The organism is Streptomyces sp. NPDC041796, assembly GCF_055590785.1.
The window spans coordinates 1-54762 of sequence record NZ_JBVJAH010000002.1 but is presented as its reverse complement, the minus strand read 5'-3'; the positions used below and the strand labels follow the sequence as shown (position 1 = coordinate 54762).

Genomic DNA, 54762 nt, shown 5'->3' with positions numbered 1-54762 from the left:
CCATGACCAAGATCCACTTTCGCAACAGGACCTACCCCGCGTGCAAGTGGCTCACCACGAGAGCGGCGGCTTCCGCGGGCGTCTCGGCCTCGCCGAGAAGGCCGGCGTAGCCCGAGGAGTAGACCTTGAACGGCGGTCCGCCGTACAGGATGAAGGGCAGGTCGTCGTGATTCAGGTCAGTCCACGGCGGGGCGCTGTGCAGGAAGTGCAGCGTCCCATGCGTGGGGAAGGGGTAGAGGCTGCGCAAGCGCGGCTCGGCATGCGCGGCCTCAACGACGACAAGCAGGGAGTCTTGAGTGGCTCCCCGAGTGCCGGGCTTGCGCTCCAAGAGCCAGTTCCAGGCAGTCGCGACGTCAGGGGCTTCAGGCATGTGCTCCATCCTCGAAGTCGCACTGCCTACTCGCAAGCGACCCAGCGCCTCGACAACCACGACTTTCCCCACAGTCCCTAGGTCCCCGGAACGGTGACGGTCTGCGCGACGAAGCCGGGATGGTGTGGGAACCCGGCGACGCAGCCTGGGAGCAGAAGCCGGCGGTACTGCGGTCGTACCGACGGGCCACCGGACACCTCGCACCCCGCCAGGACGTCCTCTAAGACGATCCGGCCAGCAGCGGGCCTGTGCCGATCGGGCAGCACACGGCCAACTCGGCGAATGGGCGCGAAGAACGGCATGGGCAAGAACAGCGGGCGGCGCGCAGCGGGCGGCACAGCCGGCCGCGGTCGACCCGGACTGGAACTGCCCCTGGCCACTGGACTGGCAACGCCACTACCGCGTCCTCGCCGACCTCGAGGCCGGCTGCCACCTGCCCGAGATCGCGCCCGGCGTACTCATGGACGTCGACGACATTGGACGCCGGCTCCCACAGCAGAGCAGCCAGCCATCTGGGCGCGGCTCCTGCCCGAGCAGCAGGAACGGCTTTCCACGCTGGGCGTCACACCGCTCGAGAAGCCCTCTTCCGGCCTTGCGGCCAAGCGCACGGCGAAGGGCCCCAGCAAAGCGCAGCAGGCGTTCCAGCGCGGTCTGACCGCCCTCGCACAATGGGTGGAGCATGAAGACGTCCACCGGCCGTGCCGCGCGGCCACAGCGAACAGATCACGATCAACGGCGACACCGAGACTCACCGCCGAACAGCACGCCGCACTACGGAGGCGGCGTCGAGTGGGCAGGAAGGACGGGGCGCGGGTCGTTGATCTGGCCGAGCATGTGTGAGACCTGCCCTGTTACGGCAGCGGCCGTTGCGTTGCCTGGCCCTGATGCCCCGGGGGGCGGCCCTAGTCCGCACGTGGTGGACGCGCGCGGACTCGGGACCGGCTCCGTGGGCTGGCGGGGGGGCCCCCGCGCCCGGCAGCCGCTCCCCCTAGGAGCCCTTGTACGAACCGATCGGCGTGGCAGTACCGCAGGAAGAAGAGCCCAGCTTCTGCACAGCGGAAATCTTGTCGTCCAGGTCGAACCAGTCATTGAGCTTCGACACCGAGTATCCCGGACGCACGCAGTACTTTGCTCCCCGGTTGTAGGCGTCCACGTATACGTACCAGGACACGCTATTGCGGTTCCACAGCGAGTTGAACCTGTCGTTGTCGCCGCCGAGTGCCGGCGCTGAAGCCGTGTACGCGGTGAAGATGCCGAGGTAGTTGTCGTCGGACCACGCGCACAGCCGGTTGTCGGCGCACTGCGCGGGGCTCGCCCAGGCGGGTGCCTGCGTCGTGGTGAGGGCCACCCCTGCGGCGCCCAGCAGGATCGCCGCGCGTTCCAGCCGGCGGCGGGAACGGGTTTTCGTACCCGGCGACTTGGGTGACATCGGTGAAGAGGTCATGCGCATACTCCCCTTGTCGAAGACGGTGTACTCCAGTAGTCCGGCGCCGGGCATCCCCGGACACACCGGAATGCCATGAATACTCCGGGCTGCCGCGCGGGGTGGCCATGCCCTTAAGCAATGGCTTAAGGGGCTGCGGCCGGGCCGCGCAGCGCTACCGGTTCCCGTCCAGCAGTTCCCGGCCCAGTGCGGTGGCCATGTGCAGTACGGAACCGCCGCGCCGGTTGGTGGTGATCAGGCGTGCTTCGCGCAACGCTCTGGTGTGCTGGCTGACGGCCGGCAGGGAGACACCGAGTCGCGCGGCCAGTTCAGTGGTGCTGCAGCCGTCGGCGGCCGCGCGCAGCGCTGCGGCCCGGGTACGTCCGAGCAGGGCGCCCAGGGCATCGTCGGCCACGGAGCTTTGGGGGCGCCATAGCGCAACACCGGTGGCCGGATCGGTCACCGCGGGTACGGTCAGCCGCGGCACCGACGTGTCGTCGTACGGGTCGTGCAGCAGGCTGGACTGGCGCCAGGCGAACAGGGTCGGTACCAGGATCAGCCCTCTGCCGCCCAGGTTGACCTCGACGGGGCGGGGGTAGCGTACTTCCAGCACGGGCGGGTGCCAGCGCACCAGCGCAGGGCTCAGGGAGGCCAGCAGGGCGTCGACTCCCCCTTCCAGGAACGTGCGGGCGTACTGCGCGCGTACAGCGTCCAGCCGTGACCGGGAAGCCGCCCAGTACGGTGCGACGGCCACCCGGTGACAGGACAGAAGGCCGGCCGCCAGCAACCGCCGAGCATCGGCGCCCCCGTCGGCGACGGTGCGTGCCCAGGAGAGGTGAGCAGGGTCGACGGTGACGGGTTCCAGCTCGCGGCGTACCTGGGTGCGCGGTGCCCGCAGGAGAACGTCCACGGCGTGGTCGATGTCGGGTGAGTCGCCGGCCAGTGCCAGCAGGTCTAGGCCCGGGCCGCGGGCCGGCAGCAGCGTGACCAATGGCCGGGCTTCCTCGCCCAGCCGATCGACCACGGTTTCCCGCCACCGCTGGAAGGGCAGCGGGAGGGAGCGCCGGCACAGCATCTCCAGACTGTAGTACGTCTCCGCAGCGGCCCCGATGGTGGTAGCCACCCGAGTGCGGGCGAGATCCTCAGCGGTGAAATGAATACGCAGCACCACAGACCCCCGATCCCGGAGTCGGGACACCTTGTGCGGTCTCGGTCCTGCCGCCGCCTCCGTGGCTACCAAAGCATTCTCGGGCGGGACGCGCGAGGCCCGCAACGCCCATTTCCGGACCTTTCGGCATGACCTCCTCGACAACCACGGCGACTTCCTCGCCGACATCGAAGCCGACCTCGACACCCAGCATGCCCCGACGCCCCGAGACCGGGGCGCCGCTGCGTGAGCATGTCCCTGCACGTCGACCTGTCCTGGATCCTGGAAGCCGCCGAACGCGCCGGCAAACACGATCCGGCACCCGACGCCCTCGGAGTTCCGCTCGCCGCCGTGGCCCACCACCGAAGCAGAACTCCTCGAACAACCCGTATGCGGCGGCCCGTACGCTCGCGCCGCCGCACTCGTGCACACCCTGGCACCGCCACCCGCATCACCGAACACCTGCGAACATGGCAACCCCGAACCCCTATGTGCTGCCGTCTCGAAGTCATGATCCTCCGATAGGCGACTCCGCATCGTGTGCGCCTGCCAGCCCTAAGGCCGGGGGCGGCGGGGTACGGCGCCAGGCCACCCGCTCCAGGGTGGCCTGCGGCCTACGGCGCGCTCCTCACCCCAGCTCCCTGGCCACTCCGCGGCGGCCGCGCAGCCGCCTACGAGACGTGCCCACCGACCGCAGGGTTCGCCTTACAATCACGATGCGTCACGGTTTATTGACCGCGGACGCGTCTTAATGCTGCTTAGACGTCGTTGCATTTGGTCAGCTGTCGTGCCGTTGGCCCAGCAGGCGTGCCTGTTCCCTCTTCAGCTGGGTGAACCCCTTACGCGCGTACGCGGCAATCTCCTCGCTGGGGAACGATACGACTGAGAGGTGCTGGTCGTAGCTGCCCTGTGCCCACCGGGCGGCCGTGATCTCGTAGCCCGATACATGTGCGCACAGTCGAAGCAGGAGTGACGGCATCTCTGGTTCCCTCAAGAGGTCGGCGTGCTTGATGACCAGGTCGCGCATGGCCTGGATGTTCGGGAGGAAGACGGTCATGACCCACAGGCGCCACTCGGCGAGCTCTTCTTCGGTGGGCGGCGTCTCATGAACGAAGGGTGACCTGCCGTCAGGGCGAGCGTTGCGCTCCACGAACGCACCGAAGATACGACTGTTGGCTTCAGTGAGGGCGAACAGGGGGCCATAGAAGTCGCTGAGCTGGCGATTTACGCGAGCGAGGTGTTCATGGCGCTGCGACAGGCGCAACCCGTTGAGGTAGGTGACGACATAGCTGACGAACGCCAGCCCGATAGTGACGACCACTGCGATCATGAAGGACGATGCTAAAGCCTGTCCCATAAACGATCCCCGTACCTTCCGTGACCAGTAGCCCTGTCCGCTGGTCCGGATGTGCGGCAGACTTCGGGCAACAGACATGACCGAAGAGATGGAGGGGGCGCATAGAACACGTCAGTGAGTCCTTGAAGGGCTGTGGTCCATCGGTACTGGACGCGCTTGGTGCTGCTGGGTGGACAGCAGGTCGCGAGATCGCCACTGGAGACTGGACACAGCAACTGGCAGCCGCTGGGTTCGAGCTCAACGAGATGGCGGTCAGGGTCTGGGCCGAGTTCGGCGAGCTGACGATCAGAAGCTGCCCCGCTCGCGTTCCTGCCTCGTCACTGCACATAGACCCCGTGGACGCCTGCGCCGACACCGCCGCGGAGGCGTCCAAGCTGAGGCGCCGATACGCGGAGAACTACAGCCCTCTGGGTATGTGGGCGGTCCAGTTCAGGTCGTATATCGCGGCCAGCGGGCGCGTCGTCGCCGTCGGCCCGAATTTCCTCTGGCCCCTGGGGTCGACCTTCGCGGAGGCGCTGGCCTACGTGGTGGACGGCGATGCCGGCGTCAATCGCGCAGAACAAGCAGACTGGCTCGCCAACTGCCTCCCCGGCAGATGAGACGATCTTGCGGTGGCTGGTGTGATCACGCGTCGGAGCCTTCCTGGATAGCCCCGTTCACCGGGCGGAGCCGCGGCAGTTCGACAAGATGGTCACCGTGCCGCGACGCGAGGGTGCGGACCCGGTCCGTAAGGGCTGGCCCTGCAGCCTGCCGCCGGAGGACCGGGTTACAACCCTTAGACAGTTGCTCCCCATGCTGTTCGTGGTAGGCCACGACCTCTTCTTCGGTGGCTTCCGGCAGGGAGGGGAACACCGCACCCGGACCGCTTGGAGCGCCGTGTCCAGGGCGCAGCGAGCCCTCCCACACTGCCGGTTACGGCCGTACGGGGGAGGGCTCGGCTCGCCGCCGGCTTGCAGATCAACGTACGACAGCGAGCTACGTACGCGTTGCGCTGGTCTGTTTAGCCGGTTGTGGTGAGGGAGACGTTGTCGAGGGTGATGGCGGTCTTGGCGGAGTTGCCGCCGATCTCGAAGTTGAGCGATCCGGTGGTGGTGTCGATGGTGGAAGTGAAGGTGTTGGTTCGCCCAGCGCCACCTTCGCCGTGTGCATCCGGGACCGGGCGGCGGCCTTCGCCTGCTCGTCGCGGGCGCGTCTCGCGGCGCCCACTGCCCGGCGGGCCGCCATGAGGTGGGTACGCAGGCGGGCGGCGACGTCCTCGGGGATCAACGGGTCGGCAGCGCGCCAGTGTCGCTCGTTGATAATGACGTAGTGGCCGTCAGCGGTGCGAGGCGCTGTCGGTTGCGTGTCACCGGGACCGCTGTGCCACCCAGGGCGACGGGTTTCCGGACAACGAGCGCGTACCCGGCGTGCGGTCGGACCGGGGCGCTGCCGATTCCGGCCTCGTTCCCGTCGGGATCCTGGTGCACGACCTTGCGCACGCCGTTCGAGTAGGTCTCGCGGTGAGAGGGTCGCAGGCCCCGCTCGGCGATCCCGGCGACGCGGGTGTCGAGGTCGTCGACGAAGACCGTGTGCATCGTGTGGCCGGCGTGCCCGGGCCTGTGCTCGACGTGCACATACCGATGCTCCGCCAGCTCCCACACGGTTTCCGTGTCGTTCGGGACGAATGCCGGCGGCGAGCCGAGCAGCCGTTCGTACCAGGCCAGGGCCCGCCGCGTGGTCGTCGACGGGGATGCCTGTGAAGAGGTCGACGGCCATGGCGCCATGGGAGGTCCGGGCACGACGAGGGAACGGGCGAACGCGGGGGGGCGCTGGAGGGGATACTGCTTCGTGGCGGCCGCCCGACGTAGCACGGACAACGGCTAGGGATCCGTGCTGTCATTCCGCAGCCCTCCTACCAGATCGGCCACCGTCTTCGGCGAGGACGTGCGGGCGGGCGGGCGCATGCTGCCGACGCCGATATGCACAAACAACGCAACGCGCTGGAGCCGTGCCTCAACCGGTTCAAGCAGTGGCGTGGCCTGGTCATGCGAACGGACAAGGTGCATCGCTTACCAGGCCGCACTCCACCTTGCCGGCTCGGCGGTGCCAGCTAGAGGATGGTTCACTCGCTAACAGCTTGACGCCGTGTGTGGAAGAGCCAAGATTTCGAGGCCTGCTGGCGGAGTCAGGTGACTGGAAGACGGAGGCGATCCGTGCGATCCGAACGGACACCGGCCGCAGCCTTTGAAACAGCAAGCTCCTCCTGGACAGTGCGCCCGTAACGGTCGCGTGAGCTGACCCCTGAAGGGACATACGCCGCAGCTCGATGACCAGCGTCATCACACCTCGTCATCTATTCCTCGGACCCCTCGGACCTCGAGCTTATCGACCAACAGCTCACCTTCATGATCCGAAAGAAGCGGCCCAGCCCTGGACCGGGCGTCCTGACTGCGGCTGTTCACCCCCTCTTAGGTCTTGCTCCGCGCCCGCCGGCGCCGGCCTGGCGGGCGTCCGGACCGGCGGGCGGGGCGATGTCACGCAGGGACGCCCAGCGGCGGGTGCTCGAGCACGCGGGGCTTGTACTCGACCAGCTGGATGCGGCCGTCGAAGGTGCGGTGCTCGATCATCTCGAGGGCAACGTCCGGATAGCCGTCGTAGATGCGCTCTTCGCCTGTGGCCCCTGTGATCACCGGGAACATCACGACCCGGAAGCGGTCGACGAGCCCGGCACATAGCAGGGACCGGCACAGGCTGAGGCTGCCGATCGTGCTGAGGAGCCCCGAGCCACTCGATTTCATGGCACGGACCGCCTCCACGGCGTCGTCACGGACGAGCGTGGAGTTGGCCCACGTCAGTGGCTCCTCCAGTGAGGAGGAGAACACCACCTTGGACGCTTGCGTGAGCGCGTCGACGGACGCCTCCTCCTCGGGCCTGAACTCGTCCTGGCCATCAGGGACCTCGCCCGCGGCAAAGCCCGACATCAGGCGGTAGGTGTTCGCTCCCATCAGGTAGGTGGCCTCGGGCTGCTCGCCGAGCCACGCGAGATACTCCGGGCCTTCAAGGCCCCAGAACCCGGGCCATCCCTCTCCCGATGCGTAGCCGTCGAGGGAAGTGATGAAGTCGACGAGAAGCTCCGACATGGCGGTGTCCTTTCCTAGGTGTCACAAGCTTGGACCGGCCGGGACCCACAAACTCATCGGCCGCGCTGCGGAACAACGAGCGGCCGGCGAAGGCCGACCACCTCGGATCGCCGCTCTTGCCCTCGGTCGCCGGGAACGCGTGACGGCGGGGGAGGGACGTCATCAGGCGGGACACGGGGCGGGAAGGACAGCGACGCCGCGGCCAGCCTTGGGCCCTCCCGGGCCACAACACCCCACACCCCCACAACAGCCAACCCCCAGCCACAACCACCACGCCCGGCCCCTCAGACAACCACCGCCAGCTGCCCCTCCGCTCCCGGGCACTGATCGCCGACCAGCCGCCCAATAAAGGGAAGCCCAGGTTGGAAGGGGAGTCCACCGTCACGGGCATGGGGTGGGCCTCAGTGGGGCGGGCGGGCGTGCACGACATCGTCGGCGGGCGCCGTGAACGTGCACGACGTGGTCGGCTGGAGTCAACGCGATTGCACTGCATCATCGGCGCGCACCCTCATCGACTGCTCCGCAATATCGGGCGGAAGCGGAACTTCATGCCAGGATGCAGCTGAAACGGAACGCCGAGACCCCGAAAGGGTGGTGTCGTTCAATGACCGCTGTGTCGCCTCTGGACAGACCCGAGCCACTGCGGATTCTTGTGCTCAGCGCCTCCCTGCGCGCGGGCTCCCTGAACACCAGACTTGCCCTGCTCGCCGAACGTCTCATCACGGCTACCGGTGCCGTCGTGGATCGTGCCTCTCTGCGCGACTTCCCGATGCCGCCCTACGACGGCGACATCGAGGACTCCGGCGGCGTGCCGGCTCCCGCGGCCGATCTGGGCCGACGCATCGCCCAGGCCCAGGCATTCCTCATTGCCGCCCCCGAGTACAACGCCTCAATCCCCGGCGCGCTGAAGAACGCGCTGGACTGGGTCTCCCGGCTGCGCCCGCAGCCTTTCAAGGACCGGCACGCTCTGCTCCTGTCCGCCTCGCCGTCCCTGGTCGGAGGCAACCGAGGGCTGTGGGCCCTGCGGGTGCCGCTGGAACACCTCGGCACCCGCGTCTACCCGGACATGTTCAGCCTTGCGGCCGCCCACCGGAGCTTCACCGAGACCGGCGGCCTCACCGACACCGGGCTGCAGGAACGACTGTCCGAAACCCTGGAGACGTTCCTGGGACTCGTCGAGGCCGACACCCGATATGTCTGCCTGGAACGCCGCTGGTACGAGTTCCTGGGCGACCGCACCGAGGCCCTCGTCACCCAGCGCGCCGAAGAATGACCTGCGGCTGCCTCCCCAGCGCTACGTCAATGCCTTGTGCCGGAGGGTGTGGGAGGCGGTGCGGAGGGCGAGGGCCGGCAGCACCGCCATTAGGCAGAGGCTGCCGCCGCCCAACCGAGCCAGGGCTGTCCACTGGTGGATGCGTAGGACCGAGGGGGAGAACGATGCGCTGCGCGACCACTTCTAGGAGCGGGTCCGTGAGTTCGTCTTCTCCGGCCACACCCCGCAGAGCCCCCCGGTGCTGGTGCTGCTCGGCGCCCAGCCTGCGGGGGGCAAGAGCCAGGCGCCTCCACCCGCAGTACGAGGCACTGCTGCAGGAGCATCCGCTGCTGTTCCCAACGCCACCGCTCAGGCTTCCGGGGCCTGGGTGCGGATCTGTCCTGGCGGCGGCCCCCGACCTCACCCCGACAGGCTGCGCCCCCGGAGCAGTGGCCGACCTCCTGGCCGGCCAGGCTCTCCTGGACGCGGCCCGCTTCGCCGCCCCTGTGGCAGGCCCGCCGGGGCCCAGCAGGCGGGGCGGCGGTCAGAGGTCCGTGCCGCTCGGGCACTTTATTGCCCTGTAGATGCAATAACACTTCATATGCAAGACAGCCCGATCGGTCATTGCAGACCGTGCATTGGTCATCTCGGGTTCAGCGTGTTGAGGAGTGGTCGCGCTCCCACCAGGCTCGTGCATGTCAGTTCCCACGCCACCCCCCACAGGGTTTGGCGCGCATCCAGGAGGTGGACATGACAAAGATGATGCGCACACTTGCCCCCGTCGCCATGGCGGGAGCGTTGCTGTTCGGCGGTTCGACACCACCGCGACCGCGGCGCCGACGGCCACAGGCCCCGCGGCACAGGTCGTGCCGCCGGCCGAGCACGGCTGCTCGCCCCACTCCCAGTCGACCATCCGCCGCGGCTCCGAGGGGCCGGCGGTCCGCCACGCCCAATGCCTGCTCAACTACTGGGGCTACAACGTCGGCGGCGTCGACGGCAGCTTCGGCAGCCGCACCGAGAACCAGGTCCGCAACTTCCAGCGCGACCGCGGCCTGACCGTGGACGGCATCGTCGGCGCGAACACCTGGGCCGAGCTGCACTACTGAAACACCACCGGGCAGCGCTGAGCACTGCCGAGCACGGCTGAGCCACCGGCGTGCCCCACCCTCGGGGGCACGCCGCCTCTCGCCGGACGTCAGGCACCTCACACTCGGACAAGAGCCTGGCGTACCAAGAGCCTGGCGTCGTCTGCAAAACCCTCTTCTCGTATTGCTGCGGCGAACGGAGGCGTAAGGCTCCCGACCCGCCAGCTCGACCGGAGCGAAGCGCGGGTATCGAGCGCGGTGTACAGCCTCAGGTGTGCGCATCCTGGAGGAGCGCACCGCGGGCACCGCTGGACGGCGGCGCCGTGGCTCCGGCCGGCTCAGTGAGTGGCGCGGATCGCGCGCAGGCGCGCCCTTCCGCTCGATGCCGCGCCGCCGGGATGCCGGGACATCACCGCAGTGGCTGCCGACCAATCTGCTGAGGTTGTTGGTCGGCCGTAACGAGACGTCGGTGGTGCTGGCAGGTGCGGCGGCGGGTGCACCCCTGGCCGTCCTCCCGTCACGCTGGTCGGGGACTGTCCGTTGGTCGGGGACTGTCCGTTCAGTCCATGCTCAGGCCTGCCTGTATGCCTCGACGGATCCGCGACTACTGCACACCGGGCCTGAGTTCGATACGCACGCCGTCGGCTTCCCGGATGACGTAAACATGATCGGTCTTCGCCCTCCATCCGGGAGGCACGGCGTAGTAGCGCCCCTCTCGTGCTGTGATGAGCCGAAGGCCCGTGTAGCGGTAGCGAAGGTGGACGTTTTCACCAAGGTCCTCGAAGCGGAGCTCCGGTGATCGTGCGCTGAGGCCAAGTCGCTGGGCACTGTAGACCACCAGGCCGGTGCGCTTGACCACATCGAGGGCCGCGTTCCTGGCGTTCTGCTCTCCGAGCTGGCCCGCGGCCAGGGTGACGGTCCAGAGCAGGAACACTATGGCGGCGAAAATCGGCACAGCCGTGTCCAGCAGGCCCCTCGGGCGATCAACGTCAGCCGGCCGGACTTCACCGAGCAGCAGGCCGATGGCGATGAGAAGCGGGCCGGCCCAGCGGTACGGCAGCAGCAGCTGCCATTGCCACCACGCGATGAGAAGGAGCAAGCCTGCGGCCACGACGACCAAGTAGTAGCGGGCGAGTGCCGACACGCTCAGCGACGTGCCGCGCACCAAGCCGTTGGGCAGTGCTTGCCGCGGTCGGCGCCTGCTAATGGCAACCGCGATGAGCAGCACGACGGCACCCACGAGGACCGGGAAGGTCAGCAGTTGCAGGCTCTGCAGGACAAATTCAGCAAAGCCGAAGCCGAGCGAGAAGGGGGAAAGGTGGAAATGGCCGTAGTACGCGCTCGTATAGATCACGCCCACGTAGAACATCAGTGCGGCGATGAACGACGCCTGGGCAACCACGATATTGACCAGCGCGGACGGCGACGCCAGGTCTGGGCCTTCTCGCTTGACCCACCGCGCGGCGCGAGGCTCCTCAGTCTCGCTCACGTACCGTCCGGCGCGGGCTCTTGAGGCTCACGGTTTCCAGGAGACGGCGGACAACCCGCACCGCCGGGGCAATCGGAAGGAGCGGGAGACTCCGTCGGCGCGATCCCGGGATCCGTCTTGCGCGACGGTCCGGTGTACTTCGGAACAGGCGGAGGCGGAGGGACCGACTCGCCGCCGTAGGAAGGAGCACCGCCCGACGGCGAAGCTGTCAGACTTGCCGTTGCGCCGGTGAGGCTCGGAGAGGGCGGAGCACCGACCGACGGCGAAGCTGTCACACTCGCCGTTGCTCTGGTGAGGCTCGGAGACGGGGGAGTGGGGGATGCGTCGTCCTCGCCGGGTCCCCCTCCCGAACCGCAGGCTGCAACAAGCCCGAGGCACGCCGCGAACACGCCAACGCGGGGCCCCCAACAAAGGCCATACTCCATGCGCGCTCTCCATGTCCTCCGGTGCGGTCGGGGAGGAGCGTAACGCTGTCTTCGCTGGTCACTAGGACCTGAAGGCACGAGTGTGCCGGCACCGCTCGATCGGAGCACCGGGCCGGCGATCTTTTCCGCTGTCCAGCCCCTCCTCGACCATGAGAACGCGGACGCACGCGACACGGCTCTGGTCGCCGCCATCCCCCTCGCAGGGCACCCCCTCCTTGCCGAGCACCGGGGCGAGCCAGGGTCCGTCTTCAAACGGATCTTGCCCACAGCAGGAACGAGGCGGGAGAGACCGCTGCTTCATAAAGGTGGCAGTCTTGTCGTTTCGGGGGGTGATGCCTCGAAACCGCTTAAGCCCGTCAGACGTCGCAGAGCGTCGTCATCATGCGGACCCCGACCGGCCTGTATCAGGGCGGCACAACCCAGTTCGGCGCCGTGATCGGCGACGACAGCCAGACCGGCAACAACATCAGCATCGGCCCCGGTGCCGCGATCGGCCGCCGCTGCCAGATCACCAGCGGCGTGACCCTGGCCATCCGCACCGTGCCGACGACTGCACCGTCACCGCCCCGCACGCCGCTGAGATCAGCATCCGCCGCCGACGGTCTCGCCAGTCCTCCACCCCGGCACCTATGGCTGCTGACTAACCAGCCCCCCGCAGTATGAGCGAGCGCCGTCGGAGGAGGCCCGGATCGCCGACCGCGGCGGTCCGGGCCTCGCCCGTGCCGGGGCTAGCGCTGCGTCGGCTTGCGGCTCTGCTGCTGCTCGGTGCTGCCGCGACGCGAGTGACCCGCCTGCTCCGCGCCACTGCCCGGCTTCTTCGCCCCACGCCGTGTGGTCGACGTCCCGCGTGCGGCCGCCGTGGCGACGCTGGGCTCGCGCCCGTCCTTGGCTCCTGGAAGAGGACGAGAAAGCGCCAGCCCGAGCTGCCGCATCGCCGGGATGCCCACCGTGGCACATGCAGCATCCCGCGACGCCGGCGGCAGAACTGTAGGCGGTAGCGGCACCCGCCAGGTCGCGCAGCGCCTCGGCGGCCGGGGCGTCGGTTCCCGTCTTCTCTCCCCGCTGCCGGAGGCGCCCCCCGGCTTGGCCACTGGACGATCTTCTCCCAGGCGCGCATCGAGACCTTGCGGAAGAACGCGCCGACGCGGTTGTCTCGCAGCAGGCGGTCGAAGTGCTCTCCGGCTCGTTCCCTCCTGCGGGTGCACATCCCTCCCTGGCGGTACAGATCCGTTGGCGGGGGGTGTCGGCGCAGGGTCAGCCTCGGGGGCCAGGGAGCCCTTCCCCCGAGGCTGGTGACGGCCGCTCAGGTAGGGAAGGTCTCGCCGACGGCGGCCATGTCACGGAGGTACTGCGTGGGGCGGAGCTGCTCGCCGTACTGGTCGGCGAGTTCGTCGGCGCGCCTGATGAAGGCGGCGAGCCCGATGGAGCCGTCGGTGGCCTCGTAGCCGGTCATGAACTGTGCGGCGCCGCCGGCGGCCGGGGGGAAGCCGAGGCCGAGAATCGAGCCGATGTTGGCATGGGCTGCCGAGGTGAGCACACCTTCCTCGAAGCACTTCGCGGTCTCCAGCGCTTCACGCACGAGCAGGCGCTCCTGGGCGTCCTTGAGCGGGATCTGCTTCCCGGCGACCGGGATCAGGTCGGCCAGGCCCGGCCAGATCTGCCCTCGCCCGCCGGCGGTGTAGTCGTAGAAGCCGGCGCCCTTGAGCTTCCCCGAACGGCCCCTGTCGATCATCGGGCCGACGACCGACTCGGTGACGGTGGGGGTGTCTTCGCCGGCCGCCTCGCGGGTCGTCTTGGCGATCTTGTGCATGAGCTCGAAGTTGAGTTCGTCGGCGAGTTGGAGGGGGCCGACGGGGTAGCCGGCCCGGGTCGCGGCCCGCTCCAGGGAGTAGGGAGCCATGCCCTCGTGCAGCAGCGCCAGGCCCTCCTCGATCCTGGTGCCGATGACGCGTGAGGTGTAGAAGCCGCGGCTGTCGTTGACGACGATCGGCGTCTTCCCGAGTTGCAGGGCCACGTCGTAGGCCCTGGCCAGGGTCGCGTCGGACGTCTCCGCGCCGCGGATGATCTCGATCAGTGGCATCTTGTCGACGGGGGAGAAGAAGTGCAGGCCGATGAAGTCGGCCGGCCGGTCGATGCCCTTGGCGAGGTCGGTGATGGGCAGCGTGCTGGTGTTGGTGCACAGCAGCGCGTCCGGCTTGATGTGCGGCAGGATGTCGGCGAAGACCTGCTGCTTGAGCGCGACGTCTTCGAAGACGGCTTCGATGACCAGGTCGCAGTCGGCCAGGTCGGCCGGGTCGGCGGTGGCGGTGATGCGGCCGAGCAGCTCGGCGGCCTGCTTCTGGGTGAGCTTTCCGCGGGAGACGGCCCTGTCGTTCAGGTCCTCGGTGTAGGCCTTGCCCATTCGGGCGTTCTCCACCGTCACGTCCTTGAGCACGACCTGCATGCCGGCGCGGGCGCAGCTGTAGGCGATGCCCGCACCCATCATGCCGGCGCCGAGGACACCGACCTTGACGGCCGTGTTCTTCTCCACGCCGTCGGGACGCAGCGCGCCGGAGTTGATCGATCCCATGTCGAAGAAGAACGCCTGGATCATGTTCTTCGCCTGCTGGCCGGTGACCAGTTCGGTGAAGTAGCGCGATTCGATGCGCGAGGCGGTGTCGAAGTCGACCTGAGCCCCCTCGACTGCGGCCGACAGGATCGCCTTGGGCGCCTTGTAGTCGGCCTGCTTGATCTGCTTGCGCAGCAGCGGGGGGAGGGCCGGCAGTGTGGCGGCGAGGTGCGGGCTGGACGGGGAGCCGCCGGGCATCTTGTAGCCGGGCTTGTCCCAGGGCTGCGCGATCTCGCCGGGGTTCGCCTTGATCCATGCCTTCGCGGCGGGGACGAGTTCGGTGACGGACCCCACGAGATCGTCGACGAGGCCCTTCTCCTGAGCCTGGGCGGGCTTGAAGCGGGTGCCCTGGCCGAGGATGTCCGCGAGCGCGGTCACGATGCCGAACATGCGGACGGTACGGGTGACGCCGCCGCCTCCGGGGAGCAACCCGAGCGTCACCTCGGGCAGCCCGATGTCGTACCTGCCGTCGACCGCCGTACGGTGGTTGGCCGCCAGCGCGATCTCCAGACCTCCGCCCAGCGCGGCACCGTTGATGGCTGCCACCACCGGCTTGGGAAAGGTCTCCAGGCGGCGCAAGGTCGCCTTGACGGCCTCGACCTCGGCGAAGACGGTGGCCGTGTCGTCCCTCGTCGAGTGGATCATCTTCTTGAGGTCGCCGCCTGCGAAGAAGGTGCCCTTCGCGGACGTGACGACCACGCCGGTGACGGAGTCGGCCTCCTCGTACAGCCTGTCGACGGCGGCCTTCATCGAGGCGGCATAGAGGTCGTTCATGGTGTTGGTGCCCTGGGTGGGGTCGTCCAGAGTGAGAGTGACGATGCCGTCGGCGTCGCTCTCGTAGCGGACCGCGGTGGTGGGCGTCGTGTGCTTGGTCATGGTGCGGCTCCTGTGGTGGCGGTGGTCTCAGACGATCTCGACGATGGTGGCGATGCCCATGCCGCCGGCCACGCAGAGTGTGGCCAGGCCGCGCTTTTGACCACGGCGGATCAGTTCGTCGACGAGGGTGCCGAGGATCATGGCGCCGGTGGCTCCCATCGGGTGGCCCATCGCGATGGCGCCGCCGTTGACGTTGGTGATCTCGTGGCTGATGCCCATGTCCTTCACGAACCGCATGGCCACGGCGGCGAAGGCTTCATTGATCTCCCACAGGTCGATGTCGGTGACGTCGAGACCTGCCACGGCCAGAGCTTTGCGTGCCGCGGGGGCGGGTCCGGTCAGCATGATCGTCGGGTCGGCGCCCGACACGGCTGCGGACACGATGCGGGCCTTGGGCGTCAGGCCGAAGGCGGTGCCGACCCTCTCCGATCCGATCACCATCAGGGAAGCGCCGTCGACGATGCCCGAGCTGTTCCCGGCGTGGTGGACGTGGTCGATCTTCTCCAGCCAGTGGTACTTCGCCAGGGCGACATCGTCGAAGCCGGCGCCCTGGCCGTGCTCGACGAACGAAGGCTTCAGGCTCGCGAGTGACTCCACACTCGTGCCGGGGCGGATCGTCTCGTCACGGTCCAGGACGGTCTGGCCGAGACGGTCGAGCACGGGGACGACGGCGTGGTCGAAGTGGCCGTCGGCCCACGCGGCGGCGGCCCGGCTGTGGGACTGGGCGGCGTAGGCGTCCACGTCGGTGCGGGAGTAACCCTCCAGGGTGGCGATGAGGTCGGCGCCGATGCCCTGGGGGACGAAGCCCGCGGCGAGGGAGGTGGCGGGGTCCATGGCCAGTGGGCCTCCGTCGGCGCCGAGCGGCACCCGGCTCATCGACTCGACGCCGCCGGCGAGGATCAGCTGCTCGAATCCGCCGCGCACCCGGCTGGCGGCCTGGTTGACGGCCTCCAGCCCGGAGGCGCAGAACCGGTTGAGCTGGACACCGGCGGTCGTCTCCGGAAGCCCCGCGACGATCGCGGCGGTCTTGGCGATGTCCATGCCCTGGTCACCGATCGGGGCGACGACGCCGAGGACCACGTCGTCGATGCGCTCGGTGTCCATGGTCGGGTTCCGCTTCCGCACCGCGTCCAGCAGGCCGACCACCAGGTCGACCGGCTTGACCTCGTGCAGTGTTCCGGTCTTCTTGCCGCGCCCGCGTGGGGTGCGCAGATGGTCGTAGATGAAGGCATCCGTCATGGCTGCTGTTCGCTTTCTGATGGGGTTGGGTGCAAAAGGGTGGATATCGCCCGGCTGTGACGGGTGTCTCAGGTGTCCTTGAGTTCGCGGCGCAGGACCTTGCCGACGTTGCTCTTGGGCAGGGCGTCGCGGAACTCGATGTGACGGGGGCGCTTGTATCCGGTGAGCCGGCTCTTGAGGTGCTCGCGCAGTTCCGCCTCGGTCAGGCTGGCGTCGCGGGCGACGACGACGAGTTTGGGAACCTCACCCGACTTGGGGTCGGGCACGCCTACCGCGCCGGCCTCGGCGACTTTGGGGTGGCTGGTCGCCGCGTCCTCGATCTCGTTCGGGTAGACGTTGAACCCGGAGACGATGATCATTTCTTTTTTCCGGTCGACGATCCGGAGGAAGCCGTCGTCGTCGATGACGGCGATGTCGCCGGTCAGCAGCCACCCGTCCGGCGTGAGGACCTCCGCGGTCTCCAGGGGCCTGTTCCAGTAGCCGGGCATCACCTGGGGGCCTTTGACGGCGAGCTCGCCCGGCCGGCCCGGGGGGACCGGCTGACCGTCGGCGTCGAGGATGCGCACGTCGGTGGACGGCAGAGGGACACCGATGCTGCCGGGTCTGGGTTCGAGGTGAATGGGGTTGAGGCTGACGACGGGCGAGGCTTCGGTCAGCCCGTAGCCCTCGGTGATGGGCCGGCCGGTGACCTCCTGCCAGCGGTCGGCGACCGCGGCGTGCACTGCCGTGCCGCTGGCGACGGCGATCTTGAGATTGGAGAAGTCGACGGAGGCGAAGGAGGGGGAGTCCAGCAGCGCCCGCGCGAGTGTGTTGACCAGCAGGACCGCGTCGGGGCGTGTCCTGGCGAAGGTCTTGACCAGCCCGGCTGTGTCGGTGGGGTCGGTGACGAGGACGTTGTGGGCCCCGAACCGGAACAGCCCCAGACCGTTCACGGTCAGCGCGAACACGTGGTACAGCGGCAGCGCGGCGATGACCGTCAGCTGTCCGGACCCGAATCGGGCCTGGAGCTGCCCGAGGAACTGTTCCTGGTTGGCCAGCAGGTTCTGGTGCGTGAGGACGGCGGCCTTGGTGCCTCCCGTGGTGCCCCCGGTGTATTGGAGGAACGCGATGTCCTGCGGCGCGAGATCGGGTTCGGTGAGGCGATGACGGCGGCCTCGGGCGAGGGCGGTGCGAAGGCCGACCGCGTCGGGGATCTCGTACGGGGGGACGAGCTTGCGGACCTTCGCCACCATGGTGTTGACCAGGACCCGCTTCCAGCTGCCGAAGAGGTCACCGGCCTCGGTGACGATCACGTGCTCGATGCCTGAGCCGGGCAGGATCTCGGCGACCTTGCCGGCGAAGTTCGCCAGGACCACGATGGCGCGCGGTCGGGCGTCGGCGACCACCTTGGCAAGTTCGACCGGGGTGTAGAGAGGGTTGGCGTTGACCACGATCAGCCCGGCCTTCTGCGCCCCGAACAGCGCGACCGGATACTGCAGAAGGTTGGGCATCTGCAGCACGATGCGGTCCCCCTCGACGAGGCCCAGTTCCTTCTGCAGGTAGGCGGCGAAGTGGTCACTGAGCTCGTCGACCTGAGTTAACGTCAGCCGAACCCCCCGGTGGGAGAACGCCGTTGCGGGGCCGAAGCGTCTCGCCGTGCTCCGCACCATGTCCGGGATCGACGTGTACGCCACGGGGGGAATGTCCGCGCCGACGCCGGGCGGGTAGAACCGTACCCATGGGCGCTCGGCGAGGTCCGCGCCATCAGGCGTCGGGGCGAGGCTGAGGTCATGGGCCCCAGGCGGCGGCTGCGCTGATGACTGTTCTGGGGATGTGCTCATGGAGGGTGATGTCCTTCACTCTGAACGTCGTACGAGACGGAGTGGTGAGTCCACGCCGTTCGGTCGGCTCTGGCCCTGGAACGTCTGCGGCGCCGGTCGAACGGGGCGGGCGGCCCCGAAAAGCCGACCGTGCCTGCCGCCGGCAGTGCACCGGCGCAGGCGGAACGGCGTGTGCCGCCGCGGTGAGCGGAACGGGAACCGGCGCTGCGTCCGCGGCGCCGGTTCCTTCGCACGGCGCGGGCGATGCGGCGCCGGAGTGTTCAGCGGGTGGCGTTGATCCCGCCGTCGACGGGAATGACTGCCCCGGTGATGTAGTTGCTGGCGGGGCTCATGAGGAAGACGGCGATGCCTGCCATGTCTTCGGGTCGGCCGATGCGCTTGAGGGGGATCTGCCCGGCGACGGCGTCCGCGCCGAGGCTGAGGATGCCGGCGGTCATCTTGGACTCGAACAGTCCGGGGGCGATGGCGTTGACGAGCACGTCGGGGGCGAGGGTTCCCGCAAGCTGTTGCGTGAGCATGTGCACGGCGGCCTTGCTGGCACTGTAGGAGAAGTTGTCGAAGCCGGGGGCGGGGGCGCGCAGGCCGTCGATGCTGCCGGTGTTGATGACGCGGGCGGGGTCGTCGGGTGTCGAGGCCGCCTTCAGCAGCGGCAGCAGGGCCTGGGTGAGGGCGAAGACGCCCTTGACGTTGACGGAGAGCACCCTGTCCCAGGCGTTGTCGGGGAACTCCTCCAGGGGTGCTCCCCAGTTGGCGCCGGCGTTGTTGAACAGGGCGTGCACGCGGTTCTCGCGCTCAGCGATGCACGAGGTCAGGGTCTCCACACCGCGGGCCGTGGAGAGGTCGGCCGACACCGCGTGAATGTCGCCGAGAGCGCTCAGCTCCTCGACGGCCGACTTCAGGTCGGCTTCCTTGCGGCTGGAGATGTACACCGTGGCGCCTGCTTCGAGGAGTCCTCGGGTGATCATCTTGCCGATGCCGCGGCCGCCTCCGGTGACGACGGCGACCTTGCCGGCGAGCAGGGGCTTGTGGGTGCTCATGGGATGCTCCGGGTACGGGTGGGGGTTCGAGGCGGCCGGGCAAGGCAATGGCGGCCCTGCCTGGCCGGGAGGTGCGCTGTGTGCGGGCGTACCGCGCGCAGCGGGGTAGTGCCGGGGCGCTTACCGGATGCGGCGGCCGGACAGGGCGCGGCTGATGGCGAGGCGCTGGATCTCGCTGGTGCCTTCGTAGATGGTGAAGATCTTGGCGTCGCGGGCCCAGCGTTCGACGGGGTAGTCGCGGGTGTAGCCGTTGCCGCCGAGGATCTGGATCGCGCGTTCGGTGGTGCGGACGGCGACCTCGCTGGCCTTGAGCTTGGCCATGCTGCCCTCGGCGCGGGTGAAGGGCTTGCCGCGCGTCATCATGTGGCTGGCGCGCCAGACCAGAAGGCGGGCGGCGTCGATCTCCATGGCCATGTCGGCCAGGGTGAAGGCGACGGCCTGGTTGTCGATGATGGGGCGGCCGAACTGTTCGCGGAGGCCTGCGTATTCGAGGGCGTACTCGTAGGCGGCGCGGGCCACGCCGACGGCCATCGCGCCGATGCCGGGCCGGGTCATCTCGAAGGTGGCCATGGCCGCGGGGACGCGGACACGGGATCCTTCGCGGGCTGCGGCCAGGCGCTGGTCGAGGGCTTCCTTGCCGCCGAGGACCAGGTCGGCGGGGATGCGTACGTCGTCGAGGACGACCTCGGCGGTGTGGGAGGCGCGCAGGCCGTGCTTGTGGAACTTCTGGCCCTGGCTGAGGCCGCGCGTGCCCGGGGGGATGAGGAACAGCGCGTGGCCGCGGGCGCCGAGGGCGGGGTCGGTGACCGCGTTGACGACGTGGACGCTCGCGATGCCGCCGTTGGTGGCCCAGGTCTTGGTGCCGTTGAGCACCCATTCCTTGGTGGCTTCGTCGTAGCGGGCGTGGGTGCGGATGGCGGCGGCGTCGCTGCCGGCGTTCGGCTCGCTGGCGCACAGGGCGGCGACGGCCAGGTCACCGGGGGTGCCGAAGAAGGCGGGCAGCCAGGTGTCGATCTGCTCCTTGGTGGCAGCGCCGAACAGGGCCGCGGCGGGGAGAAAGGTGCCCAGCAGGGCCTGGCCCATGCCGCCGTCGCCCCAGAAGATCTCCTCGGCGACCACGGGCTGCAGGAGCCCGGTGGGGTCGGCGATCATCTGCAGTGCGAACTCGGGGGTGTAGAGGCCGATCCTGGCGGCTTCCTCGATCACGGCCCAGGGCATCTCCTCGCGCTCGTCGTAGTCGGCGGCGACGGGGCGTACGTACTTCTCGGCGAAGCCGTGGGCCCACTCACGCGCCTCGGCGATGTCGGGCGGAAGATCGAACAGGTTCGCAGTGGTCACAGCAGGTCTCCTGATGATGTCGTTCGGGCTGGTCAGCGGCCGGTGAAGGCGGCGTCGCGGCGCTCGATGAAGGACTGGATGCCTTCGGCGCCGTCAGCGGTGGCGAAGAGGCGGGCGATGTCAGGGCGCAGCCGCTCGATCGCGGCCCTCTCCCCGGATTCGTGCGCCAGGTGGGCGGAGTTGAAGACGGTCCTGACCCCCAGCGGGGCTGACTTTTCGGCAATGACCCGGGCGATCTGGATGGCGCGCTCGAGCGTGGCCGGTCCGTCGTCGGCGAGTTCCTGCACCAGGCCGAGGCGGTGGGCCTCAGCGGCGTCGAACTCCTCACCGGTGAGGATCCAGCGCATGGCGTTGCCCCAGCCGGCCTGCTGGGGGAAGCGGAAGGTGGCGCCGCCGAAGGGGTAGATGCCACGGCGGATCTCATACTGGGCGAAGCGCGCGTCCCGGGACGCCACGCGTATGTCGGCGGCGAGCAGCAGCTCGATCCCGAGGGTCATCACCCAGCCCTGCGCGGCGGCGACGACCGGCTTGGTCCAGGGTCCGTCCAGGCGCCAGGGGTCACGGCTGCCCTCGGGTGCGTCGAACTTCCCCGAAGCCAGTTCCGCGCCGACGTCGAGCATGTCCAGGCCGCCGGTGAAGTGGTCGCCGTGGGCGAACAGCACCCCGCACCACAGGTCGTCGTCGGACTCCAGCAGGCCGTAGGCGGCGGCAAGCTCGGCGAGCATGCGCCGGGTGAAGGCGTTGCGTTTAGCAGGACGGTTCAGGCCCATCAACAAGACGTGTCCGTCCCGCTCGACGGTGACCTCGGCAGTGTCCGCGGATGTGGACATCATCAGCCTTCCTCCTCAGTTGCATGATGAGACTTACTGGACGGTAGCTGCCTGCGGAGATCGGCACAAGTTCATCTCATGATGAGACTGATAAGGTGGGTGGTATGAGACGCACCTCGTTCGATGGCTGGCCCTGCTCCATCGCCCGCACCGTGGACATCCTCGGCGACGGCTGGACGCTGCTCGTGCTGCGCGAGGTCTTCTACGGCGAGTCCCGTTTCGACGGCTTCATCGACTCACTCGGCATCGCCCGCAACACCCTCGCCGACCGCCTGCGACGCCTGGAAGGGATGGGAATGCTCCAGCGCCGCGCCTACCAGACCGACCCCGTCCGCCATGAGTACCTGCTGACGGACAAGGGCCGTGACTTCTTCGGTGTGCTGGCCGCGATCAACGCCTGGGGCGACCGCTGGCAGACCGGCGACGAGGGCATTCCGGTGATCATGCACCACACGACCTGCGGCCACGACACCCGCGCAACGGTGGTCTGCTCCTCCTGCAGCGAGCCCCTGCGCCACGAGGACACGGCCGTGCGCACCGGGCCCGGTTACCCGGACCGGCTGCTCGACAACCCCGCAGTACGCGCGCGCTTCAACGCTGATACGGCCACCTCCTGACAAGAACCAGGCCCTGACTCGCAGCGAGCGCCGCCAAGGCCGTGGCGGGACGGACACCGTCCTGGGCCGGTGAGGCATCGCGCCGCGCCGAGGACGTCGCTGCCGCACGCCGGATGTTCACCTGTGGCCGCGACCAGCTGCAGCAGACACTGCCTGGGCTGCTGGCGGCCGTATAGCAGAAGGCGTCGACCGCTGCGTGAAGTGGCCCTAGGACCCCTCCGGCCGCAGCGCCGGACTGGCTCGGGCCAGCCACCGTGGTCTAGATGACCGGCGGGCTGCCCAGCCGGGTCAGCCGCCATACCGTCCGCCACCGCAGGGGGTGGCGCGGGCCGCCGGACGTCCTGAGCCCTTCGGCGAACCCGCCCAACCAGGCCCGCAAACCGGCCCAGGACCGCGTGTGGGTCACCGTCAGGCCCGCCCACATCCCGAGGTAGAGAGAAACGAGCGGCGCCGGCAGGTGCCGCTTGGCCAGCCAGACACGGTTGCGAGCCGTCATCCGGTAGTAGACCGCACGCCGGGCCGGGTCGCCGTGAGCCGCTCTCCCACGTCACCACGGACGGGCGTCCGTCCCGCGCCGGATGCTACCGGTGGCGGGGCGGTGCCCGCGCCGGATGCTACCGGTGGCGGGGCGGTGAGCCGGGTGGTGTGCCGGGCCGGCGGGCGCGGCGGATACGGATCGGGCCGCGGGCCCCCGACGGCTCGACGGGTCGGCCGCCCTGGGTGATGTCCACCTCTCCGGCGGCCACCAGCCGCCGGGCCGCGCGGCGGGCGGGTTCCATGAGCGCACGCCAGCCGTCGTCGTCCCCCTCGTACACCGCCCGTGCGGCGTCGGAGGGGCAGATCGTCGCGGCCGGACCTCGACCTTGCAGGAGTTCCAGAATGGCTCGTTCCAGCCGCCGGTCCGTCTGACGTTCGCTGTCCGCCACGCTCCCAGTATCGCCGCCCCACCGCGCTTCGTGCCCGCTGAGCGGAGGCGGGAGGCGGGGGCGGTTCCGTACCCTGGCGGCATGCGCATGCGCCCCACTCTGAGCTGGGCCCCCACCGAGAACTGGCCGCCGGGCACCACCGATCCAGCGCCGGTCGTCGACGCGCTGAGCGCCGGCGGTGTGCTGGTGCTCAGCGGGGCCGGGATCTCCACGGAGTCCGGCATCCCCGACTACCGGGGCGAAGGCGGGAGCCTGAGCCGGCACACCCCGATGACCTACCAGGAATTCACCGCCGACGCCCGGGCCCGGCGCCGTTACTGGGCGCGCAGCCACCTGGGATGGCGAACGTTCGGTCGCGCGCGGCCGAACGCCGGGCACCGGGCCGTGGCCGCTTTCGAGCGGCACGGCCTGCTCTCGAGCGTGATCACCCAGAACGTCGACGGATTGCACCAGGCCGCCGGGAGCGAGGACGTCGTGGAGCTCCACGGGAGCCTGGCCCGGGTCCTCTGTCTCTCCTGTGGCGCCTCCAGCACGCGCGGTGAACTGGCCCGGCGGCTGGAGGGGGCCAACGCGGGCTTCGAACCGGCGGCCGCCGGTATCAACCCGGACGGTGACGCCGACCTCACGGACGAGCAGGTCGGGGACTTCCATGTAGTGCCCTGCGCGCTTTGCGGCGGCATCCTCAAGCCGGACGTGGTGTTCTTCGGCGAAGCAGTTTCCCCGGGACGGATCGCGCACTGCCGCGAGCTGGTCCGGGGGGCGACCTCGTTGCTGGTCCTGGGGTCCTCGCTCACCGTGATGTCCGGCCTCCGGCTCGTCCGCCTGGCGGCCGACGAGGGGAAACCGGTAGTGATCGTCAACCGGGACCCGACCCGGGGCGACCCGCACGCCCGCAGCCGCGTCGCGCTCCCCCTCGGACCGACCCTGTCCACGGTGGCCGGGAGACTCGGCATCCCCGTCGACGACCGGACGGCGCCGACGGCCGGCTGACGGCGGCCGGCCGCGCACCCTCGATGCGACCGTGCCGGGCCACCGAGGCCCGCCGGGACGAGCACACCCCGGCGACCGGCGGCCGTTCCCGGCCTTCCGGACCTGGTGACGACAGGCCGCAGGACCGTCCGGGCCCCTTCGCCCTCGGGAGGCGCCCGAGGGGGGAGGGGGACCCGCGGACACCGACGCAGCGCCGGACGAGCCGGCTCAGCGGTACGGGGCGACGGTGGCCGCCGCCCGGGTGACATCCGACGCCCCGTACGATCGGCGCGTCCCCGTGCCGCAAGGAGTTCCGCCACCGTGACCGCCGTCGTCCCGCCCACCCGCGGCGCAACCCGCCTGCTGCCGGTGCGGCAGCTGACCCGCATGGAGGACGGTGAGCGGCTCCACGCGCTGCTGTGGCGGGCCGGCCCCGGCTGGCGGATGATCAGCAGCGCCATGCTGGGCGGAGGGATCGGCGAGCGGAGTTGGGTCCTCAACGCGCAGGTCCCGCACGGCTACCGGCGCACCGATCCCGACCGCCACCTCGCACAACTGGGGGAGGACTCGGGCATGCGAAGCGGGGCGGGAGTCGGGCTGATGACTGCCGCAGACGTGACGGCCTACGGCCGCGGGCACGACGGCTGCGTCGAAGCCGTCGTCACCGCGGGACTCGGCGTGCGCCACTGGGCCGCCTCCCCGGCCGAGGGCACGGCCGTGCCGGCAGGGCCGGGCACGATCAACATCGTCGTCGCGGTTCCTGCGGCGCTGAACGACGCCGCACTGGTCAACGCGGCCTCCACCGCCACGGAGGCCAAGGTCCAGGCACTCCTGGAGGCCGGCTACGACTGCTCGGGCACGCCGACCGACGCCCTGTGCATAGCTGCCCGCACCCCCCGCCCCGGAGACGACGTCCACGCCTTCGCCGGCCCCCGCTCGCTCTGGGGCGCCCGTCTGGCCCGCGCGGTCCACCAAGCCGTACGAGCCGCCGCACCCCCGCCCTGAGATCGCTGCATCCGACGGGGCGCGGAGTTGAGAGTGCGTCAGGACACGAGCCCTGTCACGGTGACCGAGCCGGCACGGCCGCGATACCGGAAGGTCCGGGCGTTCTCGAGCGCGACGGGGTGTCCGAGCGTGATGGTGACGGTGGCCGTTGCCCGGCGTGGCTCTCGCTTCAAGACGGGCTCGTGGACACCTGGTAGCGCGGGCTCATCTGAGGCGGGGCGCCAGTGGAAGCGCCCGCCTGGGGCCCTTACCGCACACTGCGGACCGACCCACCAAGCGCCTCGCGGCCACTATGCAAAGGCCAGGTGGTGCCTTGCAGGCCGCCTCTTCCCGGCCGGCTGGGGACCCAGGCGCCGCCGCAGGGCAGTTCGCGGCGTGCAGTCTGCGACCGAGCGGTCTGATAAAAGCCTGTCGGCGGCACTAAGTCTTGTCCCGTGATCTATGACCGTCGTATGGGGTATCGCTCCTGCTCTTGCCTCCTATCCGGCCAGGGCTAGGTTGTGCAGGCGGGCGATGCCGAGCACGGCGTGGTGGACACCGTCGCCTTCTAGGCGGCAGTCGCGAAGGATCTTCCAGTTCTTCATGCGGGCGAAGACGTGCTCAGCGCGGGCGCGGACCTTGCGGTGGGAGGTGTCGTGTTCCTGTTTCCGCGCCGGGAGTTCTGTCTGGCCGGGCTCGCGGCAGTGCGGGACGACCAGACCGGTGTCCCGATAGCCGCCGTCCGTGATCGCCGTGGTACGGCCGACGGCGTCCTGCCGCGCCCGGACAGCTCCCATGCCTTGCAGTCGTTGCGGTTGCCGGCCGACGGCGACCACGAGTCGGGTGTCGGCGTCGATGACGACCTGATGGTCGGTCGAATACCGGTATCCTCCAGCTCGTGCAGCGCGGCCAGGCACTCACGCGGGTCTCGGTCCGCAGCGATCTGGGCGAACGTCTCCATCGGCCGCGTCCGCAGAGCCACCCGGTAGACCTCGTCCGCATCCAGCCCGTACCGCTCCGCCCAGGTTCCCCAGACCTTGCGCTGGTTGCTCACCGCGTCGATCAACGTGCCGTCGACGTCGAACAGGACATACTTCGTGCGGTCCGGCCGCGTAGATTCACTGGACACCCATCGATCATGCCAGGTTGCGTACAGGTGATCGCGGGACAGTATGGGTCATGATGTGGTCGACACCGTACTCGACGCGTGGTTCCGTGCGCCGATGACGATGAGTGAGACGTTCTGCCCACCGAAGCCGAAGGAGTTGCTGAGCACGGCTTCCTGGGGGACGTCTCGCCGCTCTGCGACGACATCGAGGTCGATGTCGGGATCCACGCCGGCTGCAGTGAGGTTGCGGGTCGGCGGGATGGCACCGTGCTTCACACTGAGGACCGCGATGAGCGCCTCGATTGCGCCGGCGGCGCCGAAGAGATGGCCGAGCGCCGCCTTGGGGGCTGTCACGGTGGCGCGGCCGAAGACCTCTCCGATCGCGTGTGCCTCTGCGACGTCGCCGACTGGAGTTCCGGTGGCGTGGGCGTTGATGTGGCTGATCTGCTCGGGAGCCAAGCCGGCTTGCGCGAGAGCCTTCCGCATGGCGGAGATCTGACCGGAGCCGTCGGGAGCGGGCGCCGTGATGTGGTGGGCGTCGGCGGCGATGCCGGCGCCCGCGAGTATCGCATGGACGCGCGCGCCTCGGGCGCTGGCGTGTTCGGCACTTTCGAGCACTACGACAGCAGCGCCTTCACTGAGGACGAATCCGCTGCGGTCCGCGGCGAACGGCCGGGAGGCTGAGGCGGGTTCGGCGGTGTATCGCGACAGTGCTTGCGCTCGGGCGAAGCCGGCGACGGTGATCGGTGTGATCGCGGCCTCGGTTCCACCCGCGATGACCACGTCCGCCTCGCCGGCGCGGATGAGCCTGGCCCCCAGGGCGATCGCCTCGGCACCGGAAGAGCACGCCGAGACGGGCGTGTAGACCCCGGCCCGTGCCCCGTATTCGATACTGATCAGCGCTGCCGCCGCATTGGGCATGAGCATCGGGACTGTGCGTGGCGAGACACGCCGTGCCCCGGCCGCCTCAAGGGCGTCGTCTTCCTTCAGCAGCGTCCGTACGCCCCCGATTCCCGTGCCGATCGCTGATGCAAGCCGGTCCGGGTCCACCCGCGGGGCGCCTGCATCGGCCCAGGCCTCGGCCGCCGCGGTGAAGGCTGCCTGCTGTGAGCGGTCGAGCCGCCTGGCCTGCACCGGCAGCAGTGACTCGGCGGGGTCGATCGCCATCGTCCCCGCGACGGTGCCAGGAAGGCCGACGGCCTCGTGGCCGGGCAGGACGCCGCCGCGGATGCCGGACTTGCCGGCAAGCAGGGCGGCCCATGTGGACTCCACGTCTCCACCGAGTGGCGTGATCGCGCCGAGTCCGGTCACGACGACTTCAGTCCGGTACATGCCCTGAACCTTTCTTGTATGCGATACAAGTGAACGATGCTTGTTGTATCACATACAATCCGGGAGTGGAAAAGAAGCGAACCGAAGGTCGATCGACGTCGGCTCGGTCACGTGACCGCGGTCGCGCGACCAGGCGCCGACTGATTGAGACAACTGCACGGCTCTGCAAGGAACGGCCCGGCGCTGAGGTGAGCGTCGCCGAGATCGCGAACGCAGCAGGCGTCTTCCCCAACCAGGTCACCTACCACTTCGGGTCCAAGGACTCGCTGCTCGTGCACGCAGCCTTTCTCGGCTTGCTGCACGACGCCCGACGGATTGAGCGCATCGGCCGCCAAGCCCCCGATGCGGCCGCATTTCGCCGCAACGTCGCCCGCGCCGTAATGGCCATGCCCTCGCTCCCATCGGTCGCGCGAGCACTCGCCGCCGGGATCTCCAAGCCCGAACTCGCCCACGTGGTCGACCAGCACCTCCAATTGCTGTTCCGGCAATCCGAGCGCTTCGTGAGCCAGCTCATCGACAGTCGCGGCTGGAGGACCCGTCGACCGCTCAGCGTGGAAGCCAGGACGTTCTGGAGCACGGCGCTCGGCGCGGTGCTGCTCGTCCGCGCCGGGGCACACGGCACTGTCGCCGACCTCGACCTCGCCGGAGCATTGACCATCCATAACGAACCCGAGCGCGGCTAGCTCAGTCGAACGGGCCCGCGGCGGAGCCACGCGGCTTCCGCGCGACGGTGGCCTTCTCGCAGTCCGCGTGCGTGCCGTCGCCGGCACAACTCCGCCGGTGCGGCTAAGGCGTGTCCGCAAAGTCATGGCAGCCATAGCCGCAGGCAGGCGATGGTGACCAGGGCCTGGTAGCGGCGGGCTCGTTTGTCGTAGCGCGTGCGAGCGCCTTGTTCTGCTCGATCCGGTTGAAGCAGTGTCCGACGACGTTGCGGCGCCGGTATGCGGTCCGGTCCAGCCGACACCGGCTCTCGCCTCTGCGGATGCGGCCGTTGATCTGGTCGATCCGTTCAGGGATCGTTGCGGCGACTCCGCGTCGGCGGAGGTAGGCGCGAACCCTCAGGGACGAGTAGCCCTTGTCGGCGACGACCCGGTCGGGCCGTGCCCGGGGCCGGCCCGGGCCGCTCCGTGCGATGCAGGGCCCCTTTTCGGGCCCCGGCCGCGTGCTGAAGGGCTCGCACGTTCGTGGGGTCGACCCAGACGATGCTGCAGTCGACCTTGCCGGCGGCGTCGGAGTGCTGTTGGACGCGGGTCAGCAGCCGGTCCCAGGTGCCGTCGGCGGACCAGCGGCGGAAAAGTTCGTAGACGGGCGTTGTCAGCGGTCCGACCTAGAGTTCCCGTCACTGATCACTGAAGTGCGGGGAGGCCCGTGTGAGGTGGGTGACGGCGGACGATTGCGAGGTCGCTCTGGACGCCGGGAAAGTGGTCTGCCGCAATGCGGCGGGGCGGCGGCTGCGGTCGGCGCGCTCCTGTCGGTGTCAGCGGCCACCGGCGCGCAGGCCGGCGGACCGGCACCGGTCGAGCCCCGTCACGAGCCTCAGATGGTCACAGCGCTGGCCGATTGCCTGGGAGCCGACGAGCAGACGGCGCTGCGGCGTCATGGACCGGCAGGCCGAGCAGCAGCGCATCCTGTCCGGCCTCGGCAAGGGCGCGGTCACGCCGGACGGCGCGTTCTTCGACGCGGCCGACACGCTCACGGTCAACGTGGCCGACCGCATCTCGGCCGAGAGGGTCGAGGAAGCCGGTCTGCGTGCCCGGATACCGCAGCCGGGCCAGGCCGCGCTCGACCGCATCAAGGCCGGCTCGACACCGAGGCGACCCAGCAGGCACCCGCCGGCGTCTCGGCCTGGTCGGTGGACCTGGCCTCCGACACCGTCACCATCGAAGTGCACAACGACACCAGCAGCGCGGCGCGCGCCTTCCCCACGTCGGCAAAGTCCTACGGTGACGCCGTGCGGATCGTGACAGGCAAGCAGCCGCTCGCGGCCCAGACCACGGTCTACCCGGGCACCAAGATGACGTTCAACGGCACGCACTGCTCGGACGGCTACGGGGCCAGGGACTCCTCCGGCAAGCAGTACCTGGTGAGCGTCGGCCACTGCCTGGAGAACCTCCCGGACCTCTCCTACAACGGCTCCCAGTTCGCCAAGGGCACCCACACCCGCTACGCGACCGACCAGCCAAGCGTGGACATGGGCATCGCGGCCGTGGACGCCGACGACTCGATCGCCACGTCCGTCCACACCTACGGCAAGGCCCGCCCCGTCGCCGTCAAGGGCGCAGCCGCGCGGCGGAGGGCGCCGACATGTGCAAGTCGCGCGTTACCACCGGCTGGACCTGCGGCAAGGTCACGTCCTACAACAACCCGGTCTACTTCGGCACCACGACGATGGTCTCGGGCCTGGGCAAGTCCAGCGTCTGCACCGAGCCCGGTGGCAGCTGCGGCACCTACGTCTCAGGCAACCAGGCTCAGGGCTTGACCTCCGGCGGCCTGAAGGGACCGAAGTGCTCCGGCGTCCACGGCTCCGGAACGTCGTACTTCCCGCCCCTCGACGACGCCCCGAACCACTACAGCCTGACCCTCAGCACCAACTGAACCAACCAACCGTCCAGGCCCATGCGGTCGCCCGGCGGGTGAGGCGACCCCACTGCCGCAGCCAGGGCATGGCCCCGTTGGACTCGAAGCCGTTGAACGCGCCGAACAACGGCTGTCCAGGGCCAGAACCCGTGAGCTGCTCGGCCAGGGCGATGAGACGTACGACTTCCTCGATGACTGCCTGGACAGCGCTTGGCACGGCGGCAGGGAGACGCTCGCCGCCCTGGTCGCCACCATCGGGACGACCACCGATGACCGGCCGCCCCCACACCCGCCTTGCGCGCAGGCGCCTCGCTCGGCGTCGCCCAGCTCGCCCTCCAACAGACCAAAGATGTCCTGGGCGAGCACCCGATAGGGCGCGGTGCGGGCCACCGCCACCCTGGCGGGCGTGGCGATGGTCCGCATCTCCATCCTGGGCCAAGGGGTGCTGAGCGCCCCTGGATAGCCCGGAAGCCAGTGCCGCGTCCAATGCCGTGAACGGTTCCCACGTCGTGCCCATCACCGCACCTCACTCCCGACCGGACCAGGCGTGCATCCATCCCACCCACGCCTGGCTCTACAGCGTGGAGCCCGCCCGGCCGAAACGGGTGCCGACGCTCGCCTCATCGACCGCGAGCAGCTCGACCGCGCCGACGCCTACCAGCGGATCACCGACGCGGCCGACGCCGGAAACCCGGCCGTCCTGGCCACCCGCCAGACCTGGGTCCGCCGCGACGACGTCGACCCCGAAAAGGCCCCCGTCCGACGGCTGTACATCCTGGAACGCACCCCCACCGCGTCTTCGACCCAAGCTCGGCGGCGTCGACCAGGGCGACGAGCTGCACATCGACGTCCGGGACATGTACCGGTTCGAGGCCTGGGAGCCGTTCAGCACCTCCTGCCGACCGTTGGCGGCATTGGCAGGCGGGTGTGGGTCTGGAAGGAGCCCGGCGGGTTCGCCGTGGAGTCCGCTGTGTTCGGGCTCCGCATACCGTGGCGCGTGCACGGCACTGCGCGAGCTCAGTAGGGCGCGCAGGATTCAATGGTCCTGGTCGAGGTGGTCGAGGAGTCCGGTCAAGTGGGTGATGTAGGACGTCGCTCCGATGAGGCTGCTCGCGGGGGTGAGGGCGGTGTAGCCGAGCACGGGCATGCCGGCGGCCTTCGCCGCACGGATGCCGTTGGGGCTGTCCTCGATGACGAGGCAGTCGTGCGGGTCGGTGTGGAGTGCGGCGGCGGCGTGGAGGAAGAGGTCGGGTGCGGGTTTGCCGACGCCTCGGACGTCCTGGGCGCTGAAGACGACGTCAGGTGGCAGGAGGGGGCGCAGGCCGGTCCGGTCGAGGGTGAGGTCGATCCAGGCGTGGTCGGAGGAGGATGCCAGGCAGTAGGGAATGCTGCGGCGCCGTAGTTCGGTGAGCACGGTGGAGGCGCCCTGGACGGCGTCCAGCTGTTCCCGGAAGGCGGCGAACACCCGATCGTGGAGGCGGGTGGTGAAGTCCGCAGGCAGTGTGCCGCCGAATCTGTGGGCGACGACCCTGTGGACGGTGCGGCCGGCGTTGCCGAGGAAGTGTCGGTAGGACTCTTCCAGGGTGAAGGGGAAGCCCAGTTCTGTGAGGTATCCGGAGAGCACGCCGTGTGCGATGGGCTCGCTGTCGACGAGGACGCCGTCGTTGTCGAAGATGATCAGCTGGGGTGTCACGGGTTCTCCGTTCGGTTGAAGGTCGCGGTGAGGGCGATCGCGAGGAAGGCGGCGCCGAGGAGGCAGGTCGCGGTCCAGCCGCCGGCTGTGTAGGCGGCGGGTCCGAGGGCCGCGCCGGCGATGCCGCCGAGGGTGTAGCCGGTCATGTAGACCGAGGCGACGCGGGCGCGGGCGTCGTCGATGCCGTAGACGACGCTCATGTTCAGCAGGTGGGTGGCGTGGATGGCGGTATCCATGGCGAAGAGCCCGATGAGGAGCCAGACCAGGTGGTGGCCGCCGGCCCAGAGCGCGGCGAAGGACGCCACACCGAGGACCAGTGCCGTCCTGGTGAGCCGTCGGCGGTCGGCTCGGTCGGCGGCGCGGCCGATGGGTCGGGCGATGAGTGCTCCGGCGGCGCCGGCCAGTGCCAGCAGCCCGATCTGGGCGGGGCCGTAACCGTAGGGGGGTTCGGAGAGGAGGAAGGCAGCGGTCGACCAGAAGACGCCGAAGGCGGCGAAGGAGCAGCCTCCGATGAAGGCTCGGCGTCGCAGCAGCCGGTGGGTGGCGGCGAGGCGAAGAGTGGCGTGAAGCTGGGACCGGTACGGGACGGGCAGGTCGGGTGGGGCGGGTGGAAGGGCGCGGGTGAGGACGACGGCGAGCAGCAGGGTGCTGATCGCGGCCGCGGTGAACAGCGCACGCCAGCCGACGGCCTGCGAAACCAGGCCGGCGACGGTGCGGGACAGAAGGATGCCCGTGAGTCCGCTGGCGAGCATCGTCCCGACGGCGCGTCCGCGTTCGTGGGGTGCGGCCATGGTGGCGGCGTAGGGGATGAGGGTGTTGACGAAGGCGGCGGTGGTGAGCCCGATGAGTGATCCGGCGGCCAGGAGGATGCCGGTGGTGCGGGCGGCGGCGGTCAGGCCGAGGGCGGCGGCGTCGGCGCAGAGCAGGACGGCGAGGAGGGGGCGGCGGGGGACGATGTCGCCGAGCGGGACGATCAGGATCAGGGCGAGGACGTAGCCGAGCTGGCCGACGGCGATGAGATGGTCGGACGCGTGGGGGCCGATGGACCGGGAGATCTGCGGGAGGAGGGGCTGGCAGTAGTAGAGGTTCGCGATCGTCAGTCCGTAGGCCGTCGCGAGCAGCCGGCCGGTCCGGGGAGAGCCGCTCTGTAGAGGTTCGATCAAGGTCACTTGGACGAACCTAAAGAGCCGATTGGGCCGCGGGTAAGATCCAATCGTATGGCGGATCAGTGGCCCAATCCTGGCCTGGACCTGCATCTGGAACTGGATGCTGCCGACGGGCTCCGGACGGGGCTGGAGCGGGCGTTGCGGGCTGCGGCGAGGTCGGGGCGGCTGGCGCCCGGGACGCGGTTGCCGGCGACGCCGAGGCTCGCGGAGGACCTGGGGCTGGCGCGGGGCACGGTGCGGGCGGCGTACGACCAGCTGATCGCGGAGGGGTATCTGACCGCGCGACAGGGTTCGGGCACCGTGGTGGCGCTACGGCCAGGGGTCATGCCGGTGGCCACGGCCGAGCCGGCGCGGGCGGAGCGGCCACGGCATGACCTGCGTCCGGGGAGTCCGGACGCATCGGCGTTTCCGGTGGCGGCGTGGCTGGAGTCGTCGCGGCGTGCCCTCGGCTCGGCTCCGGCCGACGCCTTCGGCTACGGCGATCCGCGGGGACGCGCCGAGCTGCGGACCGCACTGGCCGGGTATCTGGGGCGGGCACGGGGCGTGTCGGCCCGTCCGGATTCGATCGTGATAACCAACGGCTATCTGCAGGGCCTGACGCTGCTCGCCGCCGTCGTCGGCGGGACCTTCGCCATGGAGGACCCAGGTGTTCCCTTGCATCGCGAGGCGGTCCGCCGTACCGGGGCACGAGTGGTGCCGCTGCCAGTCGACGATCTGGGAGCCCGCGCCGATCTCGTCGACGGTCTGGCGGCGGACGCGGTGGAGGTCACCCCGGCCCATCAGTACCCGACGGGCCGGACGCTCCATCCCGGCCGACGGCGCGCCCTGCTGGACTGGGCGCGCTCGTCCAGCGGCTTGATCGTCGAGAACGACTACGACGCGGAGTTCCGCTACGACCGCAAGCCCGTCGGCGCGCTGCAAGGCGCCGGCCCCGAGGACGTGGCTTACCTGGGCACGACGTCCAAGACGCTCGGCCCGGCGCTGCGGATCGGTTGGATGGTCCTGCCGCCCCGCCTGATCGACCCGGTGGTCGACGCCAAGCTGCACGTCGACCACCACACCGAACATCTCGGCCAGCTGACCCTGGCCGACCTGATCACTCGTCACGGCTACGACCGGCACATCCGCACCTCCCGTCAGCGGTACCTCCGCCGCCGCGACGAGCTCCGCCGCCGCATCGCCGACGTTCCCATCTCCCTGACCGGCATCGCCGCGGGCCTGCACGCCCTGGCCGTCCTTCCCCCGGGCGGGCCCACCGAGGCCGACGTCCGCACGGCCGCAGAGGCACACGGCCTCGCCCTCGGCTACCTGTCGGAACGCCGCGCGCTCCCCTCTACCGCACAAGGAGTCATCATCGGCTACGGCCGTCCTCCCGAACACGCCTACGCATCGGCCCTGGACGCCCTGGCCGCGACCTTCACTGCCTGCTTCCGCTGACCCACACGCCCAACCCGCTCAGCGTAAAGCGGGCTATTCCCCTGAATGCGTGGGGTGTTGAGGGCTGAGCCGTTGTGCGTGGAGACATTCACGGGGCTGCGGATGCGGTCGAGCGACTGCTGAAGGTGGTCCATGAGCGAGGTGGGAACGGTCCTGGTGGTCGTCGGCCATGGTGTCTGCCGCTGGCCGACCTGGCCCGGCGCCCCGCCCAGGGCCGACAACGCCCTGCATACACCACCGGCTCCGGGCGGCGAGCGGTCACCCCACCTGCTACGCCTTCCGCGTGGACGTCCAGCCTTGGCGGCGGAGGTTTTCGAAGCCATCGAGGAGGAGGTCCAGGGCGAATTCGAACTCGAATTGGTCGTCGCAGCCGCCACCGACGGTGGAACCCCCGTCGTGTGCGGCCGTCGCGGCCAGTTCCGCGATGTGCGGGTAGCGCGCCGCCAGCCCGGGGTCCGGCGGGCCTGAAGGGCCCGAGGTGTCGAACAGTTCCTGGCTGAAGCCGAGCAGGCGGCTGCCCATCGCGTGCATGACGTGGTGCGTAAGGTCTGCGGAGAGGCCGCCGTCCCGGAAGCTCCCGGCCATCGAGTCCAGGTACGACAGCACGGCCGGGGTGGGAGCGGTCCGCGACTCGATGACCCGGGCCGCCCAGGGGTGGCGCAGCAGGACCCGCCGGGCAGAGAGGATCCGCCCGCGGACCACGCGCTGCCAGTCGGGGCCCCCAGCCGGGGGGTCGATCTCGCCGACCACGGTGTCGACCATGCCGTCGAGCAGCTCCTCCTTGTTGGCCACGTGCTTGTAGAGGGCCATCGGTACGACGTCCAGCTCCTGCGCGAGCCTGCGCATGCTGAGCGCGTCTATGCCGGTGGCGTCGGCGAGCGCGACGGCGGCGCGCAGAACGCGGTCCCTGTTCAGGGGGATCCGATGCATGTGTGTGGATTCCTGCCGGGTCATTCCGGTTCGGCCCTTTCCCTCCTCGACAGCGCCCTCTCCTTGACGAGTGTACGACGTACACCTATGCTCCACGTCAGGTGTACGGCGTACACCACCACCGAGTGAGGGGTACCGAGTAGATGAGTCCGGACCGGAGAACCGCGGTGGCCACCGGGTCGCTGTTCCTGCTGACCGAGGCCGCCGCGATAGCCGGGGCCCTTCTGTACCGCCCCCTGCTGGGAGCGGTGGACGGCCGGCTCGCGCACGGCGCCGACACGCGGGCGCTGCTAGGGGTGCTTTGCGAGGTGGTACTGGTGGCGGCGGTGGCCGGTACCGGGGCGGCGCTGTTCCCCGTCCTGCGGCGCCACGGCGAGGGGCTCGCGTTCGGGTACGCCTTCGGGCGGTTGCTGGAGGCGGCCGTTATCGCCCTCGGGATCGTCGCCGTCCTGGCGCTCGTCACCCTGCGGCGGGACGCGGGCGCGGCGGCAGGCGCCGACGTCGCGCTGGTGGCCGTGCACGACTGGACGTTCCTGCTCGGGCCCAACATCGCCCTCGGCCTGAACACCGTTCTACTTGCCTACCTGGCGTACCGCGCACGGCTCGTGCCGCGCTTCATCGCCGTGCTGGGGCTGGTTGGCGGGCCGCTGATCTGTGCCTCGGCCGTCGCCGTGATGTTCGGGGCCTACGCGCAGCTCTCCGTGGCCGGGGCGGCGGCCGCGCTCCCGGTGCTCGCGTGGGAGCTGGGGCTGGCCGGGTGGCTGATCGTCAGGGGGTTCGGGCCCGGCTCAGGCGCCGCGGCCCGGGCAGACAGAGAGGTGGCTGATCCAGCAGGTGTCCGTCGGTGAAGTGAGCCCGAGCGTGACGGCGTAGCCGCCCGCGCCCGGACGCCCCCGTCCTGCCGGCCCCCTGCCGGCGCCGCCGTGCCGCTGCTCCGGCCGATCCTGCGCCGTCCTGTCGACCGGCGTCCCGGTGCCGTCGTCCCAGTGTCCGGTTGCCCCCGCCCGGGCCGGGCCGCGCCGTTCCGCTGGCCTCGCCAGCTGTCCGGCTGTCCAGATGTTGAGGTTGGCTGGCCATCTCCCCGTTCGCCGCCGTGCTGCCGTGCCGCTGTGCCGTGGTGCTGGTCGTGTGTCGTGGTCCGCGCTGGGCTTGCTGTTGCGGTGCCGGGGAGGCGCCGCCCGCTGCTGTCGCGTCGGGGGTGGGGTGCTGCGTGGTCAGTTCGGGTGCGGGCGGCTGGGGAGCGGGTGCCGAGCAGCTTGAGGCGGGTGGGGGCGTGGCGCATCCGGCCTGTTCCGGGGCCAACGGGCCGCCGCCGGCCAACGGCCGGCCTCCGGGGGGAGATTCGCCCGGGCGACCCAACGGAGCCTCCGTTTCGTTCGCGGGATCCGGAACGCGGACCTGGACCGCGTCGTGGACGACTCGTGGTCGCCTCCGGTCACACGTGGCGTGTGCCTCGTCAGTGTCGTGGCGGAGGACCTCCAGTACGCGGGGCAGGCGGCTTTCGTCCGGGGCTGCCCGGAACGCCGCTGACACGGAGCGGCATGACGGGGCGCGTGCCACCACTGGGCGGCTGGGGGTGTCCCAACGTGCCGAGGCATCGGCGGGGTGCGACATTCGGATGACAAAGCCGCGCATTCCCGGAGGTGCCGCCGATGGATACCGTTCTGGTCACGGGTGGGACCGGGCATCTGGGACAGGACCTGATCGGCCTGCTGAAGCCCGCCTGGCGAGTGCGCGTGCTCGCTCGCTCCCCCGGCACCGATCCCGACGTGGAGTGGGTGCGGGGCGATCTCGCCACCGGAGCCGGGGTCGGGGAGGCGATGGCCGGGGTCCGCACCGTGGTGCACGCGGCGACGTGGTCACCGGCTGCGCGGCGCGGCTACCTTTTGCCGACCGACCTGTGGCGCAGTCCGCCGGACGTCGACGTCCATGGCACTCGCCGGCTGCTCGAGGAGGCCGCCAGGGCGGGAGTCGGTCACTTCGCCTACGTGTCCATCGTCGGCGTCGGACAGAGTCGCCTGCCGTACCTGCGGCTGAAGCACACGGCCGAGGAACTGGTACGCGCGGGGAAAGTGCCCTGGTCGGTGCTGCGGGCCACCCAGTTCCACTGGCTGACCGACCGCATGCTGGGCAAGGCCGCGCGGATGCCCGTCCTCGCGCTCCCGACGGACATCGAGACGCAGCCGGTGGCCTCGGGGGACTTCGCCGCCTACGTGGCCCAGCGCGTCGCCGACGGGCCCGGTGGGCAGTGCGAGGACTTCGGCGGGCCGGAGGTGCTCCCCTTCGGTGAGCTGGTCTCGCAGTGGCAGCGGACCCGCGGCCGGCACCGCCGTGTCGTGAGGGTGGCCGTACCCGCCCGGGCACAGCGGGCGGCCCGCGCCCTGACCTGCCCGGCCGGCCTGCGCGGCCATGTCACCTGGTCCGCGTGGCTGGGCAGCCACCCACCCGAGTGACACGAGGCGGTCCTGGGTGTTGAGGAACATCCGCGCCGAGTCGTGCGCTTGTACGCTCCATGATTGCCTGCTGCCGATCTCGTCGGGTCTTGAGGGTGCCGGACTGTGGTCTCGCCGGTGCGGCCGTCCCGTGCCCCCGGCCCGCCGCCCGCCGCGCCGCGGACATAGAACGCCGGGTGCGCCAGGCCCTTACAGACTGGCAGTTAAGACGCCTGGCCCTGCCATCGTTCAACGGCACCAGGGGAGAATGGGTCGCTCGGCAACGGTCGGAACGGAGATCTGTCAAGCACCTTGGTGGCGTACTGCCGCAGGCGATCTTCCTCGGCGCCGGTGAAGCCATGGCCCAGCGCCCAGCCGCACAGCTCGTCGACGGTCCACCGGTTGCCTGCCTCGTGCAGTTTCAGCAGCGTGTGCACAGCGAACGCCTTGTCGGAGCCGCTGGCGAGGGCGTTGGAGTGGTTCACGTGTTGCTCTAGCTCGGTCATTGCCACCTCGACCACCGGCCCAACAACGGCTCGTCCGCCTCCGGGTGTACGGACCCATCGACCACGCTCACCGCTCGGCGTGGGCGCAGCCACGCGGTCAGAAGGGGAGCGGTGCCCCACGGGATGACGCAGATGGCCGTCGCCCGGCCCCCGGAGATCCCCTGCGAGATCACCCACGATCTCCCGGGTCGGCCACGGCGCCAGTACGGGGCCGCCGTCCCACCCCGACAGGCTGCTGCGCTTGGTGACGACGGCGCCTCGAAAGATGTTCGGCTTCCTGCCTACCCTTTCCCCTGTTGTAAGGATGAATTGCGGAAAAGCCGATCTTGGTTGAGTCCATCAGGTACTCCGCTGTGTGTCAGGGGTGAGGTGCCGAGGCAGAGTGGTGCGGTGTTCAGGCGCTGGTGGGCGAGGCGCTGCGGTGGGATGTCGAGTCGACGTGCCCGGCCTGCGGTTTTGCCCTGGCTCTCTGTGGCGGTGACCTGCCGGACGAGATGCGTAGCCGGCTGCTCTCGGAGCGCGGGCGGGCAAGGTTGCAGGTCAGCCCGCCGACGAGTAGCTGCACCGTCATGCGGGTGCTGCGGGCGGAGCTCGGCATCGGCTTGGACGGCGTCAGGGCCGTGCTGGAGCAGGTCCTGGCCGGGCAGTACTCAGGGACCCTGCCCGAGATGGAGCTCCTGGCCCGTAAGCTGCGGGCATCAGGCATCGAAGCGGCCGCTTCTCGGACGGTGGATTGAGCGAGATTCCGCGGCGGTCGGTCTCGGCGTCGAGCTGAGCCTTTTCGCACCGGCGTTGTGCCTTCTGGCGGCAGGTCGTGGAACATGTCTGGCGTCGGGGCCCGTTGGGCAGCCAGCCGAGCTCCGGCCCGCCCGGCCAGCGCGAGCCCCACTCGCTCCAGGGCGCGGCTGAGCCTCTTGGTGAACCGTGCGTGCGGGGCGGCCAGCATGGAGAGCGGCTCAGCGAACGTCGGACGCGGGCAGCCCGCCGCCCCGCAGGTGAAACGCCGAATCGTCAGCCGGATCGCAAAGCCCTGCTCAGCGAGCGGGCAGTTCCTTCAAGGAGCACGCCGCGCCCGGCCGGACCGGGGGCGTCCACCTGCATCGAACGCAGATCGCCATGCTGACCGGCCTTGAAGGCTCCACGACGGACACGCATTCTCCCGACCGACCCAGTCCAGGAAGATCCACCGGCAGATCAAGAACGGCAAAGTCGTCCGCGGCTACTACGGCTACGGCCCCACCCCCGCCGACGAGCCCGCCCCAGAGCCGGGAGAGTAGCCCCCACCGTGCCCAGCGCCACCCGCACGATGAAGGTCACCGCCCGTCTGTCCGACGGGCGGCTCCTCATCGCCAATCTCGACCCCCGCGTCCCCGCCCAGCACAGTCCCCTCAAACGCGCCCTCCAGGCCGTTGGCATCCCCTTCACCAGCCGCGACCAGTAGCGAGCGACCCAAGCGACCGAAGACCAGAACACGCAAATCCGGGATGCGGGGGATACCGGCCCGACAACCGGCCCCCCGTACGCCAGCATCAGAAGCGCACAGCCTGGCCGGGAGCCCAGTGTCCCCGCGCGCAACTCCCGGCCAGGCCGTAACCCCCACACATGACCACGCGTTCCCGGGGCACAAGGACGTCGACCCGAGCTCGGCCGCCCCCCGACCGCCGCCGAGCACACCGGCCCCGCCACTCACCCCCGAGCGGCGGGGCCACACATTCCCACGGCGCTTAGGCCGTGTATCGCAAATGGCTGGTAGCGACCTGTGGGGCATGTTCGGGAACCCGGTCGCCGGTCGTGTCGTGAACCTGCGATGGTGTTCGTCATGGATTCCGAGCCGCGTACTGATCTTGCTCGTCACTATGACCGAGGGGTTCCGTTGGCTCGGTTCGCGGGTCAGATACTTGTGGTCTGTCCGCAGTGCGGAGGCCGCGCTCTCGTGATTCCCCGGCCAGGCATTCCTGATCTCAAGTACTTCGGCGAGCTCTTGTTCCAGCCGCGTCGTCTGGCTTGTGGAGGGTGCGGTGCCGCCGCCGACTGGGACCCTGAGGTGCGGGGGGCTGGGCTGGTCGGCGCGGTGCTGGGAGGTAGTGAGGATCCGTTTTTCCAGCGGCCTCTGTGGCTGCAGACCCGTTGCGTCGGTCAGATCTTGTGGGCCTACAACGGGGAGCACATCGCCGAGCTGTCCGCCTACGTCGGTGCGCAATTCCGAGAGCGTGGCGGCGTACGGCCAACGAGGGCGATGTTCGCCCGGCTGCCGGCCTGGATGAAGAGGTCGGACAATCGCTCGCAGGTGCTGGCCGGCCTGGAGAGACTGCGGGAGCTGGCCGAACGGACGGCACCTGCCGACCGCTCCGATGTCGCGCACGGTCGCGGTGACCGCCCACGAGCGCACAGGAGTCTGTACTTCCGGGGCGGCCCCTACGAGTCCTGAAGGCTCCGGTCGCAACCATTCGTTGACGACCGGATCGTCACCGTGATCTCTGGCGCCGACGTCGCGACATTGTCGTCCGCGCCCTGGAAGAACGCCGCGACGAGCAGGCCGCCGACGCCAGCGTCCACCGACGGCAGGAGAACGAACGCCTCGACGCCCTCCTCGAAGCCGTCTGGGCCAGCCGCGACAACCTACGTTGGAGAAGCCGTCGACATGAAGGCCGTCGACACCGTACTCAACCTGATGGATCGCCGCGCCAAGCTCAATGGCCTTGACATGCCCGTCAAGGCCGAGCTGTACGGCCCGGACAGCTTGACCCCCACACCAGCACCCGGCACAGCCTGACTGTGCTCGCGGTCCGCAAGTTCCTCCACGTGCGGCGCGCGGTCGATCTCAGCCTTGCTGCTCTGGCCCCGCCCGTGCTCGCCGCCGCTGGCATCGCGCTGGACGGCGGCCCGGTGAGCCGTACGCGTCTGGTCCGCGTATGCGCCTCGCCTGGCTGGCTTGCCGCTCGTCCTCCAGCAAGCCGAGGACGACCTGCGCGTTGACGACGTCAACGGCTCCGAGGTCGCCGCGAACTTGGGCAAGTCCTAGGCGAGGTGCTTGGTGGCCGCATTGCGGGTCTCGGCCTCGGTTGCGTGGACGGCGATCGTCAGCACGCTGTTGGAGCGTTCAGGCTTGCCGCCGAGGCGGTCCCGGGGCGGGAACACAAGAAAACCAGACCCGATATACGCATACTCTTGATATGCATACTCACAGTCTGCATTTTTGAGGTGTTGCAAATGTCCGGGGCGGCCGCCAGGTCGCCAACTCAGCCAGCCACCCCGGGCCCTACCACCGCCGAACCACCGAAGGGACCATCATGGCCCGCAATCTCGACGACCTTGCGAGACCCTCAACCAGACCACCGGTCAGGCCACCCAGGCCGCCGTCGGCTGTGCCAAGGTCAGGGCCGTCCTGTGCGCCTCCGCCAACGGCGACACCGCCAAGGCCCAGCAGATCGCTGGGTCTATGACCAGTGTGGAACTCCAGCGCTTCCAGCACCGCCACGCCTGATCCACCTTCCGCCCCGGGGACGGCGGACAGGTCGCCAAACCCAGCCCACCGTCCCCCTCCCAACCCGCTCCAACCGGAGCAGGGGGCCGGAACCATCGCCCCTCATGTCCGCGAGGAGCAAGAACATGACCCCCCGACCCGACGACATCCATCAGGCCCGCGCACAGCTGAAGAAAAAACTCGCCGACGCCAAAGCCAAGCGGGACAAGATCTTCGAAGAGACCGAGAGAGTCCGGGAAGCCGCCGAAGCCGACTACTGGAGGACCGTCGCCGCGACGCTGGCTGGCGCCTACCACGGTGCCCGCACCGACGCCGTGGCCGTCCTCGGAGTAACCCGCGACTACATCCTCAAGAGGACTAAGAAGTACAGCTAGCACACTCACCGCTGGGGCCGGCCGCCAGGTCGCCGGCCACTCAGCCGACCGCCCTCAGCACCTCCCACCCGACCAGCTCCAACGAGCCAGCCACGGGCAGGCGTGACCGCCCCGCGTAGGGGCGATGACCTACCCTGGGTGGCCGGCCCGCCTCTCTGACGGCGCGCCACCCAGGCTGTCGATCCCCCATGGACACGGGACAGCCTCCAGCGGCCCTCCGGTCTCACCGCGGGCCTGGCCCAGCACCACACCGCACTCATGGTCGATCGACATCCACCGGCAGCGCTCCTTCTTCCCGTTGGCGGCCCGATTGGCCTGCGGCACGCCTCGCCTCGTTCCTCAGAGCTGCCCACCCGGCCGTGTTGCCCGGTCTGCCAACCAACTGGCCCGGACGACGTGGGGGACCGGACAGGCCGGCCCAGCACTCGCTACCAGAAACGGAGCACCTCGTGACCCCGACCACCCTGATCCGCACGGCGCCCGCGGCCCCACCGACCGCAGCGCCCTGGTCCACGACATCCGCCTGCGACCGCCGCCGGCACCGGCAACCCGACCCAGGACGTGCCCCACCTGCTCGCCCACATCGAACTGCTGGAGCAGCGCCTGGCCGCTGCCGAGACCCTCTTCCCGCGCATCACCCACTTCACCCCCGGCGAGCCGGTCGAGCTGACCATCTACCGCGCCGAGTACGAGCACGGACAGCTGCCGCTGGGCCTCTACACCAACCGCGACGCCGCCTGCGCCCACGGCGTAGACCTCCGTACCCGCGAAGGCCTGCCCACCGGCGCGACCCTCACCCGACCACCTGGCCGCCCAGCTCGGCGACGGAGCCCACACCCACGCCGACCGCGACGGCGACATCCACGGGGGTCAGCCAGATCGGAGCCTGGTCGTGAGCGGCCGCCTCACCCCCCTTCCCCCGGTTCACCGGTGCCGAGCCCTGCCAGGCACCCGACACCGATCCCGACTGGTGGACCAGCGACGACCCCAACGACCGAGCCGCTGCTGAACTGGCCTGCCGCCGCTGCCCCTCGCCACCAGCGAGGCCTGCCTGGCCTGGGCCATCGACCACCACACCGACGCCGGCACCGCCATCTGGGCCGGCACCACCCACACCCGGCGCTCCCAGCTGCGCCGGAATTCGCCACCACCACCCCGAAGGAGGAGCCGAAGTGAACGACGCATACGTGCCGCCATCGTCGACATGCTCAACCACGGCGCCACCCCCGACGACATCCTCGCGCAGCTGCCCGACGTGACCACGTGCGAGATCGCCACCATCGCCGAAACCGAGGGACTCACCCAGGCCCACCACAAGGCCCGCGCACCCCAGAACCCGAACGGCACCCCGCATCTGGCGCGCGCCCTGAGTGCCCTGGCCTGGGGCGAGAACAGCCACACCATCCGCATAACGAGATCCGGACCTGGGCCCGCACCCAGGGGATGGCCGTCTCACAGGTCGGCTCCATCCCCAAGCACGTCATGGATGCCTGGAACAACCGGCACCGCAAAGCGGCCGTCCCCGCACGCCGGGTCGGGTAACCGATGGCCGCCTCACCCGCCAACGCGGCTGGAGGCCAGCCGCTCACCGGTACGGGGCGGTCACCCCGCTCCGTACCGGCGACGGCGCCGACATCGGCGCGTACGCGCGGTGTACACCACCCGGCCAGTGCCTGGCGGGGAATTGGAGGCGATGGTCGCCGCCCTCCGCCCCGAAGCGTGGACCGCTGATGCGCACAGTGGCAGCCCTGGAGACCGACCTGCGGTTTCAGGAGAGGGGGTATGGGAGTGAGTGATCAATCCCAAGAAGTTCTGAACACGCCTACTACGCGGACATCGCCCACTACATGGGCGACGTGCCCCTCCCAGCACCCCCTCCGCGCGCTGGCTCGACGGACCTGAAGCGCTCGCTGGCATCCCCTTGTCCAGAACCGCCGGGCTCGTCTCCGCGCCGGAGGATAACCCGGTCCCGGAGTACAGGGCGTGAGGTCGAGGGCGCGACCGGCTCAACGCTCCACCGATCCGGGGCCGTGGTGCCGGTGATCACCCCATCGGTACGGTGCGGATTCGGCTGGGATGCGTACTGGGAATGCTCTGACGCCCAAATGTGGTGCCGGGCCACGGCTAAAGCGCCCGGGAGGTCCAGGTCGAGCATGGTGATGCCCGGCGGCGCAGCTAGGTGTTCCGCCGTGCAGCCGATTACGCTCGCCGACATGGCGTGTGCCTTCTGGCGACGTTTACCTTTTCTTGGCCGTAACGTAAAGAACAATCGCGATCGCTATGAGAAACCCGATCACGACCAGCCAGACGTAGCCACCGAAAGCAAGGGACGTCCCGGTCAGAACTGCCGAATTCACGTTCACTTCCTCCGCTTGATGACCAGCATCAGCAGCGCGATGAGCAAAACAGCCCCTACGGCAACAGGAACTTGCCAACCCCCGCCGTCGCTCCCCTGAGAGGCAAGGACGAAAAGACCGAGCGCTGCACATATGGTAATTGCCATACCCACGCCGAATTGTTTATTTCGGTTCATTTCGATCCCCCTTCTGCCAGTGGGGCGCCTCCCTCCAGGGAACGCCCCACTGGGGGTCTACAAGGAGCTCAGCTTCTCGCGGCGGCCGTGCCGGCTGCGGCTGCAGCCCCCAGACCGGCTGCGACTACGTGGCAACCACTGGTCCCAGCGCCGACCGACGCACCGAGGGTCGGGACCGCTCCGGCCGCAGCTGCGGCGAGGCACAGGCCTTCGACGCCGACGCCGGTGAGGATGCCTACCTTAGTAGCGAAGGCGGGTCCTCGTTTCCTGTGACCGTTTCGTAGGTCAGCTTGGCGAACTCCCATCCGCCTGACAGGTCGGGGAATGAGAGAGGACCAGTCGGGTCGCTTTGATTGACCGGGTCACCGTTGGCGTACAGGCACGGATTGGTTTCCTGGCCGCTAGGGTCGGGTTGGGTGAAGAGTCCGGTGTTGGGGTCGTAGTAGCGTGCGCCCATTTTTACAGCCCAGTGGGGTCGGCGTAGGTGCCGGCGAAGCGGTAGGGCTGGGGGATGGCCTCGGTGGTGGTGCGGGCGCGGCCGGTGGGGTTGTAGGCGTAGGTATGGGTGCGTGTGCCTTGGTCGTCGACGAGGCCGAGGACGTTGCCGGTCGCGTCGGTGAGGTAGTAGTAGCTCTTGCCCCCGGTTCGCATGGAGTTGAGTGTGCCCGCGGGTTCCCGGATGAATCCGGTGTCGGTGCCGGCGGTGGTGGTTCCGGTCAGGCCGAGGGCGGTGTGGTGGAACCAGGTTTCGCCGAGCTTGGTGCGTTCGCTGTTGTCGGTGCCGGCGTGGACGGCGTCGCGGGCGGTGCCACTGGTGGCGATGGTCTTCAGCTGGCTGTGGTCGGTCCAGGTTTCGCTGGAGCGGGCGTAGCCGGTGCCCGGGGTGGCGGCGAGTTCGTTGCCGGATTTGTCGTAGGCCCAGGCGTCGGTGGAGCCGTTGGCGGAGATGAGTTGGGAGGCGTCGTTGTAGCCGAAGGTCGGCGTGGCGGGGCAGGTGCTTGCGGAGGAGTCGTAGTGGGTGAGGTTGCCGGCCTTGTCGTAGCAGTACAGCCAGGAAGCCTTGCGGGCACCGGCCGCGTCGGCTTCCTTGGCGTAGGACAGGCGGCCTTGTGAGTCGTAGGTGTAGCTGGTGGTCAGCTTGGTGGCATTGTCCGTGCGGTGCGGATCTTGGTGCCGTCCTTGGCGGTGCCGCTGACCGTGTAGCCGTAGGTGTAGGCCAGATCGACCAGGGGGGTGGTGCCCGAGGTGGTTTTGATGGCCTTGGGGCGGCTGGACTCGTCGACGGTGACGGCCTGGGTGGTGCCGCCGGGGTAGACGGTGTGCGTACGGGTGATCGCCTGGCAGGCGCTCAAGGCGGGTGAGCCGCTCACGGTTCTGTCGCTTGAGCCCGAGCTGTACGCGGTAACGGGAATCACCCCGCTGAATCCCACCTGATCATCGCGTCACATCCAGACGCTGGCGCACCTCACAGTCGGCGGCCGTTTCCAGCGGAAACGGCCGCCGACTTCATCCTCAGCGCACGCTGCGCAGGTATTCGCGCCGTGTGGTGACCAGCGTCCGCCAGCGGCTGCGGGTGGGTTGTTCGCCGTTCCAGCCACCGCGCCATGGGGGCGCCGCTGACAGACTGACGTAGGCCCAGGCGGCGTCGGTAAGCCAGCCGAGGTCGAGCCGGAAGTCGCGGGCGAGAGGGAGGCCCTGGCGCAGGCAGCCGACCAGCACCATCCGGTCGCGGCTGGTGGCCTCGGCAGCAGCCCGTTGCGTGCCCAGCGCTGCCAGGGCTCGCTCGGCGGTCTGGCGCCAGTCGCGGTCGGTCCAGCGGTCGTCGGTGGCGTCGTCGGCGCTGGGGATGGTGGAGCGGATCAGGCCGTGGAGTGGTAAGGCCACAGCCCGAAGGTGTTCTCGCGGACGAAGGGCCGTTCGATCAGTCGCTGGGCCGGAGCCTCGTGCGGGAGGCCGGCGGTGGCGGTGCCGGTTGAGGTCGAAGGCGTCCAGCAGGCTGACGGACCGCAGAACGTGGCGTTCGTCCGGGGTGAGGTCGGACAGGGTGCGGGCGATCAGGGCGCCGAAGTCGTGGTCGAAGTCGACCGTGACCGGCTCGCGGGTGCGGCGGATCTCCAGGAAGCGGAGCACCGACAGATCGAGATAGAGGGGCAGGCCGTGGGAGCGGTCGGTGATGACCTGGCGGATTTCGCCGCTGATGAGGGGCTGGCCGTCGCGGGAGAACTGGCGGGCGAGGTAGTCGTCGCAGTCCTCGAGTGAGAAGTCGCCGACCAGCACCTGCCGCCCGCGACCCCGGGTTGCCGCTCCTGCCGTACGCGCCGTCGGCACGGCGGCTGGGGCGGCGAGACCGGGCCAGGGCGCGGCTCCGGTGTAGTCGAGTTGGCCCTGCAGGGCGGGATCGGCCCACTGCAGGCGCGAGCGGCCGGCGACGATGAAGAACGCGTTCGACATCAGCCACACCACCCGCTGGATGAGGCGCTCCAGGTCCCGGTGGATTCGGTCGCCGACGTCCTCGAAGGTGTCCAGCAGGATCACCAGTGTGACCTTCTTGTCCGCCAGCACCTGGGTGAGCTCCCACGCCAGCAGATGCGGATAGAAGCTGAGCGACTCCACGTCGGGCTCGGCCTCCAGCAGGTCGGCGAGCCGCGCGCACCGGGCGAGCGCGCGTACGGTCTGACGCCGCTCCCGCAGCGCCCGTACGAGGGAGCCGGTGACCTGCCCAACGGCCGTACCTACGGTGCCGGGCAGGAGCAGCACCTGGGCGACGTCGGCCGTGGCCGACTGCATCTGCTGCGGCATCGCCTTGCTGAACCGGCCTGCCAGGCCACCGCGGCGCAGGTACTCCCTCCAGTGGCTCGCCGGGGTACTGCGCCTCCCAGTAGCGGCGCAGCGCCACGTCGAAGGCGGGCAGCGGGCGGCCGAGGGTACTGAGCGCGGCGCGAATCGTCAGTACCAGGTCCTCGAACGAGGTGCCGGCCGAGCGCGCGAGGTCGATCCGTATGGGCAGAATTTGCTCACCAGCCCAGGTGGGTTCGCCCCACTGCGCGGGCCGGTGCTCGGCGCCGGCGAGCGCGGCCTCCAGCTTGCGGGACAGCGTCGTCTAGCCGATGCCGCCCACCCCGTCGAACACCATGATGTTGTCGCGCGGGGCCTCGAGGTCTTCGACGTCGAAGCCCGGGGCAGCGGTGTGCCGCGGGTGCCGCGGCGCTGGCTACAGCCATCGTCCTGAACCCGAGCCGGTAACAGCCGACGGTCTCGGACCCTGACGCCGCCACCACGAGTCGACCGACATCACGAGTTCAAGTTCAGTAGCTCGCCGCGGGGACCACCGTTCCGGAGCCGAAGCGGGAGTTGAGCGCGTCGACGGCCTGCTCGGCGCGCAGCCGGTGCTCCCGGACGGGATCGAAGGAGAGCTGTTCAGCGACCCCGGCGGCGTCCGCGAGCTGCTCGCGGTGCAGGGCCACGGCCCGTACCCGGGCTCGCTGCAGCCCCAGCGTCTGGTGCATCTCATATGCCACATCGCGCAGATCGTCGGTGTGCGCGGACGGGCCGCCGGGCAGCTGGCGGCTGCGGTGGATCTGGGTGTGGTTGGCGAAGGTCACGGTCAGCGTCAGGGCCCTGGCCGCCTGCCGGCGCGGCTGCGCAGCCGCTCGCCGAGCTCGACCGCCGGCGACAGCAGCGCGGACCGCACCAGTTCCGGGTCCAGGGTGTCGGTGGGGAAGCGGCGCTGCGCGGCCGCGCTGTGGGGCAGTTCGGCCGGCACCACGCGGCGCCGGTTGATGCCGCGGGCCCGCTCGCTCAGCAGCCGGCCCGCCTTCCCGCCCAGCACCCGCTGCACTGTCGCCTCCGGCAGGTTCGCCACCAGCCCGATCGTGTGCACGCCATACGCCGTCAGCGTCTGCTCCTGGGCGCGGCCGATCCCGTGGAGTTCACCGACCGGCCGGGGGTGGAGGAGTGCCGCCGACAGCCTCGGGGTCAGAGCCGAGCGCACGCACACCGCCTCGTCCCGGCTCACAGGACGCCATGGCCGCGATCGTTCAGTTCGGGCCCACCCCGATCACCACGGGCAGGCCGTACAGAGCAAGCACTCTCGTCCTGATCATCCGGGCCAGACCGCCGGATCGCGGTCGAAGAACCGAAGGCTGCCGGAGACGTCCGCCACGACAGCGGACGGCGGCAGGGCCTGCACCACCGGCGTCACGTCCGCCACCAGGCCGCGCAGCAGCCGGCACAGCTCGGTATCGACGTCCCGCGGGCAGCGCACATGGAAGATCGGTAACCGGCACCCACGGCCTGGTCGTGCTGCTCGTCCATGGCTGCATCTCCCACTCCCGCCGTCCTCGAACAAGAATCAAACGAAGAATCTCCTCCGCAAGCGCGTCCTGCTCTACTCGTGAAGCGCAGGTCAGACAACTGTGCGTGGCCGGTTGGACTTCCCCGTCCGCAGCCGTCTGACGGAGAGCCAACTGGCCACGGGTTCGGTGACGGCCAGTGATTTAGTTCGGCTCGTCATCCATCTTGTTCGAGGGTTCCCGCGACGGCCGGACCAAGATCGGCGGGGAGGTGGCACACCGCCAGGGCGACGACTTCCTCGGCTGTGGCTGCCTCGCCGAGAACATCGTCGGAGAGCGGATGCTCCTTCAGGCGGAACGGGCTGCCATGGTGTGACGGGACGATGGCCACCTCGATGCGGAATGGGTACCCAGTGCAGGAGCTGAAGCCGAGCGTCCAGTGGCTGGAAAACACATAGAGCTGCCGCAGCCGCGGTTCGGCATGAGCCGCTTCCACGAGTTCGCCGAACCCTGTGAAATCCGGTTCCTCAGCCGCCTGCTCCCGCATCGTGCGCCACTGCAGCTCCACCACCGCGGCCGGACCGCGTTCGTGAGCTTCAGCGCGCTCGCTGGAGCGCAGAAACGACAGCTCTGCCCGCAGCTCCCGCAGGCTCCTGCTCCGCCCCCACGCCGCCCCGGCCCTGACGACATCCGCCAAGTCGGGCGTGGCTCCCGTGATGAGTTCGACTCCGCGACTCCAGCCGGAGACACTGAACCAACGGCTCTCCGCCCCGATGTGAACGGATAGCGGCTTGCGCTCAGGGACCGACGAGGCGATACCGGCCGAAACAAGCGGGCCCCAGTCACCGGGCACCGCTATGAGATCGACACCGAGTTCGGCCGCCAGCTGCTCCAGCGCCGCGGCCAGGCTGCCCGCAGCAACCAGATCAGGGTAGAGGTCAGAGTCCACCTCCACATTCTGCCGTCGTGACGCCACCAAGAGAACGGCGATCAGGCTTCACAGCAATGGCCGTGGGCATGCGTCTCCGAGTTTCTGTTGCTCACTGCCGGGGGAGCCATTGACATCACATTCAGTTAGCCCCCACGGAAAGTGAACCAGAAACCCAAACTGGTTCTGGCTCACTTTCCGTGACGCACGCACGCTGAGTGACGGCTGCTGCTCCTATCAGGCTCCGGGAAGTTGCCTGAATGACCAGGGCCGATCTTGGTGTGGTCGAAAGTGCGGCGTCGTGGAAGAGACGTCGCCTCCCCTGGAGGGCCTGCTGTTACCGTCCATCGCGGACGTGTCGGTGCTGTCGCTGGACGTGAGCCACGAGGCGATACGCATCGACGTCTGTAGTACTGCGGCCGGGGCGGCATGCCCGGACTGTGGGAGCGAGTCGACCCGGGTGCACAGCTCTTATCTGCGGTTTCCCGCGGACGTGCCGAGTGGGGGGCGTCTGGTGGTCCTACAACTGCGAGTTCGGCGGTTCTTCTGCCCGGAGTCCTGGTTGCGGTCGACTCTCACCGCGGTGGGCCTCGCCCTCGCCGGCCGGGCTGGCGCCCGGTTGGCGAGGGCCTTCGGGGTGTCCATCAGCCGCAGCGCGGTGTTGCGGCTGCTGGATGCGTTGCCCGAACCCGAAGTCCCGGCCCCGCGGGTGGTTGGCGTTGATGAGTACGCCACACGCAAAGGACGGGTCTACGGCACGGTGCTCGTCGACGTCGAGACCCGTCGGCCGGTGGACCTGCTGCCTGACCGGGAGGCGTCCAGCCTGGCCGCATGGCTGGCAAAGCCACCCGGGATCGTCTGCCGGGACAGCCCGCCGTTCTTCGCGGAAGACGCCACGGTGGGGGCACCGCAGGCGACGCAGGTCGCCGACCGCTGGCATTTGTGGCACAACCTCGGGGAGGGAGAAGGCGGGCTCTCCATGGCGGAGCGAGCGATTCGCCAACCGCATCCGGGCCACGCATGCCACGGTCCACGCGCTGCTGGAAGCCGGTCACAGCCGCCGTTCCATCAGGCGCCAGCTGAGCATGACCCACCGCACGGTCAAGAGCCTCGCCGACGCTGCGAAGCCGGAAGACCCCTTTCGTGGTCAGTGGCAGCACAACAGGCCCTCCGTTCTCGACGAGTACAAGCCCTACCTGGACGAACGCTGGGACGAGGGCTGCACCAACGCCTGGAAGCTCTGGGAGGAGATCGTTCCCTTGGGCTATCGAGGCAGCTACGGCCGGGTCAGCGCCTACCTACGAGAGAAGCGCACTTCGCCCTGGCCGGTCACCGCGCAACCGCCGGCACCCCGCGTGGTGACGAGATGGATCCTGAGCCGACCCGAGACGCTGACCGAGATCGAACAGCTCCGGCTCAAGACCATTCTGGCCAACTGTCCTGAACTCGATGCCCTGACCGGTCACGTCCGATCCTTCGCCCAAATGCTCACCCAGGGCGAACAGTGGCTCGACGCCGTCCGCCAGGACGACCTTCCCAGCCTTCACACTCTCGCGGCCGGCATCGACCGAGACCGCGACGCGGTCATCGCCGGCCTGACCCTGCCCTGGAACTCCGGCGTCGTCGAAGGACACGTCAACCGGATCAAGATGCTCAAGCGCCAGATGTTCGGACGCGCCGGATTCGCCCTGCTCCGCAAGCGAGTCCTGTTGGCTCACTGATCGGTGTCAGACGCGCGCGATAGCTTCCCGACATGGGTGTGTATCTGGTGAGCGTCGGCGCGGAGGAATGGTTCGGTGATGAGGAAGACGGATGGGGCGAAGTCGCTTCAGCACTCAACGCTGAACTCAGGCGGCGGGGCCTGCCTGCCTACGAAGACGTCCCCCCAGAGACGGACTTCGCACCTGGCTCAGGTCAAGCTTTCGAGGAGAAGCTGACCCCCTCTATGACCGGGTTCCTCGCCTTGTGCGAGACGCACCTGTCACGAGAGGAATCGGAGATCCTCTGCGGCTGGACCGTGCTCGTTCCCTTCTCGCTCGATGAAGCGATCTGGTTGCCCATCGACTCCGCCGACTACGACTCCATGGTCGCCGGCGCCCCGCAGGTCCTACCGCTCGCCGCGAAGCTGGCGGCAGTCATCGATCTGCCACCTCAAACCCCGGCAACATGCGACAACCTCGACCTGAGCACGTGGTTCAGGCATCAAGCAAAGGAACTGGCCACTCCTCGGACAGGGCCGTGGAGCAAGGACCTGGACACAGCCTTCTACGTCGCACTGTTCCTGCGCGCTGTCCAACACTCGATCCGACGTGGCTGCCCCATCGTCTGCAGCTGAATACCCACCTTCCTTCCTCACTGGTCTCCCAGTGGAGATCACTCACCGTGCACGGATCACAAAAAGTGAGCCAGAACCCTTTGAACTGAACGAAGCCATGGCGCTCCAGCACCCTCGCGGGGGGTGGCGCGCCCCGGGGCCGTCTCGAGGCGACCCTGGGGGTGACCATCACCGGCGCTCGGCCGGGGCCCGTTGCTGATCGTGTCGGGTGAGAAGGACACCAGCGTCCCCGCGCCATCGCGCACGCCTCGTACCGCAAGCAGGTCCGCAGCGAGCCTGCGGCCACGGAGATCGTGGAGATGCCCGCCCACGCCCTGACCATCGACCACGGCTGGCGCGAAGTCGCCGACACCGCGCTCGCCTTCGTCCGGCGCTCCACCGACCCGCCGGTCCGCCGGTAAGGCATCCCGCGGCCGCGGCCTGGTGCGGCTACCCGCGCGTGCAGGTGAAGACGGTACGGCTGGTCGCCGTCGACGTGGACGATGCGGAGCGTGCCCTGGCGTACTCGACCTGGAGGTTCTGGCCGGCCCCGGCCGAGGTGTCGCTCGGCGGCCGCCAGGGCAGCACCAGGGAGGCGCTGCGGCCCACCCGGGCCGGCACGCCGAGGGCTGTGGCCTGTACCGACTCGTTCGGGTCCTGGGGTGATTCGGGGCCGTGGATGGCGAGTGTGTCACCCATCAGGGCCCACTGGCCGCCCCAGGGCGAGTCCTGCCCACCGCCCATGGTGAGCGTCCAGCTGCTCGCGGTGATCTCCGCGGTGAGGACGGCGGCCGTGCCGTTGCCCGCAAGCTCGACGACCACCTTCCAGGTGCCTCGGACGGAGGCGCTGAAGGCCTGTTCGAGGGGTCCGGAACCGCCGGCGGAGCCGCGGGCCGCGCCTCCGCCCCCGGTGCCCGTGCCGTCCGCGGACTTCCCGCATGCCGCGAGCACCGACGCCCCCAGACCGACCGCCAGGTACCGCAGGGCCGTGCGCCTGCCCATCACACGCGTCACGGCCCGAGCCTGTCGTACGGCTCGCTTGTCCATCGCTCGTCCCCCGGACTCTCGACAGCACAAGATCAGCAGCAGCGTACATGCCAAGAGCGCCACCGGCCGGGCCCGACCGGGCGGCCCCCAACTCCGGCTCCGTCTCCCGCCGGAGGCGATCCGCAGTACGGCGAGGCAACGGCGGCAGGGCCGTCAGAGCGTCGGGAAGAGCAGGGCGAAGAAGAGCCACAGCAGCACGGCCCAGAAGGCCGCCGCCACCAGGGAGACGAGCAGGGAGCTGCGCCACCGCAGTACCAGGAAGGGGAAGAGCACCAGGGCGGCCCAGTGGCCGGCCACGTCGAGGGAGAGGCGGGCCGCGCCGGCGAGGGTGCTCGCCCGCCCTGCCGCGAGGTGGCGCAGCAGCCGCTGGGAGACGTAGCCGTACAGGCCGAACACCACGGGGAAGAACCACAGCGGCGTGAGCGTCACGAGCTCGGTCTCGGACAGGTCGTCGAACATGACCAGATAGACGACCGCGGCTCCGGCCAGGCCGACGAGCAGAGCCGTCATGTAGACGGCGGTCAGGCCGGCCGGCTCGGGGGCACCGGCCGGGAGGGGGACGGGCGAGGCGTACGGGACGTCGGGGGACGGGGCACGGACGATCCGGTGGCAGTAGGGACAGCGGACGTCCTGGCCCGCGTGGTCGGCGGGTACGGCCAGCACGTGCCCGCACGGCGCGTGGAACTGCTGCTGCTGTCTTGAAGTCATGCTCCGGTGTCCTCTCCGAGGGCGCTGCCGAGCGCTGCGTCGTACCCGCTTCCAGGCCACTTGGAGGACGTCGTCCGAGCCGCGCGCGGTTTCGGCGCACCAGGATGGTGTGCCCGCGGTGACGAGCGAGGGATGTCCGCGTGCGACGCGGCTCCTGAGCCGAGGCAGGCCGCCAAATTCTTCCTGTTGCAGGCGATGCGCAGCAGTCAAGAAGTGGCGGAAGCAGCCGGCTTCCTCGGGGCGGCCGGCTTCGGCAAGCACGTCGGACAGGACCCAGGCCACGTACCAGGTGTCGCACTCGGGGTGCGCCCGTGCCTGCTTGATCGCTCATCGAGCAGGCCGCAGTCTGCAATGAGCGGAAGCCGCATATGGGAAAGGTCCCAGTCCTCGTTGCCGCCGTGGCGAGCCCTGAGGGCATCGAGGTGGGCCAGGACGTCCCGGGGCCGGCCGGGGTCGGCATACAGGGTTCAAAGAGTGTGGACGATCCAGTCCTCCGCGCCGCCGGGCCGTTCGGCGAGCGCGCGCATCACCTCGATCGCCTCGTCGCCCCGTCCGTGCCGGACCAGGAGCTCGGACAGCGGTACAGCCACATGTCACATTGCGTCCGGCGTGGCACCGAAGGTGCGGCAGGCGGCCATCGCGCCTTCCACGTCGCCGCGTTCCTCCAGCACTTCGGCAAGGCACTGCACGGCGTGCCCGTGGTGCTCGGACGCCGCGTACGCACGCATGGCTTCACTGGCGTGAGATGGGAACGATTGATGCAGGGTTCGGACAACATGGTGATCGAGAGGGCCCGGAATGTTGCCCGTTTTCAGGAACACCTGGTCGGCTCGTCGGGTGTGAAGAGGGCTGGTGAGCGGGACGGATATCGTCCTGCTATGACACAAGGGTTCGATCTTGCCGCGTCGCTTGCCAGAGGCGTTGAAGGCCGCAGTGGTGCATGGACCTTCATCCAGGGCTTCGCCGCCCACTGGTCCGGCTCCGCCCTGG

55 protein-coding genes and 11 pseudogenes are annotated in these 54762 nt (G+C 69.5%); 27 read left to right on the top strand and 39 right to left on the bottom strand.

Features of this window, described 5'->3' with window-relative positions; genetic code table 11:
* Positions 1 to 31: 31 nt before the first annotated feature.
* From ACZ6C1_RS03630 to ACZ6C1_RS03620, 3 genes are all read right to left on the bottom strand, one after another.
* A complete protein-coding gene (locus tag ACZ6C1_RS03630; RefSeq protein WP_469237282.1) occupies positions 32 to 370 on the bottom strand; it encodes a DUF6193 family natural product biosynthesis protein in 339 nt (112 codons plus the stop codon).
* A 988-nt stretch (positions 371 to 1358) separates the two neighbouring features.
* A complete protein-coding gene (locus ACZ6C1_RS03625) occupies positions 1359 to 1814 on the bottom strand; it encodes a peptidase inhibitor family I36 protein (protein WP_469237280.1) in 456 nt (151 codons plus the stop codon).
* Positions 1815 to 1968: 154 nt separating this feature from the next.
* Positions 1969 to 2916, bottom strand: coding sequence for an ArsR/SmtB family transcription factor (locus ACZ6C1_RS03620; RefSeq protein WP_469237278.1), 948 nt, complete (start codon positions 2914 to 2916; stop codon positions 1969 to 1971).
* Positions 2917 to 3022: 106 nt separating this feature from the next.
* On the opposite strand from ACZ6C1_RS03620, the gene ACZ6C1_RS03615 reads away from it, so the two are divergent.
* Positions 3023 to 3190: a hypothetical protein gene (locus ACZ6C1_RS03615; RefSeq protein ID WP_469237276.1), complete on the top strand. Its 168-nt coding sequence runs from the start codon at positions 3023 to 3025 to the stop codon at positions 3188 to 3190.
* Between the two features lie 2 nt (positions 3191 to 3192).
* Positions 3193 to 3376 (top strand): annotated as a pseudogene (locus ACZ6C1_RS03610) (fic family toxin-antitoxin system, toxin component); the annotation flags it as partial.
* A gap of 342 nt (positions 3377 to 3718) precedes the next feature.
* Here the strand turns inward: ACZ6C1_RS03610 and ACZ6C1_RS03605 are convergent.
* Positions 3719 to 4270: a hypothetical protein gene (locus ACZ6C1_RS03605; RefSeq protein ID WP_469237275.1), complete on the bottom strand. Its 552-nt coding sequence runs from the start codon at positions 4268 to 4270 to the stop codon at positions 3719 to 3721.
* Between the two features lie 149 nt (positions 4271 to 4419).
* Between ACZ6C1_RS03605 and ACZ6C1_RS03600 the strand changes: the two genes are divergently transcribed.
* Positions 4420 to 4896, top strand: a complete 477-nt coding sequence (locus ACZ6C1_RS03600) for an SUKH-3 domain-containing protein (RefSeq protein WP_469237272.1) — start codon at positions 4420 to 4422, stop codon at positions 4894 to 4896.
* Positions 4893 to 5101: pseudogene (locus ACZ6C1_RS03595) on the top strand (hypothetical protein); the annotation flags it as partial. The gene ACZ6C1_RS03600 and the pseudogene ACZ6C1_RS03595, both read left to right, overlap by 4 nt.
* A 458-nt stretch (positions 5102 to 5559) precedes the next feature.
* Here ACZ6C1_RS03595 and ACZ6C1_RS03590 read toward each other — a convergent pair.
* Entirely contained in the window at positions 5560 to 6060 is a 501-nt protein-coding gene (locus tag ACZ6C1_RS03590; RefSeq protein WP_469237268.1) for a VOC family protein, read from the bottom strand.
* A gap of 84 nt (positions 6061 to 6144) precedes the next feature.
* Here ACZ6C1_RS03590 and ACZ6C1_RS03585 point away from each other — a divergent pair.
* Positions 6145 to 6409, top strand: a pseudogene (locus ACZ6C1_RS03585) (IS5/IS1182 family transposase); the annotation flags it as partial.
* Positions 6410 to 6810: 401 nt separating this feature from the next.
* On the opposite strand, the gene ACZ6C1_RS03580 reads toward ACZ6C1_RS03585, so the two are convergent.
* A complete protein-coding gene (locus ACZ6C1_RS03580; protein WP_469237266.1) occupies positions 6811 to 7416 on the bottom strand; it encodes a dihydrofolate reductase family protein in 606 nt (201 codons plus the stop codon).
* A 604-nt stretch (positions 7417 to 8020) separates the two neighbouring features.
* Between ACZ6C1_RS03580 and ACZ6C1_RS03575 the strand changes: the two genes are divergently transcribed.
* Positions 8021 to 8689: an NADPH-dependent FMN reductase gene (locus ACZ6C1_RS03575; RefSeq protein WP_469237264.1), complete on the top strand. Its 669-nt coding sequence runs from the start codon at positions 8021 to 8023 to the stop codon at positions 8687 to 8689.
* An 845-nt stretch (positions 8690 to 9534) separates the two neighbouring features.
* Complete coding sequence (locus ACZ6C1_RS03570) at positions 9535 to 9774, top strand: peptidoglycan-binding domain-containing protein (RefSeq protein WP_469237262.1); 240 nt, start codon at positions 9535 to 9537, stop codon at positions 9772 to 9774.
* 583 nt (positions 9775 to 10357) lie between these two features.
* On the opposite strand, the gene ACZ6C1_RS03565 is transcribed toward ACZ6C1_RS03570, so the two are convergent.
* Entirely contained in the window at positions 10358 to 11242 is an 885-nt protein-coding gene (locus ACZ6C1_RS03565; protein WP_469237260.1) for a hypothetical protein, read from the bottom strand.
* A gap of 806 nt (positions 11243 to 12048) precedes the next feature.
* On the opposite strand from ACZ6C1_RS03565, the gene ACZ6C1_RS03560 reads away from it, so the two are divergent.
* Positions 12049 to 12330 (top strand): hypothetical protein, encoded by a 282-nt coding sequence (locus ACZ6C1_RS03560; RefSeq protein WP_469237259.1) that lies wholly within the window; start codon positions 12049 to 12051, stop codon positions 12328 to 12330.
* 640 nt (positions 12331 to 12970) lie between these two features.
* Here the strand turns inward: ACZ6C1_RS03560 and ACZ6C1_RS03555 are convergent.
* The 6 genes from ACZ6C1_RS03555 to ACZ6C1_RS03530 form a co-directional block, all read right to left on the bottom strand.
* Positions 12971 to 15151: a 3-hydroxyacyl-CoA dehydrogenase NAD-binding domain-containing protein gene (locus tag ACZ6C1_RS03555; protein ID WP_469237257.1), complete on the bottom strand. Its 2181-nt coding sequence runs from the start codon at positions 15149 to 15151 to the stop codon at positions 12971 to 12973.
* Between the two features lie 27 nt (positions 15152 to 15178).
* Positions 15179 to 16390, bottom strand: a complete 1212-nt coding sequence (locus tag ACZ6C1_RS03550) for an acetyl-CoA C-acetyltransferase (RefSeq protein ID WP_469237255.1) — start codon at positions 16388 to 16390, stop codon at positions 15179 to 15181.
* Between the two features lie 68 nt (positions 16391 to 16458).
* The gene (locus ACZ6C1_RS03545; RefSeq protein ID WP_469237253.1) at positions 16459 to 18063 is read right to left on the bottom strand and encodes an AMP-binding protein; all 1605 of its coding nucleotides are present in this window, start codon (positions 18061 to 18063) and stop codon (positions 16459 to 16461) included.
* Between the two features lie 407 nt (positions 18064 to 18470).
* Positions 18471 to 19247, bottom strand: coding sequence for an SDR family oxidoreductase (locus ACZ6C1_RS03540; protein ID WP_469237251.1), 777 nt, complete (start codon positions 19245 to 19247; stop codon positions 18471 to 18473).
* Between the two features lie 120 nt (positions 19248 to 19367).
* Positions 19368 to 20585 carry an acyl-CoA dehydrogenase family protein gene (locus ACZ6C1_RS03535; RefSeq protein WP_469237250.1) on the bottom strand — a complete coding sequence of 406 codons (1218 nt, stop codon included), beginning with the start codon at positions 20583 to 20585 and terminating at the stop codon, positions 19368 to 19370.
* Positions 20586 to 20617: 32 nt separating this feature from the next.
* Positions 20618 to 21418, bottom strand: a complete 801-nt coding sequence (locus ACZ6C1_RS03530; RefSeq protein WP_469237249.1) for a crotonase/enoyl-CoA hydratase family protein — start codon at positions 21416 to 21418, stop codon at positions 20618 to 20620.
* 101 nt (positions 21419 to 21519) lie between these two features.
* Here ACZ6C1_RS03530 and ACZ6C1_RS03525 point away from each other — a divergent pair, with 101 nt between their 5' ends.
* On the top strand, positions 21520 to 22032 hold the full coding sequence (locus ACZ6C1_RS03525) for a winged helix-turn-helix transcriptional regulator (RefSeq protein ID WP_469237248.1): 513 nt from the start codon (positions 21520 to 21522) through the stop codon (positions 22030 to 22032).
* A 259-nt stretch (positions 22033 to 22291) separates the two neighbouring features.
* On the opposite strand, the pseudogene ACZ6C1_RS03520 reads toward ACZ6C1_RS03525, so the two are convergent.
* Together ACZ6C1_RS03520 and ACZ6C1_RS03515 are read right to left on the bottom strand one after the other, a co-directional pair.
* Positions 22292 to 22555, bottom strand: a pseudogene (locus ACZ6C1_RS03520) (glycosyltransferase family 2 protein); the annotation flags it as partial.
* Positions 22556 to 22646: 91 nt separating this feature from the next.
* The gene (locus ACZ6C1_RS03515) at positions 22647 to 22958 is read right to left on the bottom strand and encodes a DUF3253 domain-containing protein (protein ID WP_469237247.1); all 312 of its coding nucleotides are present in this window, start codon (positions 22956 to 22958) and stop codon (positions 22647 to 22649) included.
* Positions 22959 to 23039: 81 nt separating this feature from the next.
* On the opposite strand from ACZ6C1_RS03515, the gene ACZ6C1_RS03510 reads away from it, so the two are divergent.
* A complete protein-coding gene (locus ACZ6C1_RS03510) occupies positions 23040 to 23948 on the top strand; it encodes an NAD-dependent protein deacetylase (protein WP_469237246.1) in 909 nt (302 codons plus the stop codon).
* Between the two features lie 300 nt (positions 23949 to 24248).
* Positions 24249 to 24932 (top strand): adenosylcobinamide amidohydrolase, encoded by a 684-nt coding sequence (locus ACZ6C1_RS03505; RefSeq protein WP_469237245.1) that lies wholly within the window; start codon positions 24249 to 24251, stop codon positions 24930 to 24932.
* A gap of 479 nt (positions 24933 to 25411) precedes the next feature.
* Here ACZ6C1_RS03505 and ACZ6C1_RS03500 read toward each other — a convergent pair whose 3' ends face one another.
* From ACZ6C1_RS03500 to ACZ6C1_RS03490, 3 genes and pseudogenes are all read right to left on the bottom strand, one after another.
* The gene (locus ACZ6C1_RS03500) at positions 25412 to 25828 is read right to left on the bottom strand and encodes a transposase (protein ID WP_469237243.1); all 417 of its coding nucleotides are present in this window, start codon (positions 25826 to 25828) and stop codon (positions 25412 to 25414) included.
* Positions 25786 to 26040: pseudogene (locus ACZ6C1_RS03495) on the bottom strand (phosphatase); the annotation flags it as partial. The gene ACZ6C1_RS03500 and the pseudogene ACZ6C1_RS03495, both read right to left, overlap by 43 nt.
* A 48-nt stretch (positions 26041 to 26088) precedes the next feature.
* Entirely contained in the window at positions 26089 to 27351 is a 1263-nt protein-coding gene (locus tag ACZ6C1_RS03490) for a beta-ketoacyl-[acyl-carrier-protein] synthase family protein (protein WP_469237241.1), read from the bottom strand.
* 65 nt (positions 27352 to 27416) lie between these two features.
* On the opposite strand from ACZ6C1_RS03490, the gene ACZ6C1_RS03485 reads away from it, so the two are divergent.
* Positions 27417 to 28034, top strand: coding sequence for a TetR/AcrR family transcriptional regulator (locus ACZ6C1_RS03485; protein ID WP_469237239.1), 618 nt, complete (start codon positions 27417 to 27419; stop codon positions 28032 to 28034).
* A 122-nt stretch (positions 28035 to 28156) separates the two neighbouring features.
* Here ACZ6C1_RS03485 and ACZ6C1_RS03480 read toward each other — a convergent pair.
* Positions 28157 to 28675 (bottom strand): annotated as a pseudogene (locus ACZ6C1_RS03480) (transposase); the annotation flags it as partial.
* Between the two features lie 69 nt (positions 28676 to 28744).
* Here ACZ6C1_RS03480 and ACZ6C1_RS03475 point away from each other — a divergent pair.
* A pseudogene (locus ACZ6C1_RS03475) lies at positions 28745 to 29946 on the top strand (S1 family peptidase).
* Here ACZ6C1_RS03475 and ACZ6C1_RS03470 read toward each other — a convergent pair.
* The 4 genes from ACZ6C1_RS03470 to ACZ6C1_RS03455 form a co-directional block, all read right to left on the bottom strand.
* Positions 29933 to 30145 carry a hypothetical protein gene (locus ACZ6C1_RS03470; RefSeq protein WP_469237237.1) on the bottom strand — a complete coding sequence of 71 codons (213 nt, stop codon included), beginning with the start codon at positions 30143 to 30145 and terminating at the stop codon, positions 29933 to 29935. The pseudogene ACZ6C1_RS03475 and the gene ACZ6C1_RS03470 overlap by 14 nt on opposite strands.
* Positions 30146 to 30502: 357 nt before the next feature.
* A complete protein-coding gene (locus ACZ6C1_RS03465) occupies positions 30503 to 30736 on the bottom strand; it encodes a hypothetical protein (protein WP_469237235.1) in 234 nt (77 codons plus the stop codon).
* Between the two features lie 228 nt (positions 30737 to 30964).
* Positions 30965 to 31621 (bottom strand): HAD family hydrolase, encoded by a 657-nt coding sequence (locus ACZ6C1_RS03460; protein ID WP_469237233.1) that lies wholly within the window; start codon positions 31619 to 31621, stop codon positions 30965 to 30967.
* Positions 31618 to 32790 carry an MFS transporter gene (locus tag ACZ6C1_RS03455; protein ID WP_469237231.1) on the bottom strand — a complete coding sequence of 391 codons (1173 nt, stop codon included), beginning with the start codon at positions 32788 to 32790 and terminating at the stop codon, positions 31618 to 31620. The genes ACZ6C1_RS03460 and ACZ6C1_RS03455 overlap by 4 nt, the downstream gene beginning before the upstream one ends.
* A 48-nt stretch (positions 32791 to 32838) precedes the next feature.
* Here ACZ6C1_RS03455 and pdxR point away from each other — a divergent pair, with 48 nt between their 5' ends.
* Positions 32839 to 34224 (top strand): MocR-like pyridoxine biosynthesis transcription factor PdxR, encoded by a 1386-nt coding sequence (gene pdxR, locus ACZ6C1_RS03450; protein ID WP_469237228.1) that lies wholly within the window; start codon positions 32839 to 32841, stop codon positions 34222 to 34224.
* 45 nt (positions 34225 to 34269) lie between these two features.
* Positions 34270 to 34415 (top strand): annotated as a pseudogene (locus ACZ6C1_RS03445) (IS5/IS1182 family transposase); the annotation flags it as partial.
* Between the two features lie 79 nt (positions 34416 to 34494).
* Here ACZ6C1_RS03445 and ACZ6C1_RS03440 read toward each other — a convergent pair.
* A complete protein-coding gene (locus tag ACZ6C1_RS03440) occupies positions 34495 to 35178 on the bottom strand; it encodes a TetR/AcrR family transcriptional regulator C-terminal domain-containing protein (RefSeq protein WP_469237227.1) in 684 nt (227 codons plus the stop codon).
* Positions 35179 to 35297: 119 nt separating this feature from the next.
* Here ACZ6C1_RS03440 and ACZ6C1_RS03435 point away from each other — a divergent pair, with 119 nt between their 5' ends.
* The 3 genes and pseudogenes from ACZ6C1_RS03435 (at position 35298) to ACZ6C1_RS03425 (ending at position 37607) form a co-directional block, all read left to right on the top strand.
* Positions 35298 to 36002, top strand: coding sequence for a DUF4386 domain-containing protein (locus ACZ6C1_RS03435; protein WP_469237224.1), 705 nt, complete (start codon positions 35298 to 35300; stop codon positions 36000 to 36002).
* 514 nt (positions 36003 to 36516) lie between these two features.
* Positions 36517 to 36684, top strand: a pseudogene (locus ACZ6C1_RS03430) (mycothiol transferase); the annotation flags it as partial.
* Between the two features lie 122 nt (positions 36685 to 36806).
* Entirely contained in the window at positions 36807 to 37607 is an 801-nt protein-coding gene (locus tag ACZ6C1_RS03425; RefSeq protein WP_469237222.1) for an SDR family oxidoreductase, read from the top strand.
* Positions 37608 to 37810: 203 nt separating this feature from the next.
* Here the strand turns inward: ACZ6C1_RS03425 and ACZ6C1_RS03420 are convergent, their stop codons facing one another.
* Entirely contained in the window at positions 37811 to 38092 is a 282-nt protein-coding gene (locus ACZ6C1_RS03420) for a hypothetical protein (protein WP_469237220.1), read from the bottom strand.
* 404 nt (positions 38093 to 38496) lie between these two features.
* On the opposite strand from ACZ6C1_RS03420, the gene ACZ6C1_RS03415 reads away from it, so the two are divergent.
* The gene (locus ACZ6C1_RS03415; protein WP_469237218.1) at positions 38497 to 38829 is read left to right on the top strand and encodes a hypothetical protein; all 333 of its coding nucleotides are present in this window, start codon (positions 38497 to 38499) and stop codon (positions 38827 to 38829) included.
* Between the two features lie 548 nt (positions 38830 to 39377).
* Complete coding sequence (locus ACZ6C1_RS03410) at positions 39378 to 39533, top strand: hypothetical protein (protein ID WP_469237216.1); 156 nt, start codon at positions 39378 to 39380, stop codon at positions 39531 to 39533.
* 974 nt (positions 39534 to 40507) lie between these two features.
* On the opposite strand, the gene ACZ6C1_RS03405 is transcribed toward ACZ6C1_RS03410, so the two are convergent.
* Positions 40508 to 40648: a hypothetical protein gene (locus tag ACZ6C1_RS03405; RefSeq protein WP_469237214.1), complete on the bottom strand. Its 141-nt coding sequence runs from the start codon at positions 40646 to 40648 to the stop codon at positions 40508 to 40510.
* A gap of 85 nt (positions 40649 to 40733) precedes the next feature.
* Here ACZ6C1_RS03405 and ACZ6C1_RS03400 point away from each other — a divergent pair, with 85 nt between their 5' ends.
* A complete protein-coding gene (locus ACZ6C1_RS03400; protein ID WP_469237213.1) occupies positions 40734 to 40865 on the top strand; it encodes a hypothetical protein in 132 nt (43 codons plus the stop codon).
* Between the two features lie 836 nt (positions 40866 to 41701).
* Positions 41702 to 41950 carry a hypothetical protein gene (locus ACZ6C1_RS03395; RefSeq protein WP_469237211.1) on the top strand — a complete coding sequence of 83 codons (249 nt, stop codon included), beginning with the start codon at positions 41702 to 41704 and terminating at the stop codon, positions 41948 to 41950.
* A gap of 793 nt (positions 41951 to 42743) precedes the next feature.
* Here the strand turns inward: ACZ6C1_RS03395 and ACZ6C1_RS03390 are convergent.
* Positions 42744 to 42878, bottom strand: a complete 135-nt coding sequence (locus tag ACZ6C1_RS03390) for a hypothetical protein (RefSeq protein WP_469237210.1) — start codon at positions 42876 to 42878, stop codon at positions 42744 to 42746.
* Positions 42879 to 43213: 335 nt separating this feature from the next.
* Between ACZ6C1_RS03390 and ACZ6C1_RS03385 the strand changes: the two genes are divergently transcribed.
* The gene (locus ACZ6C1_RS03385) at positions 43214 to 43492 is read left to right on the top strand and encodes an Lsr2 family DNA-binding protein (protein WP_469237207.1); all 279 of its coding nucleotides are present in this window, start codon (positions 43214 to 43216) and stop codon (positions 43490 to 43492) included.
* Between the two features lie 1226 nt (positions 43493 to 44718).
* On the opposite strand, the gene ACZ6C1_RS03380 is transcribed toward ACZ6C1_RS03385, so the two are convergent.
* Positions 44719 to 44940 (bottom strand): RHS repeat-associated core domain-containing protein, encoded by a 222-nt coding sequence (locus tag ACZ6C1_RS03380; protein ID WP_469237206.1) that lies wholly within the window; start codon positions 44938 to 44940, stop codon positions 44719 to 44721.
* Positions 44941 to 44942: 2 nt separating this feature from the next.
* Positions 44943 to 45134 carry a hypothetical protein gene (locus ACZ6C1_RS03375; protein ID WP_469237205.1) on the bottom strand — a complete coding sequence of 64 codons (192 nt, stop codon included), beginning with the start codon at positions 45132 to 45134 and terminating at the stop codon, positions 44943 to 44945.
* Between the two features lie 10 nt (positions 45135 to 45144).
* Here ACZ6C1_RS03375 and ACZ6C1_RS03370 point away from each other — a divergent pair, with 10 nt between their 5' ends.
* The gene (locus tag ACZ6C1_RS03370; RefSeq protein ID WP_469237204.1) at positions 45145 to 45354 is read left to right on the top strand and encodes a hypothetical protein; all 210 of its coding nucleotides are present in this window, start codon (positions 45145 to 45147) and stop codon (positions 45352 to 45354) included.
* Between the two features lie 262 nt (positions 45355 to 45616).
* Here the strand turns inward: ACZ6C1_RS03370 and ACZ6C1_RS03365 are convergent, their stop codons facing one another.
* The 6 genes from ACZ6C1_RS03365 to ACZ6C1_RS03340 form a co-directional block, all read right to left on the bottom strand.
* Positions 45617 to 45853: a hypothetical protein gene (locus ACZ6C1_RS03365; RefSeq protein ID WP_469237203.1), complete on the bottom strand. Its 237-nt coding sequence runs from the start codon at positions 45851 to 45853 to the stop codon at positions 45617 to 45619.
* A 142-nt stretch (positions 45854 to 45995) separates the two neighbouring features.
* Positions 45996 to 47282 carry a hypothetical protein gene (locus ACZ6C1_RS03360; RefSeq protein ID WP_469237202.1) on the bottom strand — a complete coding sequence of 429 codons (1287 nt, stop codon included), beginning with the start codon at positions 47280 to 47282 and terminating at the stop codon, positions 45996 to 45998.
* 506 nt (positions 47283 to 47788) lie between these two features.
* On the bottom strand, positions 47789 to 48085 hold the full coding sequence (locus ACZ6C1_RS03355) for a hypothetical protein (RefSeq protein WP_469237201.1): 297 nt from the start codon (positions 48083 to 48085) through the stop codon (positions 47789 to 47791).
* An 8-nt stretch (positions 48086 to 48093) separates the two neighbouring features.
* Positions 48094 to 48474 (bottom strand): hypothetical protein, encoded by a 381-nt coding sequence (locus ACZ6C1_RS03350; protein ID WP_469237199.1) that lies wholly within the window; start codon positions 48472 to 48474, stop codon positions 48094 to 48096.
* A gap of 108 nt (positions 48475 to 48582) precedes the next feature.
* Positions 48583 to 48747 carry a hypothetical protein gene (locus ACZ6C1_RS03345; protein ID WP_469237198.1) on the bottom strand — a complete coding sequence of 55 codons (165 nt, stop codon included), beginning with the start codon at positions 48745 to 48747 and terminating at the stop codon, positions 48583 to 48585.
* 245 nt (positions 48748 to 48992) lie between these two features.
* Positions 48993 to 49724 carry a DUF6193 family natural product biosynthesis protein gene (locus tag ACZ6C1_RS03340; RefSeq protein ID WP_469237196.1) on the bottom strand — a complete coding sequence of 244 codons (732 nt, stop codon included), beginning with the start codon at positions 49722 to 49724 and terminating at the stop codon, positions 48993 to 48995.
* Positions 49725 to 50004: 280 nt separating this feature from the next.
* On the opposite strand from ACZ6C1_RS03340, the pseudogene ACZ6C1_RS03335 reads away from it, so the two are divergent.
* The 3 genes and pseudogenes from ACZ6C1_RS03335 to ACZ6C1_RS03325 form a co-directional block, all read left to right on the top strand.
* Positions 50005 to 50595 (top strand): annotated as a pseudogene (locus ACZ6C1_RS03335) (transposase family protein); the annotation flags it as partial.
* A 193-nt stretch (positions 50596 to 50788) separates the two neighbouring features.
* Positions 50789 to 51424, top strand: a complete 636-nt coding sequence (locus ACZ6C1_RS03330; RefSeq protein WP_469237194.1) for an ISL3 family transposase — start codon at positions 50789 to 50791, stop codon at positions 51422 to 51424.
* 32 nt (positions 51425 to 51456) lie between these two features.
* Positions 51457 to 52038, top strand: coding sequence for a hypothetical protein (locus ACZ6C1_RS03325; protein ID WP_469237193.1), 582 nt, complete (start codon positions 51457 to 51459; stop codon positions 52036 to 52038).
* A gap of 429 nt (positions 52039 to 52467) precedes the next feature.
* Here the strand turns inward: ACZ6C1_RS03325 and ACZ6C1_RS03320 are convergent, their stop codons facing one another.
* From ACZ6C1_RS03320 to ACZ6C1_RS03305, 4 genes and pseudogenes are all read right to left on the bottom strand, one after another.
* A complete protein-coding gene (locus ACZ6C1_RS03320; RefSeq protein ID WP_469237191.1) occupies positions 52468 to 53031 on the bottom strand; it encodes a hypothetical protein in 564 nt (187 codons plus the stop codon).
* A gap of 186 nt (positions 53032 to 53217) precedes the next feature.
* Positions 53218 to 53772 (bottom strand): hypothetical protein, encoded by a 555-nt coding sequence (locus ACZ6C1_RS03315; RefSeq protein WP_469237189.1) that lies wholly within the window; start codon positions 53770 to 53772, stop codon positions 53218 to 53220.
* Between the two features lie 467 nt (positions 53773 to 54239).
* Positions 54240 to 54362, bottom strand: coding sequence for a hypothetical protein (locus tag ACZ6C1_RS03310; protein WP_469237188.1), 123 nt, complete (start codon positions 54360 to 54362; stop codon positions 54240 to 54242).
* Positions 54363 to 54365: 3 nt separating this feature from the next.
* A pseudogene (locus tag ACZ6C1_RS03305) lies at positions 54366 to 54762 on the bottom strand (hypothetical protein); the annotation flags it as partial.

Coding starts and splice junctions, on each gene's coding strand:
- ACZ6C1_RS03395 (WP_469237211.1), top strand. CDS start 41,702: ATGACCCCCCGACCCGACGACATCCATCAGGCCCGCGCACAGCTGAAG.
- ACZ6C1_RS03375 (WP_469237205.1), bottom strand. CDS start 45,134: ATGCGAACCGGGGGCAAGAGCTACTACTACCTCACCGACGCGACCGGC.
- ACZ6C1_RS03560 (WP_469237259.1), top strand. CDS start 12,049: ATGCGGACCCCGACCGGCCTGTATCAGGGCGGCACAACCCAGTTCGGC.
- ACZ6C1_RS03550 (WP_469237255.1), bottom strand. CDS start 16,390: ATGACGGATGCCTTCATCTACGACCATCTGCGCACCCCACGCGGGCGC.
- ACZ6C1_RS03420 (WP_469237220.1), bottom strand. CDS start 38,092: ATGACCGAGCTAGAGCAACACGTGAACCACTCCAACGCCCTCGCCAGC.
- ACZ6C1_RS03525 (WP_469237248.1), top strand. CDS start 21,520: ATGAGACGCACCTCGTTCGATGGCTGGCCCTGCTCCATCGCCCGCACC.
- ACZ6C1_RS03435 (WP_469237224.1), top strand. CDS start 35,298: ATGAGTCCGGACCGGAGAACCGCGGTGGCCACCGGGTCGCTGTTCCTG.
- ACZ6C1_RS03425 (WP_469237222.1), top strand. CDS start 36,807: ATGGATACCGTTCTGGTCACGGGTGGGACCGGGCATCTGGGACAGGAC.
- ACZ6C1_RS03380 (WP_469237206.1), bottom strand. CDS start 44,940: ATGGGCGCACGCTACTACGACCCCAACACCGGACTCTTCACCCAACCC.
- ACZ6C1_RS03510 (WP_469237246.1), top strand. CDS start 23,040: ATGCGCATGCGCCCCACTCTGAGCTGGGCCCCCACCGAGAACTGGCCG.
- ACZ6C1_RS03580 (WP_469237266.1), bottom strand. CDS start 7,416: ATGTCGGAGCTTCTCGTCGACTTCATCACTTCCCTCGACGGCTACGCA.
- ACZ6C1_RS03330 (WP_469237194.1), top strand. CDS start 50,789: ATGACCCACCGCACGGTCAAGAGCCTCGCCGACGCTGCGAAGCCGGAA.
- ACZ6C1_RS03625 (WP_469237280.1), bottom strand. CDS start 1,814: ATGACCTCTTCACCGATGTCACCCAAGTCGCCGGGTACGAAAACCCGT.
- ACZ6C1_RS03555 (WP_469237257.1), bottom strand. CDS start 15,151: ATGACCAAGCACACGACGCCCACCACCGCGGTCCGCTACGAGAGCGAC.
- ACZ6C1_RS03540 (WP_469237251.1), bottom strand. CDS start 19,247: ATGAGCACCCACAAGCCCCTGCTCGCCGGCAAGGTCGCCGTCGTCACC.
- ACZ6C1_RS03360 (WP_469237202.1), bottom strand. CDS start 47,282: ATGCCGCAGCAGATGCAGTCGGCCACGGCCGACGTCGCCCAGGTGCTG.
- ACZ6C1_RS03575 (WP_469237264.1), top strand. CDS start 8,021: ATGACCGCTGTGTCGCCTCTGGACAGACCCGAGCCACTGCGGATTCTT.
- ACZ6C1_RS03490 (WP_469237241.1), bottom strand. CDS start 27,351: ATGTACCGGACTGAAGTCGTCGTGACCGGACTCGGCGCGATCACGCCA.
- ACZ6C1_RS03605 (WP_469237275.1), bottom strand. CDS start 4,270: ATGATCGCAGTGGTCGTCACTATCGGGCTGGCGTTCGTCAGCTATGTC.
- ACZ6C1_RS03630 (WP_469237282.1), bottom strand. CDS start 370: ATGCCTGAAGCCCCTGACGTCGCGACTGCCTGGAACTGGCTCTTGGAG.
- ACZ6C1_RS03325 (WP_469237193.1), top strand. CDS start 51,457: ATGGGTGTGTATCTGGTGAGCGTCGGCGCGGAGGAATGGTTCGGTGAT.
- pdxR (WP_469237228.1), top strand. CDS start 32,839: ATGGCGGATCAGTGGCCCAATCCTGGCCTGGACCTGCATCTGGAACTG.
- ACZ6C1_RS03400 (WP_469237213.1), top strand. CDS start 40,734: ATGAAGGCCGTCGACACCGTACTCAACCTGATGGATCGCCGCGCCAAG.
- ACZ6C1_RS03530 (WP_469237249.1), bottom strand. CDS start 21,418: ATGATGTCCACATCCGCGGACACTGCCGAGGTCACCGTCGAGCGGGAC.
- ACZ6C1_RS03590 (WP_469237268.1), bottom strand. CDS start 6,060: ATGGCGCCATGGCCGTCGACCTCTTCACAGGCATCCCCGTCGACGACC.
- ACZ6C1_RS03315 (WP_469237189.1), bottom strand. CDS start 53,772: ATGACTTCAAGACAGCAGCAGCAGTTCCACGCGCCGTGCGGGCACGTG.
- ACZ6C1_RS03440 (WP_469237227.1), bottom strand. CDS start 35,178: ATGACCCGGCAGGAATCCACACACATGCATCGGATCCCCCTGAACAGG.